We start from the raw sequence: 52127 nt of genomic DNA, 5'->3' as shown, positions 1-52127 counted from the left end.
GTCGTGTCGCAACAACAACCTCCCATCCAAGCCTCGGACGGACAACCTCCATAGCAACGACATCTAGCGAAGCAACCTCCGCGAAACGCGAAACGGGGCGCCCATCGGCGCCCCGTCTGCATTCGAACCGAAGGAACGGTCGATCAGTTCTTGGTCTTGTCGACCAGCTTGTTCGCCGAGATCCACGGCATCATGCCGCGCAGCTTCTCGCCGACCTGCTCGATCTGGTGTTCGTCGTTGAGGCGGCGGATGCCCTTGAAGCGGGCCATGCCGGAGCGGTACTCCTGCATCCACTCGCTCGTGAACTTGCCGGTCTGGATGTCCTTCAGGACGCGCTTCATCTCGGCCTTGGTCTCGGCGGTGATGATGCGCGGGCCCGACACGTATTCGCCCCACTCGGCGGTGTTGGAGATCGAATAGTTCATGTTGGCGATGCCGCCCTCGTAGATGAGGTCGACGATCAGCTTCACCTCGTGCAGGCACTCGAAATAGGCCATCTCGGGCGCATAGCCGGCTTCCACCAGCGTCTCGAAGCCGGCGCGGATGAGCTCGACCAGGCCGCCGCAGAGCACGACCTGCTCGCCGAACAGGTCGGTCTCGCATTCCTCGCGGAAGTTGGTCTCGATGATGCCCGAGCGACCGCCGCCGACGCCGCAGGCGTAGGAGAGCGCGAGGTCGAGCGCGTTGCCCGACGGATCCTGGTTGACGGCGACGAGGCACGGCACGCCGCCGCCCTTCTGGTATTCGCCGCGCACGGTGTGGCCGGGGCCCTTCGGCGCGACCATCAGCACGTCGACCGATGCCTTCGGTTCGATCAGGCCGAAATGCACGTTGAGGCCGTGGGCAAACGCGATCGCCGCACCGTCGCGAATGTTCGGCGCGATCTCGTTCTTGTAGATGTCGGCCTGCAGTTCGTCGGGCGTGGCCATCATCATCAGGTCGGCCCACTTGGCGGCTTCCGCCACGGTCATGACCTTGAGACCGTCGGCCTCGACCTTCTTGGTCGTCGCCGAACCGGCCTTGAGGCCGACGGCGATGTCCTTCACGCCCGAATCCTTCAGGTTCAGCGCATGTGCGCGACCCTGCGAACCGTAGCCGATGATGGCGACCTTCTTGCCCTTGATGAGATTGAGATCGGCGTCGCGATCGTAATAGACACGCATGGTGGTTTCCTTCCCGTGTTTTGCGTCGTCAGTTGGATCTGTTTCGCGGAGCGGGCCGGCCCGCACCGAAAAGGGTGAGAAACTGTCTTGTGGCGCGGGCGGCGTCGGCGGCGATCTCGGCCTTCGACAGCGTAATTGAATCGCCCAGCAGCAGCCTGATCTGAACATCGCGGCCGACGAGGCCGAAGAAGGTGCGAAACGCCGCCTCGGTGTCGTCGAAGGCGATCAGCCCCGCCTCGCGCGCGGCCTCCAGCAAAGGCTTCAGGCGCTCGCCGATGGCGAACCGGCCGTTTTCCAGCACGATGCGGCCGAGGTCGCTGCGGCCTGAGGCGGCATGCGCCACCGCGACGCGATTGAGCGCAACGGAAGTCTTCGACGAGATCACCGCCAGCCAGTTGGCCGCGAAAGCCTCCAGGCTCTCGGCCAGAGCGTCGGCGTCGAGGTGCTGGCGGTCCCAGTTGCCGGCGCGCACCTTGGAAGCCTGCCAGCGCACGGTTGCGGTGAGGAGGCCGTCGCGGTCGCCGAACCACTTGTAGAGCGTTTCCTTGGAGCAGCTCGCGCGGCGCGCCACCGCCGTCATGGTCAGCCCGTCGCGGCCCTCCAGAAGAAGCGCAAGCACGGCGTCGAGCACCTCGCCCTGGCGGGGCGTGACGGTGTCGTCGACGGCGATGGCGGCGGCGGCTTGGGGCACGCTGGTCCCTGAAGGCTGAAAGGGTGTACCGTACGGTACGGTTCGGCGTGAATATCCTCCCCCGCGACCGGGGTCAAGGGCGAGCCGGACGATCGGGCGCCGGCGCGGCCGTGGCAGCGGCAACGACGGACCAATCCGGTTCGGCAAGGCCGATGCGCCGCAGCGGGTCCGCCAGCATGCCCGACACCAGCGCCGCCAGGATTGCGGGTGCAGGCGGCACCCGGGCGACACTGGACACGAGCGTGTCGCGCAGCAGCGGCACCAGCCTCGAGTCCGACTGGTAAAAGGGCGTGAAGGCCAGCGAGAGCGCCTGGAACAGCCGCACGTGCAGACGCCGGGCTTGGCAGTAGCGCGCAAGCGCATCGGCGATGTCGTCCGTCGAGGCGAGCGCATGCGCGAGTGCTGCGGCGTCGAGCAGGGCCATGTTGGCGCCCTGCCCCAGTTGAGGACTGGTGGAGTGCGCGGCGTCGCCGATCACGGCGAGGCGACGTCCCGCCGGCCTGTGCAAAGTGTGGTGGCCGTAGCGGGCGAGCGTCAACTGCTCGAAACCGTCGATCTGACCGAGACAAGCTTCCGTTTCCGGCCAGAGGGAGCGCACCCGGTCCTTCCAGGCGTCGAGCCCGCGCGCCTGCACGGCGGCGGCGTCGTCGGGCTTGAGGCTCCAGAAGAACGCCGCCTGATCCGTCTCGCCTACCGCGACGCGGCCGATCGGCATCACGCCGATCATCACGCTGGCCTGCCGGTAGCGCTGCGAGAGCGCATGCGGATCGAAACCGCCGCGCCAGGCCAGCGAGGCCCAGAACGCCCCATAGGCTAGCGCCCGCGGCTCCGATGCGACAGCGACGTGGCGCTTCAACCGCGAACGGGCGCCGCTGGCGTCGACCACCAGATCGAAGGAAACCGTCCGGGTTCCGCCCGCGTAGACCAGGCGTGGCTTCCGGCCGGTTTCGTCCAGGGCATCGACGTCACGGCCGGTCTCGATGGACAGCCCAGCCGCCTCCACCGCTCGGTGAAGAACGCCGAACAGGGCCGCCCGGTGAACCGCGAGGCCGAAGCGTCCGTTGCGGCCGGACGCGTAGCGGACGTCGAGGACCGTGCGTCCGGTCGCAGCATCGGCGCCGTGCAGCCGCTCGATGCGGCTTCCAAGCTCCAGCATCGCCGGCAGCAGCCCGAGCGCGCCCAGGACCGTCAAACCGGTCGGCTGAAGGATGAGCCCCGATCCCAGCGGCCTGGCGGTTTCGAAACGCTCGAAGACGGTGACGCGATGCCCGGCCCGATGGAGGAACAGCGCAGCCGCGAGGCCCGCCGGGCCCGCGCCGCAGATCGCAATGTCGAGCGGCGGCAAGATCGGGCCGTCAGGCGTCGGTCGCGTCGAACCGTGCCCGCGCCTCGACCACCGTCGCATGATGGTTCTCGGCCCAGTGCAGCAGGTGTTGCAGGCTGTCGAACATCGACCGCCCGAGATCGGTCAGGCTGTACTCGACGCTCGGCGGCTTGGTCGGAAACACCTCGCGGTGGACGTAGCCGTCGCGCTGGAGGTCGCGCAGCGTCTCCGTCAGCATGCGCTGCGAAATGTCGGGGACGAGCCGGCGCAGTTCGCCGAAGCGGTAGGGTTTTTCAGCCAGTGCCGAAAGGAGAAGCGACGTCCACTTGCCGAAGATGCTCTGCACCACGCTGCGGATGGGGCAGTTCGCAAGACGCCCCTGCCCGGCGCCGGCCCGGTAGATCTCGATCTTCTGACGCGTCGAAGCGACCCGCGCATCCATGGTGGTACCCTTTGCGTAACGACCGGAGCGAAAACTGCCTCCTTTACGGCAGAGGGTCAATGCATATTTTCGACCTACTCTCTTTTTGAGACCACCAAATCGAGATCATCCAGAATTCGAAAACAAGGAAGAATGCAGATGTCCGACACCATCCTCGTCACCGGAGCTTCGGGCTCGCTCGGCGGCGCCGTCATCCGCCACCTGATCGACAGCGAAGGCGTCGCGCCGGGCCGCATCATCGCAGTCACCCGCGATGCATCCAAGCTCGGCGCTCTGGCTGAAAAAGGCGTCACCGTCCGGGCCGGCGACTTCGACGACGACGCAAGCCTTGCCGCTGCCTTCGCCGGGGCCAAGACCGTGCTGATCGTGTCCACCGATGCCGTCGGTCAACCCGGAACACGGCTGCGCCAGCACCGCGCTGCGGTATCCGCCGCCCTCGAGGCGGGCGCGTCGCGGATCGGCTACACCTCGATGTTCAGCCCCGGACCCGGCAATCCCGTGCTGTTTGCACCCGATCATCACGGCACCGAGGAAGCGATCCGCGCCAGCGGCATCCCCTACTCCATCTTCCGCAATGGCTGGTACATGGAGAACCTGTCGATGTCGTTGCCGGCGACGGTGGCCAGCGGCCAGTGGTTCACCTCGGCGGGCCAAGGCCGCACGTCCCATGTCCAGCGCGACGACCTTGCGCGCGCCATCGCGGCAGGCCTCGCGAAGCCGCCGGCGGACAGCGCCACCTACACGCTTTCGGGCCCAGAGGCCTTCACCAACGCCGAAATCGCCGCGATGGCCGCCGAGGTTCTCGGAAAGCCGATCGCCGTGGTCGACCTGACCGACGAACAACTCGCCGAAGGCATGGCGGCGGCGGGCGTGCCGGCCCCGGTGGTGCCGCTGCTGGTGTCGTTCGACGCGGCAACGCGCAGTGGCGTGCTCGGCACCGTCACCGGCGACGTGGAAAGCCTGACGGGCCGCAAGCCCATCGCGCTGAGGGCGTGGATGGAAGCCAACAAGGCCGCGATCGGCGGTTGACGCCCGACGACGCCGGATCGGCCGCCGACGCGGCCGCTCCGGTTGCGGGTGGTCAGCCTTCCAGGGCCGCGAGAAAACGCCTGACCGACCCGGCCATGCCGTATTCGAGCGCGTCGGCGGTCAATCCGTGGCCGATCGACACCTCGGCAAGGTTCGGAACGGCGCGGGCGAGCGCCGGCAGGTTGTCGACGGTCAGGTCGTGGCCGGCATTGACGCCAAGCCCGGCCGCCTGCGCCAGCAGCGCCGTCCTGTCCAGCTTTTTCAATTCGCTGTCGGCTTTCGTTGAACTGGCGTAGCAACCGCCATAGGGGCCGGTGTAGAGTTCGACCCGATCGGCGCCCGTGTCGCGCGCCGCCTCGATCTCGCGCTGCGAGGCATCCGGATCGCAAAACAGCGACACGCGCATGCCGCGCTTCCTGAGCCTGGCCACCACCGGACGGAGGAAGTTGCCCTGCCGCTCGAACGGCCAGCCATGGTCGGACGTGGCCTGAGCCGGATCGTCGGGCACCAGCGTCACCTGTTCGGGCTGCGTCCTTTCGACGAGAGCGAGGAATTCCTCGGTTGGATAGCCCTCGATGTTGAACTCCGCCTCCGGGAACTCGTCGTCGATCAGCGCCCGCAGATCCGGCAGGTCGGAGAAGCGGATGTGGCGCTGGTCCGGCCGAGGATGCACGGTCAGCCCATGGGCGCCGGCGGCAAGGGCAATGCGCCCCAGCGCCGTCACGCTCGGCCATGGAAGATCGCGCCGGTTGCGCAGCATGGCAACGGCATTGAGATTGACGGAGAGCTTGGCGGGCATGGCGTCGGCGGGTCCTGCGAGATTGGCCTGATGGCGTTAGCACAGGCACATCGGGGGCGCACCGGGCCAAGGTCGTCCTGATCGACCGTCCAGCGCCGATCCATGTGTTCCCTCCGAGCGGGATACCGGCTACCAGAACCGGCAACTTCGACCGGAGCGCTCCCGCTTGCGTATCTTCTGCATCAATCTCGACCATCGGACCGATCGTCGGCACTACATGGAAGCGCAGTTCGCCGCGCTCGGCATGACGGTCGAGCGCATCCGCGCGACGACGCCAGCCGACATCTCGGCCGCCGACGTGTCACCCATGAGCGTCGAAACGGTGCGCGAGAAGCTGATGCCGACCGAGATCGCCACCAGCATCAGCCACCATCGGGCCTGGCGCCGGATGCTCGAGGAAGGCGCCCCCTTCGCGCTCATCCTGGAAGACGACTGCGAGCTGTCGCCGCGGTTGCCGGCCTTCCTGGCGGCGCTGGACCGACGTAGCCCACTGGCGGCCGTGATCCGGATCGAGACCCGGCGGATGCCGCAATTGCTGGAGCGGCGCGCCCTGGACCAGGTGGGCGACATCGCGCTGCATCGCCCTTTCGCATGGGAATGGGGCACCGCCGGATACGTGATCACCGCCGACGAGGCGCGACGCATCCTGGCCTCGCCTCGCCGTTTCGAAATGCCGATCGACAACACCTTGCTTTCGCCGGCCAGCCCGCTCTACCGGCCCGACGGCATCCTCCAGGCCGTTCCGGCGCTCGTTCTGGTGGAGGACGAAGAAGCCGGAGGCGGGTCGCAACCGGCATCCGTGCGCCGGAGCGACGCACAGGCCGAGCGCGACGCCCGCTTCCGCAACACCGGACGGAAGCCGCCGCTTCACAGGATCGGTCGCGAAATCCGGCGCATCCGACGGCAGGTGGCAGGCATCGGCACGCATCTGCGCCACAGGATGCTCGGCCGCAAGATGGCCGTTCCCTTCGCCGACGAGGCGACGGTCAGCGCACGATCGTCAAGCGCTCGGCCGCCCGCGTGATGGCGGTGTAGAGCCAGCGCTCGCGCGTTTCGCGGAAGGCGAAGCTCTCGTCGAACAGGACGACGTTGTCCCATTGCGAGCCCTGCGCCTTGTGGACGGTGAGCGCATAGCCGTAGTCGAAATCGTCGAAACGCTTCTTCTGCTGCCAGGGAATGTCGGCATCGGGGTTCTCGAAGGCCGCCTTCAGCAGCTTGATCTTGGCGACGCCGCGCTCCGGATCGTCCTCCTCGGGGGAGACGAGCAGATTGATGCCGGGCTTCACCGTCTCGCGCGACGCGGTCATGACCTTCCAGAGCGAACCGTTGAGCAGGCCCTTGGCGGGGTCGTTGCGCAGGCAGACCAGCTTGTCGCCGGCCATGGGCAGCGCTCCGTCGAAGCCCTTCAGTTCGCGCAGCCGCGCGTTGTAACGCCGGCGCGTGCGGTTGGTCCCCACGAGCACCTGGTCGGCGGCTAGCACGAGATCCTGGTTGACGTCGTCGCGCCCGATCACCTGCGCCGTGCCATAGTCCCCCCGCATGAACTCGCGGCCCTCGCGCACGTCGAGGGCCAGCCGGATGATGGGATTGTCGCGCGCCTGGCGGTGGATCTCGGTCAGGAGAATGTCGGGCTCGTGCTCGGTGAAGAAGCCGCCGCCCGAGATCGGCGGAAGCTGGGCCGGATCGCCCAGCACGAGGATCGGCGTGCCGAAGGTCAGGAGATCGCGGCCGAGCTGCTCGTCGACCATCGAGCATTCGTCGACGACGACGAGCTTGGCGCGCGCGATCGGGCTTTGACGGTTGAGCGAGAAGGTCGGCGACATCGACGTCTTGCCGGTCGTCTCGTCGGACACGGCCTCCTCGCCGCGCGGACGGTAGATCAGCGAATGGATCGTGCGGGCGTTGGTGGCGCCCTTGGACCTCAGCACCTGCGCGGCCTTGCCGGTGAAGGCCGCGAACTGGACCTGACCGTCGACATGTTCCGCGAAATGGCGCGCAAGCGTCGTCTTGCCCGTGCCGGCATAGCCGAACAGGCGGAAAATCTGCGGCTTGCCGGTCTTGAGCCAGTTCGCCACCGCCTTCAGCGCGGCATCCTGCTGCGGAGAAAATTCCATAACCGCGAGAGACAGGATTCGCGGCGGTTGTGCAAGCGGGAAGCCCCCGTCCCTTCCTGGTCCGACCGTTGCTTCGGTACCAGCACTCAGCCGCCGCCGGGATTTCGCGCATAGCCCGGCCCGATGGTCAGCGGACGATCGGGAACCACCGCATCGCTGATCCGGCTCCTGAAGGCCAGTTCATGCGCCCACAGGAGGTTCTGCTCTGTCCGGTCCAGCACCCGGATCGCCACGCGATAGGGCCTGTCGGCCTCGACGCCCCGTACCGGCGGCGAGTGCAGCGCATAATGGTTGGTGCCGGTGCCGACGCGCTGGCGCACGACATGGTCTGGTCCGCCCGACGGGTCCTCGAAGGCCGCCTCGATGATCGAGCCGGTCGGCAACGGACGCTCGACGATCGCGGTGAAGCCGTAGTGGACGTCGGCCACGCGGTAATTGAAGATGAAGCCCCCACCGAGGATCTTCAGATAGGGCCGGGTCTCGGGATCCTCGCGGGTCAGCCAGCCGACGGCCATGAGCACGGCGAGCAGCGCAACGCTGGCGACGACGATGCGCGGCAACGAAAGGCGATCCAGCATGCGGCGGTCTCCTGACCGCCGAAGTATATCATGGGCCGGGATCGACCCGCCAGCCGGCGTGCGGCCGGGTTCAAGCCAGCATGGGCCAGAGCGTGGCGGCCAGCAGCAGACCCATCGCGATGTTGAACCATTTGAGCCTTGCCGGATCGGCGAGCCAGCCGCGCAGCGCCGTCCCGAAGCCGGCCCAGACGGACACGCTCGGAACGTTGACCAAGGCGAAGGCCACCGCAACCAGCACGACCGACAGGACAGGCGCCTCGGGGCTGGTATAGATCGCCATGGCGGTGACTGCCATCACCCAGGCCTTCGGATTGATCCACTGAAAGCCGGCAGCCTCCCGGAACGACATCGGCCGCGATGCACCACCGGCCTCCGCCAGCGTGCGCGAGGTGGCGATGCGCCAGGCGAGATAGAGAAGGTAGGCCCCGCCGGCGATCTTCAGGCCGACGTGGAGCGCCGGAAAGGCCGCCAGGAGCGCGCCGAGCCCGAAACCCACCCCGAGCAGCAGCGAAGCGAAACCGAAGCCGATGCCCAGCATGTGCGGTACCGTGCGGCGGAAGCCAAAGTTCACGCCCGACGCGAGCAGCATCATGTTGTTGGGTCCGGGCGTGACCGACGACACGAAGGCGAAGCCGACGAGCGCGGCGAAGAGATCGAGGGTCATCTGGGACGTTTCCGGTCGTTTTTTATGTCAGTAATATTGACCTAAAAACACGCGCGCGCATCCGCAATCTTGTGCCCATGACAAGTTCCCGGTGAAAGGAGCCGGCGGGGGCCTCTCCTCAATGCTTTCGCGACTGCACGAGATAGGCGTCGATTTCGGTTTCGCCCAGCCACCTGGCCGCTTCCAGCCGATGCAGACCTTCGATCAGCACGTGACGATCGCCATCCTTGCGGACCTGGATCGGCACTTTCATGCCGTTCTCGAGGATGTCCTCGGCCAGAATGCGAACGGTCTCGGGATGCAACGTCTTGCGCCGCGCCGTCGGCACGTAGATCGTCTCGATCGCGACTTTGTGGGTCCGAAGCATGGCTCTCCCCTGATGCACCAGTCCGACATGTGGGCCAGGCGGCAAGCGAAGTCCAACACCGAATGACGGCATGCGCGCCGGCCCTGGCAAATCGAACGGCGACCTCACAGCGTGTCGCGCCCGACCACCCTCGGCAGAATGAACCGGATTGGAGGCGACGCGGACATTTTTAGGCGAGCGTTAACCATGTTCATCGACACTGGAGCAAGTTCTGATTGCATTTGGTGGCTTCATGCGTCTGCTCCTCCTCGCAACCATCGCGCTCGCGCTGGTCGGCTGTGCCAATTCACCCAAGCAAGTGTCGAGTTCGGACGGCGCAACGCTCGCATTCGCGCCTGGCGAGCAGACACGAAACGAGGCAAGTCCGCATGTGGCCATCCTGCGGCCGGGTCAGCCGCCGGCTCCTCGCGGCGGCCTCGCTGGCCGAACGATCAGTGTCTCGAAGACATCCGATATCCGCCTGGGACCCAAAGAGGTGGTGCTGACGTTCGACGACGGGCCGGTTCCGGGGAAAACGGATACGATCCTGCGCGCACTCGATCAGTTCGGCGTCAAGGCGACTTTCCTGATGGTCGGGCAGATGGCCAATGCCTACCCGGGAACGGCACGCAAGGTCGCGGCTGCCGGGCACACCATCGGCACCCACACGCAGAATCATAAAAACCTGCGCACGGTCAGCGTCAACGTGGCGGAAGCGCAGATACGCGAAGGCCGAGAGAGCGTTGCCGCCGCGCTGCGACCGGGAGGCTACCGTCCCGCGCCGTTTTTCCGATTTCCCTATCTCGCCGACACCACGACGCTCCGCGGCAGCCTGGCCGCCCAGGGGATCGTCGTCATCGACGTCGACATCGATTCGAGGGATTACTACGCTTCCGGTTCCGACGCGCTACGCGCCCGCGCCGTCGCCGCCGTGGAGCGACGCGGTTCGGGCGTCATCCTCTTCCACGACCTTCATGCCCGCACCGCGACCATGCTGCCGCTGCTTCTCGCCGACCTGAAGGAGCGTGGATACAAGGTCGTGCATCTGGTGCCCGCCCGCACCGGCGTAGACCTGATTGCTTCATCGGCGCCGGTCGCTCTGCCGAAGTTGGAAACGACATCCCCCGACCGCGGTTGACCGACCATACGTCGGCTTCTGCTCAGACCCTCAAGGCCCGGCGCAGCGCGTCGGCCGCGCACATATCGCGCCAGCGGTTGGCGCGCGCGGCAGCCGCTTCCGCATCCTCTCCCCATTGCGAGATAGTCCAGTCCTCGTCGACATGCGCCCGGCCCCAGGCCGTTTCCGCATCGATCTCGTCGGCATCGACGGCAAGCGCCAGGAGCGCCGAGCCGGTCAGCGTCGTCATCATGTGCAGGCATCCCAGCCGGAAGGCAGCGGGGTCGCGGCGCAGATGTGCGCCGATCGAGGCGATCGCCTCGATCGGCTGCTCGACATGCATGACGCCCTCGGCCAAGAACAGCCGCGCGCCGAGCCGGTCGCGGGCCCAGGCGAGAATGGGATCCCAGGCCTGCGCCTGCAGCGCGACCAGCTTTTCCGGGCTTTGGGCGCGGTAAGAGAGCAGATCCGTCCCGGCATAGCGCAGGATGTCCTCGATCACCGCGTCGGGGTCGAGCGTGACGCCTTCGATGACGGTGTTGACGAGCCGTGTCACCGGCATCCTGACAGGGTTTATCTCGGTTTCCTGCGCGCCGAACTCGTCGGCGACGAGCCGCGCCGCTGCCTCGGTCGGAACGGTGAGCGGCCCCCTGCCGGGGGTTCGGACCGGGCGGCCGTCGAGGTGCACGCCGTAGCCGTTTTCGACGGACGCCACCGAGACGACTTCGTAGAAGCGCTTCGGCAGCGGCTGGCGCATCTGGATCTGCGCCCGCTTCACCGGATCGGGATCCGAGAGGAATCCGCCGTCGAGATCGTTCAGGATGTCACGCATCGTTGTCTTGCCGTCGTCGAGGAAGGAGAAGCCAAAGGTAAGCCGGTTCGGCCGCCGTTCAAGCCGGAGGGATTCGACGCGCCGGGCGGTTGACGATGACGATGCCGACCGCGATCAGCCCCAGCGCCAGGAAAATGCGCAGGCTGAGCGGCTCGTCGAGCAGAAGCCCGCCAGCCAGCACGCCGAAAGCCGGGGTCAGGAAGGCGAAGGACGACAGCCCGGCGGCCGGATAGCGCCGCATCAGCCAGAACCAGAGCAGATAGGTGAAGGCGACGATGAAGATGGCCTGGAACAGGATCGAGGCGATCGGAACGAGGCCGACGTCGCGCAGGACTGGTCCCGTGAACAGGAGCAGCGGCAGCGTCACCAATGGCGCGACGGCAAGCTGGTAGAGCAGCGTCTTTTCGGCACGGGCGGTCGACAGCCGGGTCGTCTTGATGACGATGATGGTCGCGGCCCAGGCCATGCCGGCTGCCAGGCTCATCAGGTCGCCGATGATGGCTTCCGGTCCCGGCAGGCTGAGCTTGTCGGAAAACACCAGCGCCACTCCGCCGAAGGCGAGCAGCGTTCCCGCCACCTTGACCAGCGACATGCGTTCCCCCAGCAGGAAATGGGCGCCGATCAGCACCCAGAACGGCATCGTGTTGACCATCAGCGCACTGCGCGCGACGGTCGTGTAGTCGAGCCCGGTGAAGATCAGTGCGAACTCGATACCGAACAGCGCGCCGGCTGCGAGCCCTCCCTTCAGCGTGCCGTCCCGATCGAACAGCGAAATGCCGCGCCACCGGCACCAGGCGAAGACGCAGGCCGCGCCGATCGCCGAACGGACGATGGTGACGAAGACCGGATCGAAGCCCTGGTTGGAAATCTTCGCCGCGACCCCGTTCAAGCCCCAGGCAAATGTCAGGAACAGCATGAGCGCGACGGCGGCGCCGTCGACCGCGTCGCGACGCTCGAATGTATCGGTCGTCACGCTCACCTCTGGTGCTCGTCGGCATTTGCCTCGTCGAGGCCCAGGAGGTTCCAGCTCTGGCGCATGTGTGGCGGCAGCGGCGCGGTGACGTCGATCACGCCACGATCCGGATGCGGAATGACGATGCGGCGGGCATGGAGGTGCAGGCGGTTCTGCAAGCCGCCCGGGAAGTCCCAATTGGTGTCCGCCTCGAAATATTTCGGATCGCCAATGATGGGATGGCCGATGTGGGCGGCGTGAACGCGAAGCTGGTGCGTGCGCCCCGTATAGGGCTCCATTTCCAGCCATGAGAGCGACTGCGCCGCCTGCTCGACCACGCGGTAGTAGGTGACGGCATGGTCGGCGTTCGGCTCGCCATGCCGGGCCACCCGCATCTTGTCGCCGTCCGGCGTCTGTTCCTTCACCAGCCAGGTGGAGATCTTGTCCTCGCGCTTGGCCGGCACCCCCTTCACCAGGGCCCAGTAGGTCTTCTTGGCGTCGCGACCGCGAAACGCCTCGGCGAGCTTCATGGCCGCCAGCCGCGAACGCGCCACGACGAGAACACCCGACGTGTCGCGGTCGAGGCGATGCACCAGGCGCGGCTTCTCGCCCTTCTTGTTGCGCCAGGCCTCCAGCATGTCGTCGACATGGCGCGTCACGCCCGAACCGCCCTGCACGGCCAGCCCCGACGGCTTGTTGAAGACGAAGACCTTGTCATCCTCGTGGATCAGCATCTTGGCCAGTACCGCGCCGTCGTCCTGGCCCCGGATGGACTTGCCGGTCAGCGGCACGTCGCCCTTGCGGTCGACGCCGAGCGGCGGAACCCGGATCACCTGGCCCGGCTCGACGCGCGTGTCGGACTTGGCGCGCCCGCCGTCGATGCGGATCTGGCCGGATCGCAGGAGCTTCTGGAGGTGCCCGAAGCCGAGCCCCGGAAAATGCGTCTTGAACCAGCGGTCGAGCCGCATGCCCGCCTCGCCCGGCTCGACGCTGATCTGCTGGATGCCCGTCATGATTGCCTGCGGCTGCCTCGATGGTGGATGCGGGCGGCGCTGCCGTCCGTTCGGCAAGCCAATAGTGCAGGCGGGGACGGAATGCAAAAAAGGAATGGGCAAGGCCCGGTCTCCCGTTTTTAGGGGAAACCGGGCCTTGCCCGGAAAAGCCGGGGCCGAGCGGGAGGCCGATCTGCGCGGCCTCCCGCCTTTGGCCGGGTCAGCGATAGACGTAGACGATCTGGCGCGTCGTCGGGTCGACCAGAACCGGCTGACCGTTCACATAGCGGTAGCGGTACTCGTAGTCGGGAACCTCGCGCAGCTCGACCGTGTCCGGCAGGCCGGCACCGACCACGACCTCGCCGTCGAGGTAGATCGGATCCGTGCGGTTCTCGACAACGTAGGTACGAACCGCCTCGGGCGGCGTGACGACCGCACCGGCCGCCGCGCCGGCCACGCCGCCGATCGCGGCACCGACCGGGCCGGCAATCAGCGCACCGGTGATGGCGCCGCCCGCCGCGCCCACCGTCGCGTTGGTGCTGGCGGTCTGCTCATAGTCGACGACCGGCACCTCCACCGTCGCCGGTGCGGACGAGATCACGATCCGTTCGCCGCCGAAGTCACCGGCGAGGTATTCGGAATAGGACCAGCCGGTCACGCCGTTGTGGCTGACCTCGCACCACCGGCTCCCTTCCATGCAGCCATTGACCGTGGCGGTTTCAGACGCACCGATCGACCCGACCACCTCGTACTGCGGCCCCGGGCCGCTGCGAATGTTGAGGTCGGTGGTGGCGACGGCCGCGAACTGCGCCAAAGCCGGCGTCGCGAAAGCGAGAGGGGCGGAAACGGCAAGGATGCCGATCGAAAAGAGAGACTTGTTCATGATGTGACTCCATGGATTGGGGGCTGGGTCGGGCGCGTCCGAGGGCCGGACGCGCAATGGATGGCGGTCGTCTTCCGGTCAGGACCGGATGACGTACACCACCTCCATCGTGGCCGGCTCGACGATGACGATCTGCCCGCCTGCCAGAACGAAGTACTGGTAGCTGCGATAGGCGGGGACGATCTCGACGATCCGAGGCGGCAGCGGGTGGAGCGTGACCGAGCCGGGAACCGTCGCGCCGATCGAGACCTGCATGTCGACATCCACGGGCGCCACGTTGGTTTCGACGATGACCTGACGAAACTCCGACCGCTGCTCTGCCGACAGATCGATGCTGGCGGTCGTCTCGCCGGAGACACCGTCCTTCAGCTGTCCGGGCGCGGCTTCGGCGGCGCTGTCCACGTCGCCGGACTTCTGCAACTGGCCCGGCGCGGCGTCAGCGGCTGAATCGACGTCGCCCGACCGCATCTGCTGGCCAGGCGCATACTGCGATGCGGAGTTCCCTCCCTTAGCCGTGTCGTCCGAGGCGGCCCGATTCAACTGCCCGGGCGCGGCTTCGGCGGCGCTGTCCACTTCTCCCGACTTATGCAGCTGGCCGGGGGCTGCTACCGCAGCCGAATCGACGTCGCCCGACCGCATCTGCTGGCCAGGCGCAGACTGCGATGCGGCGTTTTCGCTCGACGGTCGCGTCAGTTCGGCGCCGCCGCCGGCTGAAACGGATGGCTTGCTGGCGGAGGTCCCACCGGCCTGTGCGCCGGCCTTCGCGCCGGCCACGGGCTTGAGCGTGGTATCGCCCTGGGCGCCGGCCTGGGTGGCGAAGGTCGCCGTTCCGGCGAGCAGCACTATCGCCAAGGTCTTGGTAAGAATCGGTCTCATGTCATTCTCCTTGAACTCCGAACATGCCGTTCGGACTTCTGTTGTCTTTGTGTCGTGCGGATTTCGACCTGAGGAATTCGCTTGTGAGCGATGGATATGCTTGCCCATCCGCAGGTCTTCCGCCTGCCTTCCCGCCACGAGACGCAGCGGGGAAGCGCAGCTTGAACCACCGATGGACGGGGATGTTCCGGGTTCGGTCTCAGGTCCGTTCCGCACCGGGACCATCGCATCGAAGGCCTGGGACTTTGGCCCTGCATGGTCCCGCGCGATGGTCCCGATGCCGACGAAATCAGGAACGGGCAGCCCCGCACCTCATTCCCGCCTCATTCGACAAGGGAGATGACGATGGAAAATAGTGTATATCAGGCGCGGTGGCTGCTCCTGCCGGTGTTCTCGCTCTGTTTCGGGTTCCTGACGCTCGGCGTGGTGCTAAGTTGAATGTATGCTGGCGCCCGGCCGTCGTGTGCGGACGCCCCCTCCCGGCTTGCAAGGTTCGATCATGATCACTCGTCGAGCATTGACGCTTCTGTTCATCGGCGTGGCGGTGTTTTCGGCGGACATGCTGCGGATGACGACCACATCCCCCGTATTCGCGCAGGGCAACAGCGAGGGCGCCGGCGGTGGCAACGGCGGTGGCAATGGTGGGGGTAACGGCGGCGGCGGTGGAAGTGGTGGCGGAAGCGGCGCCGGCGGCGGAAGCGGTGGTGGCGGCGGAAGCGGTGGTGGAAGCGGCGGCGGCGGTGGCGGAAGCGGTGGTGGCGGCGGAAGCGGTGGTGGAAGCGGAGGCGGCAATGCCGGTGGAAACGCGGGCGGTAATGCAGGCGGTAATGCCGGTGGAAACGCGGGCGGGAATGCCGGTGGCCAGGGAAAAGGTCTCGGGCGTTCGGAGGCATCCGGTCTCGTCGGCACCGCGCCCGGGCTTTCGCGATCCGGTGCGGCGGCCGGCACCACGATCCAGATCCGGGGGCGCTCCATCGAGGTCCGATATCACGACGGCAAGCGCGAGCATCTCGAACCTGGCCGCTACGTCATGAAGGACGCCCGCGGGCGCACCATCATCGACAGGAAAGCGACCCCACAGGACTGGCAGCGCCTTCACTCCATGGCCGCTCGCTAGCTTCGTCGGTCGAGGCCAGGCACCCGGCCCGATGAAGCAGCAACGCCGCCTCGGTGCGGTTCGACACGTTAAGCTTCGCGAGCACCCGGGTCATGTGATGCTTCACGGTCTTCTCGTGCAGATCGAGCCTGAGCGCCACGCGCTTGTTGCTCAGCCCGGAAGCGACGAGGCAGGCCACGTCGCGTTCCCTCGGCGTCAGCTGCGCCAAGGGGTCGACCGCGTCAGGGCGGTCGTGGCCGCCTTCCGCGGCGGTCAACAGACGTGCCGACAGCGTGGGCGAGACGTAGCGCTCGCCTGCTGCGACGGCCACCAGCACCTCCGCCAGCGCCTTCGCGCCGATGCCCTTCAGCACGTAGCCCATCGCCCCGGATCGCATGGCGCGGGTGACGTCGTCGCCGGACTCCGACACCGTCAGCATGACGATCTTCTGGCCGGGCCGGGCGGCGAGCACGGCGGGTATGGTCTCGAGGCCGCCGTCGGGCATGGAGATGTCCATAAGAAGGATGTCGGGGCCGACATCGGCGACAAGGCGCACGGCGTCTGCTCCGCTGCCCCCTTCGCCGACCACGTCCAGACCATCCACCTCGCGCAGGATGCGCATGACGCCCTCGCGAAACAGCGGGTGATCGTCCACCACCGCGATCCGGATGGTACCGGTCATGCCTTCGCCCTTCCATCCATCGACAGGGTCATGCGCAGCCGTGTTCCGGAAGGCGAGGTTTCCACCTCGAACGTGCCGCCGATGCTCTCGATGCGGTCGCGAAGTCCGGGGAGACCCAGGCTGCCGGGCCGGGTTGCCGACAGGTCGAACCCGCCGCCGCCGTCGGCGACCTCGATGACCAGCATGCCCCCATCGACCCGCTGCGCGATCGACTGCCGCTTTCCGCCGGCATGACGAAAGCTGTTGGTCAACGCTTCCTGGAGAAAGCGGTAGAGGCAGATCTTCTCGGCCGGGCTGATGGCTTCCGGCACGTCATGGAGGTCGAGGTGGACCTCCGTGCCGGTGCGACTCTGGTGGGTCCGCGCCACCTGCCTGATGATTTCCTCCGGCGACGCCGTCTCGATGTGCGGCAGCACGAGTCCGGTGCAGATCGAGCGGATTTCCTTCATCGCATCGTCGAGGTGGGCCTTCACCGCCTGTGCTTCGCGCAAGCCCTCCTCGGACTTGACCGCGCCCGTCATCGCCTTGCTGTCGAGCCGCAGCGCGGCGAGCGCGATCAGTTGCGCGGGTCCGTCATGGATGTCGGCGCCGACGCGGCGCAGATAGCTCTCGTTCAGCGCGGTGGCGCGGCGTGACGCGCCCTGGACGCGCTGATGCAGATCCTGGTTCTGCGCCAGAAGCACGGAGAGGTCGCGCACCCGCATCGCCAGATCGACACGCTGACGGTCGATCGTGCGGCTTCCGCGAAGCACCACGAGGGAGAGCGCCAGAAACAGCCCCAGTGTCGCACCGGCGACGGACAACCAGCTGTGCACCTGCGCGCGCCAGAGATCGTACACGAGATCCGGCGCGGTTTCGTCGAACTGCATGACACCGACGACTTCGCCGCTCCACGGCTGGAGGACGGGGCTGTAGACCCGCAGGATGGGGCCGTCGATTTCGCCGAAGCGGGCAAAATCCGCCGTGACGCGGCCCTGCATCGCCTGGACGGCCATGGCGTCGAGGTCAACGCTCTTGCCGATCAGGTCACCCTCGTCGGCGTAGAGCACGGTGCCGTCGGCGGCCAGAAGTCGAAACGATATGAGCCGGCTGGCCAGTGCGCCCTGCGAAAGGGTTTCGTCCAGCGCGCGCCGGTCCTGTTCCTCGAGGTTCTCCGTCCGCTGCATGTCCGGCAGAAGGGGCGCGATCACACTGTCGACGTAAAGCGCCGTGGTGGCGGCGGCGTTGCGCGTGACGGCTTCCCGGATCAGGCCAGATACGACAGCCCCCACCATGATCATGGCGACGACTGACACCAGCCCGCCCAACAGAAGAAACTGGCCGGCAAGCGTCTGCCTGCCCCAGCCGCTCGTCATGCTCCTCATGAGGGCCATCCAGCGATCCATGGCGGCCGCCCCGTCAGCGTCCGGCCCGAAGCGGGCGGGCGCCCGCCACATCGGCCCAGCAAACGAGCCGACCGCGCTGAATGGACCATGGCTTCGCATCGAAAACGTCTGCCGCCGGATGAACGGCGGGCCCCTTGGTTCTGCTGCGGAGAAAACCGCAAGGGGCCCGACAGGTTCCCGAGCCGGCACGACACGAAACATTACGGTCGCCGCGGGCGCATCGCCGCTGCTTGGAACGCGCGCGGAACGGCGGGGGGACGCGCATCCTTCTCATCTCGTGATCCCACCGAGCAGGCGGGCGACGAACAGGCGCATGGCAGGGGATCGAGCGCCGTCGTTCACGCGCGTACCCCGCGGGAATGGCGCCCTGCCGGGCGCAACGTCTGCGTGACGGCCGAAGACCGCAGCGCCAGGCAGACAAACCCGCCTGCCGCAAGGATCGCGATGTCTTTCATGACAGTTTTACTGCCCCCCGGTGAACAGAGGCAGTCTTAGCGGATCGGAAAGCCCGATACCACTCTGACGCGCTTGGGATGACCCAAGCGCTCGTCAGTCCGTCCCGGACACGCTTTCCGTCTGGCAGGTTTCCATGAAACCTTCGGCAAAGGCCGCCAGCGCGTTCCAGTTGGTGAACTCGTGGTCCGTGGTGACGTCGGTCGGCCCGCCCTCGCGATAGGCGATATGCTTCATCAGGAGCCGTTTGAGAAAATCATACTGCGGATATTTCAGGGCGCCGGCCGCCTGATGCACCATCTTCGGCCTCCAGCCGGTCTGCTCGAACAGCGTGCCGGTGATGCTCTGGATCTCAGCATGCTCCTCGGGGAACGGCGACGCGGCGGCGAGCGAGACCGACACGAAGGCGCCCGGCAGTTTGGCGAGCCGCTCGGCCTTCGTCTTCAGCCAGTGCGAGATAGCCACCGGGTAGGCGCCCAGGTGGACCGGCGCGCAGACGATGACCGCGTCGGCGAGGTCGAGATCGACGTCGCCCAGGTCGCCGGCGTCGAACACCGTCGCCTGGTGGCCGAGGCTCTGCACCGTCGATGACAGGGTGCGCGCGATCTTGCGTGTGTGCCCCTCCACGGTTCCGAAGATGATCAGGACATGCATGGCATTGCTCCTTGGATGGCGGGGCGATTTCGCGTCAACAGACGCGCGTCCCGCATTCGCTGATGGTGAAGCGGGAATCCGGTTCCGTGCGCGAGGCGTCGAACTGGCGGCCATCGACACATTGCGCCCGCGCCTCCTGGACCGTGCGCCCGCCGAGCTTTTCCTCGTTGACGTAGATGTAGAAACCGACCTCGCACTGTTCTTCGGATGCGATCTGCAGTTCGAGCTGCTCGAGCCAGGCGGGATTGCCGGTCTGCGCGAAACTCGTGCCGGAGACGAGCAACAGGCTCGCGGCGGCCACGGCCAGGCGGGAGGGAAATCTCATGGCGCATCCTCTCTTCGATGCGCCGGACCCTAGGCCGCACAGGACGCCCCTACATTGACAAGGGTCAAATGGAAGAGGCTGCCCACGCCGCGCATGCGCAAGCCGGCGGGCAGGACGCGGCCGATCATGAACCCGCGGGGTTCATTTCGACGATGGCGGGATCAGAGAGCTTCCGTCAGGCGGGACGATGGTGGAGGGGGCTGGATTCGAACCAGCGTAGGCTGAGCCAACGGATTTACAGTCCGTCTCCTTTAACCACTCGGACACCCCTCCGGATGCCATCGCGAAGGTCATGTCCGTCGCCGGACTCGGCCATTCGCGAGGGGCCTTATGGCGACTGGCTCCAAGCGTGTCAACCACATCCGGCGCCGTTTTGCAGGGAGATTGGAGCGCCCGGGCTCGCGCCGCACTCGAAGCCGCGCACAGCACGAGGCGATTCGATGCACAGCCACTGTGCCGGGCGAAATGTTGCGCGCCCCCGACATTGGGCTAGAGTGGCCAAAAGACAATCGACGCCAGGGAGGACGCCATGGACGCGGTGGTCGACACAGCCATATCGCAGTTCGATCTCAACGAGGACCAGCGCGCGATCCAGGACATGGCACGCGCCTTCGCCGACGACCGGGTCGCGCCACATGCGCTGGACTGGGACCGAAACCGGCATTTCCCCGACGACGTGATCCGGCAAACCGGCCCGCTCGGCTTCGGCGGCATCTATGTGCGCGACGACGTCGGAGGCTCGGGCCTGGGGAGGCTCGATGCCGTGCTGATCTTCGAGGCGCTGGCACAGGCCTGCCCGGCCTTCTCGTCCTTCATCTCGATCCACAATATGGCCGCCTGGATGATCGACGTGTTCGGCAATGACGAACAGCGGCAGCGCCTGCTGCCGTCGCTGACCTCGATGGAGACCTTGGCGAGCTATTGCCTGACGGAGCCGGGTTCGGGATCAGACGCCGCAGCGCTGCGCACCCGCGCGGTCCGCAGCGGCGGCAACGGGTCGGACTACGTGCTCAACGGCGCCAAGCAGTTCATTTCGGGCGCGGGCGACACGGACTACTACGTCACCATGGTCCGCACCGGCGAGGATGGCCCGAAGGGTATCTCCACGCTTGTGATCCCCAAAGATGCGCCCGGCCTCTCCTTCGGCGCGATCGAGAACAAGATGGGCTGGCACATGCAGTCGACCCGCCAGGTCATCTTCGAGGACTGCAAGGTGCCGGCCGAGAACCTCCTGTCGGGCGAAGGCGTCGGCTTCCGCATCGCCATGGCGGGGCTCGACGGCGGACGCCTCAACATCGCCGCATGCTCGCTGGGCGGGGCACAGTCGGCCATGGACAAGGCGCTCGACTACGCCTCGCAACGCAAGGCCTTCGGCAAGACCATCGACCAGTTCCAGGCGATGCAGTTCAAGTTCGCCGACATGGAGACCAGCCTGCAGGCCTCGCGCATGCTTCTCTACACCGCCGCCTCCAAGCTCGACCGCAAGGCGCCCGACGCCGGCAAATGGTCGGCGATGGCCAAGCGCTTCGTCACCGACGCCGGATCCGACGTCGCCAACGAGGCGCTGCAGACGCTCGGCGGCTATGGCTACCTGCATGACTACGGCATCGAGAAGCTGGTGCGCGACCTGCGCGTCCACCAGATCCTCGAGGGGACCAACGAGATCATGCGCGTCATCATCGCGAGGCATGTGGTGGGGCGGTGAGTAGCGAATGGCGAATAGCGAATGGCGAATAGGGAATAGGGAATAGGGAATAGGGAATAGGGAATAGGGAATAGGGAGGGTATTTATTAGGGAGAAAGAACAGCTTTTTTTTCAAAAAAGTATCAAATGAGCGCTTGATGGCCGGATGCGTTACGAAAAACCATTCGCCATTCGCCATTCGCCATTCGCCATTCGCCTCTCACTCCCCACTCCGAAGGACCAACCACATGACCACCATCGCCTTCATCGGTCTCGGCAACATGGGCAACCCGATGGCCGCCAATCTCGTCAGGGCCGGGCATGTCGTGCGCGGCTTCGACCTCGTGGCGGCCAATCTCTCGGCGGCGACGGCCAACGGCGTGACGGTCGCGGCGGACGCCGCCGCGGCCGTCGAAGGTGCGGAGGTCGTGATCACCATGCTGCCGGCCGGCAAGCATGTTGTCGCCGTGTGGGCCGACATCGCGCCGAAGGCAGCCAAGGGCACGCTGTTCATCGATTCTTCGACGATCGACGTGGATTCGGCGCGCAAGGCGCATGCGATCGCGGCTTCGCATGGGCTGCTCTCGATCGACGCACCGGTGTCCGGTGGAACGGGTGGCGCCGCCGCGGGCACGCTGACCTTCATGGCAGGCGGTGCGGACGAGGCTTTCGCCCGGGCGGAGCCCATCCTCGAGCCGATGGCCGGCCGGATCGTCCATTGCGGCGGCGACGGCGCCGGGCAGGCGGCGAAGATCTGCAACAACATGATCCTCGGCATCTCGATGATCGGCGTCTGCGAGGCTTTCGTGCTGGCCGAGAAGCTCGGCCTGTCGCACCAGGCGCTGTTCGACGTCGCGTCCACATCCTCGGGCCAGTGCTGGTCGCTGACGACCTATTGCCCAGTTCCCGGCCCCGTGCCCGCCTCGCCGGCCAACCGCGACTACAAGCCCGGCTTTGCCGCCGCACTGATGCTGAAAGACCTGCGGCTGGCCCAGGAGGCGGCGTCCGCTTCGGGCGCCGTCACGCCGATGGGGGCCGAAGCGGCCCAGCTCTACGCGCTCTTCAACGCGCAGGGCGGCGCCGACGCCGACTTCTCCGGTATCGTCGAGTTCCTGCGCGGCCGGGCGGGCTGACGCGGCCGTGCAGATTTCTCGCCCGGAGCCCCGAAAAAAGCGCCGATTCAGACTTGCTTAATCACCTGCTAACCACGCGGTAAGGATGTGCCTCTACAACGGATTGCAAGGCGGCCGACGCGAAAGCCGCCCCTGCTCCGGATCAGGTCTCGCGTACCGGAGCCGCACATTCGCAAAGCGTTAGAGTAAGACGAAGTGCCATGCGTTCCGTGGCAAAGCCGCATTCTTCCCGCCGGGAGAGTGCGGCTTTCGTGTTCGGGGGCAACGCCCGTTCAGAGCGCCGGACGCGACAGGCGCCTGAAGTTGGCCCGCACGCGCTTGCCCGACGGTTTCAGTGCGGCGTGCAGCGAATGCTCCAGCGCCGCGCCCGACAGGAGCGACGGGGTCTTGCCGGCCAGCACCTCTGGCCAGAAGCTCATCATCGAGGTGACGTAGGACAGATTCGCCGCCATCAGGCCCTCGGCGAAGGCAGCGCTCTTCTCGGTTACGGCCTTCAACGTCTCCACCCCCATGACGCCCGAGCCGCGCGGCTCCGAAAGCATCAGCGGGAGCCGCATCGTCGCCACCATGGGCGCGAGCATCAGATCGGCTGCGAGGATCATTCCCGAGCGCCGGTTGTTGCGTCTGGTCATGCTGGTCCTGTGCTTTCCTTGGACGCCGGCCGGACGCCGCACGGGGCGCGCGGCGCAGGGTTCGAGGTCAGTGCTCCGTCGGTCAAGCCCTGGGCTTGAAGGCCTCGTCGACGGGTGGTCTCAACGCGTTGGCGAGGCGGTTGGTTTCGTTGGCCTTGCCGGCCACCGCCAGAACTTCCATCAGCATGGCGTCGGTCATGCCCTTGGCGCGCGCCGAGGCCGTGTGCGAATAGGTGCAATACTCGCAGCCATTGGTCGCCGAAACGGCGATGTAGATCAGTTCCTTCGTCAAGGGATCGAGCGCACCCGGCCCCATGATCTGCTTCAGGCTCTCCCACATCCGCTTCAGCTGCGCCGGATCGTGCGCCAGCACCTTCCAGAAATTGTTGACCCAGTCGGATTTCCGCGTGGCCATGATGTCGTCGTAGACGGCGCGGACCTCCGGCGAGGCGTCCTCGTATTCGATCAGGGACACGATGGGAGGGTTGGACATGGGAGGTCTCCGGGAGCTGTCAATTGCGTGTGTTCGGATGATCGCCAGCGCCCTGCGGCGCCCCCCTCTGGGCCGCCGCCCATCTCCCCCACGAGTGGGGAGATCGGCAGCTTTGGGGACAGTCCCTAGCCGGCGTTGCGAAGGTCCTCCTTCGCGAGGTCCAGCGCCTTGACGATGCGGTCGCAGGCCATGTCGATCGTCTCCTTCGTCCAGATCAGCGGCGGCGAGAGGATCATGGTGTCGCCGGTGGCGCGCAGCATCATGCCATTGGCGATCGCATGGTCGCGGATCAGCACGGCGGCCGACCCGCCCGGCTGGAACCGCTGGCGCGTCGCCTTGTCCCTGACGATCTCGATCGCGCCGAGGAAGCCGAACGAACGCACCTCGCCGACGAGGTCGTGGCCTTCGATGCGCTCCTTCAGGGCCTTGGCGAGATAGGGGCCGGTCTCGTCGCGCACGCGCTCGATCATGCCCTCGCGCTCGATGATCTCGATGTTCTTCAGCGCCACCGCGCAGGCCACCGGATGACCCGAATAGGTGTAGCCGTGGTAGAACTCGCCGCCCTTCTCCACGATCGTGGCCGCCACCCGGTCGGAGACGAACAGCGCCGAGAGCGGCTGGTAGCCGGAGGTGAGGGCCTTTGCGGTGGTGATGGTGTCGGCCTCGATGCCCATCGACTGGGCGGCGAACCAGTCGCCGGTGCGGCCGTAACCGGTGATGACCTCGTCGAGCATCAGGAGCACGTCGTATTGCCGGCAGATGCGCTGGATCTCCGGCCAATAGCTCGCCGGCGGAATCTTGACGCCCCCTGCCCCCTGGATCGGCTCGCCGATGAAGGCGGCCACGTTGTCGGCGCCCACGCGCAGGATCTCGTCCTCGACGGCCCTTGCTGCGCGCAGGCCGAAATCATGGTCGCTTTCGCCGGGCTGCGCCAGTTCGTAGGCATAGGGCATCATGACGTGGGCGATGTTGGGCACCGCGCCGCCCAGCTGGTCGTGCATACCCTGCATGCCGCCGAGCGACGCGCCGGTGATGGTCGAGCCGTGGTAGGCCATGTGGCGCGAAATGACGCGGTTCTTCCGCGGCTTGCCTTCCAGCGCCCAATACCAGCGCACCAGCCGCAGCGCCGTGTCGTTGGCCTCCGAGCCGGACGAGCCGTAGAACACCTGGTTCATGTTCGACGGCGCGATCTCGGCGAGCTTCTGCGACAGCAGGATCGGTGTCGGCGTCGAACAGCGGAAGAAGGAGTTGTAGTAGGGCAGCTCCTTCATCTGGGCATAGGCGGCGTCGGCGAGTTCGTCGCGGCCATAGCCGATCGCCACGCACCACAGGCCCGCCATGCCGTCGAGGATCTCGTTGCCGGCGGCATCGTAGATGAACGGTCCCTTGGCGTGGGTGATGACGCGCGAGCCCGCGTCGCGCAGGTCCTTGTGGTCGGTGAAGGGATGCAGATGATGCGCGGCGTCGATCTGCTGGAGCTGTTCCAGAGTGTAGTTCTGATAGGTCATGAGGTGGGTCTCCTATGAAATCGTTCCAGCCGGGGCCGGAGGCGGATTCAGGCGGAGAGCGGGGGCGAATAGCCGATGCGCGCGCACAGCCGCAGCAACTCGGCATGCAGCGTCCGCCGCGACGGGGTCACGGCGACAGGCTGCTTCCTGCTGGTGCGGGCCGAAAGAGGCATGCGCGCAGTGTAGACGAGGCCGGGCTCGCGGTTCAAGCGGCGTCGCGGACGGCGATGTCAAGCCGCCGGCCGAGCACGAAGAACGCCTGCTCGAGCTGGTCGAGGCGCGAGGCGTGGTCGAGCCGGAACAAGCGGTCGACCTGCTCGCGGTGCCAGCCGAGACGGCGTGCCAGGTCGGCACGGGTCACGCCGGCGCCCTTCATCTCGCAATGAAGCGCGACCTTGAGGGCGGTCAGCGCCGGCACGACGACACGGTCTCCGGTACCGGCAGCGTCGGATGCCGGAATCTCCGTCCCGTCCGCGATCCGGCCGGCAAGCGCGACCTCGACGGCATCGACCACCCGCTCCAGCGCCTCCGCCTCATCCGCCCCGAAACTCGTCACCTCCGGAAGGGCCGGACAGGTCACGAGAACGGAGCCGTCGTCGTCGGGCTCGAGACGCACACGGTAGGACAGCATCACTTCAATCCCAAATCCTTCTTGATCCTGTTCACGAGTCCCGTGCCGAGTTCCTTCTTACTGCCATGCATCGGCAGGATGGATCGCCTCGCCGAGCAGCACACGGACATGGCCACTGCCACCCCGATGGGTCTCGAAGGTGCAGCCGCGCGCCGCCAGCCATTTCCGAAACTCGGCCGCATTCATGCTGAATGATACTCCACACAAGTGTGGAATTCAATGCCACTCAATCGCCACTGCGCCGCCGCACCTTCTCGCGGTAAAGGGCGAACACCACCAGCGCCACGCACATCGCCATCAGCACGGCGGGCAGGCCCTGTGGTCCGAAGGCCTGGATGGCGAAGCCCGCGCCCGGCGGGCCGGCGATGCCGCCGAGCCCCCACATGACCGCGAAGGCGGCATTACCCGCCACCAGCGCGGAGCCGGTGAAGCGGTTGCCGAGCTCGATCAGCGCCATGGTGTAAATGCCGTAGCCGGTGGCGCCGACGACGAAGAGCAGCGGCCAGACGACTGGGGTGGCGACGAAGACCGGCAGGAGCGCCACGCCCCCGGCGCTGATGGCCGCGCAGCCGATCAGCAGCAGGCGCGGACTGACCCGTTCGGCGAGCAGCCCGAGCGGCAGCTGCAGCACGATGTTGCCCGAGATCATCACCGTCAGGAGGGCCGACATGGTGACCGCGGCGATGCCGTAGGCGGCGCCGTAAACGGGCAGGAGCGACAGGATCGTCTGTTCGAAGGCCGCCGCCACCGCGGTCGCCATCAGCAGCGCAGGCGCCAGATGCAGGAAGCTCTTCAGCGGCACGGCGGCATGATCGTCGAGCATGGTGGGCAGGCGCGGCCCGATCACCACGAGGATTGCGACACAGGCGAGGAAGGCGGCAATGCCGATCGCGAAGGGCGCCCAGCCGGTGGTGCCGACCAGATAGAGCGTCAGCGGTCCGCCAGCGAAGCCGGCGCCGACGATGGCGGTGTAGAGACCCATGATCCGGCCGCGCTTGGCGGCGGGCGCGAGCGAGATCATCCAGACCTCCGACAGCACGTAGAGCGGGTCGATCGCCACGCCGATGAGGAAACGCAGCAGGAACCAGGCCCAGCCGTTCTGCAACGTTCCGACCAGGAACAGCAGCACGGAGGCGGTGATCGCGCAGGTGATGGCAAGCGTCGGACCGCCGACGAGCCGGGTCAGCCGCGGCACGAAAGGCGCCGACGCGATGATGCCGAGCGGCGTCATGGCGGCCGACAGGCCGATCATGGCCGGCGGCATGCCCTGCTCCTGCATCAGGAAGGTGAACAGCGGATAGGACAGTCCCTGCGCCAAGGCGAACACCGTCACCGTGGCAGTGACGCCGGCAAGGGCTGCGACGGGCAGCGGCGCGGAACGGGGGGTCGGGGCAGTGGCCATAGCGAGGCCCCTAACCCGCATACGCCGCACGCGTGAAGTGCCAGCGGCCAGGCGACGGTCGGCCAGTCGAAGAGCAGGCACTAAAAAGGCTCAGGAGGCTCGTCAACTATCGAACTTGGTCACGAACTCTCGTGGTCTACCCTTTGGGTCATGGAGGCCGGCCTAGACTGCTCTTCCTTCCACTCTAGCCGGGTATTGCCTTTCCCGGGTTCTGAATTGCCGGGTAGAGGTCAGATCCTGGCGAGGGCATGTTCGCGATACACCCATCCATGCTATCCATCCGGCAACCCATACCGCCCCAGTTCTTTAAAAAATCATCATCATTCAACAATGATCGAATACTGCTACTAGGATCTCCGCCGGCCTTTATTATCGCTTCATTGAACGCGGCAAGTTCTTCATGATAGGGCGACCACCGAGAACGTATCTCCACACTGGGCGCGATTGACTTGAAAAGATGAGCCGCGCGGATTCTCGTACCCAAATCCTCAGAAAGGAACTGCGCGCCAAATGCAGTTGTTAGGCCTGAGTCTATCTTAATCAGCTCTATCTCTTTGGCGGATTCATTATTTAGATAACCGACATATATCGACCCGAACGCAGTGACTACAGCTATGGCGATCGCTGATGCACCGCTGACGACAAGCGTTTTCCAGAAATCCCATTTTGCCTTTGTTTTTTCTAATTCTATCTTTTTAAACTCCAAGCTTATTTCTTGCTTCCACTTTTCAACATATTCTGACATTGCATTACACACATCTGGCCCAAAAAATCATAATTTACAATAGAAAGAATTTTTGAAAAGCACATTTTTTACTACCTAGCCTTCGTCGCAGTTTCCAATTTGAAATATTCCGAAATTATCGCTTGAAATTCAGAGAGTTATATTCTGTTCTCCTAGAGATTTTTCGGTGATTGTTTTACAATAAATTTGTCGCCTCCAGTGTTTTGGCGCCCATGTCGCATCCCTTGCCCTTCTGGTCGCGGCCTCCGCTATCCCGCACCGCCCGCGCCGCCAATATGGCCGGCAATGAAACCGACCTGCCCGCGGGGACGCGCATGACCGACGAGATTTCGGCTCTCGAGCCCACAGCCGGCGCCGACCGCTCGCGCCGGGGCGGCGGACGCGCAGGCAAGCGCGCTGGCAGTGGTGCGGCCTTCGAGCAACCCCCGTTCCGGCAATTGCGCATCCCCTTCGAACCGGTGAAATTTGTTTCCGACGACCAGCTGGAAACGATTCACGACGCCTCGCTGCGGGTGCTGGAGGACATCGGCGTTGAGGTGCTGCACGACGAGGCGCGCACCATCATGGCGGGCGCGGGCGCGCAGGTGACGCCGGGCACGCAGCGGGTGCGCTTCGACCGCGCCCTGATCATGGAATACATGGGCTACTGCCCTTCGCAGGTGACGCTGCACGCGCGTAACCCGGCCCATTCCATCACGCTCGGCGGCGACAATCTCGTCTTCGCGCAGATGGCTTCGGCGCCCAACTGCTCGGATGCGGATCGGGGCCGGCGCGCCGGCAACCAGGCCGACTTTCGCGATCTGGTTAAACTCGGCCAGATGCACAACATCCTGCATCTGACGGGCGGCTATCCGGTCGAACCGATCGACCTGCATCCATCGATCCGCCACCTCGAATGCCTGCGCGACTTCGCGCTGATGACCGACAAGGCCTTCCACGTCTATTCGCTCGGCAAGGAGCGCAACCTCGACGGCATCGAGATCGCTCGCATCGCACGAGGCGTGAGCCATGAGCAGATGATGAACGAGGCCTCGCTCATCACCATCATCAACACCAACTCGCCGCTCAGGCTCGACATCCCGATGATGGAGGGGATCATCCAGATGGCCCGCCACGGCCAGATGTCGATCATCACGCCGTTCACACTGGCGGGCGCCATGGCGCCGGTCACCATTGCCGGAGCGCTGGTCCAGCAGAACGCCGAGGCGCTGGCGGGCATCGCGTTTTCGCAGATGGTGCGCAAGGGCGCACCGGTCGGCTATGGCGGCTTCACCTCCAATGTCGACATGAAATCGGGCGCGCCGGCCTTCGGCACACCGGAATATATGAAGGCGCAGCTGGTCGGCGGGCAGCTGGCGCGGCGCTACCGCCTGCCCTACCGCACCTCCAACGTCTGCGCCGCCAATACGTTGGACGCGCAGGCGGCCTATGAAAGCGTGTTTTCGCTGTGGGGCTGCATCCACGGCGGCGGCAACTTCATCAAGCATGCCGCTGGCTGGCTGGAAGGCGGACTCGTCTGCTCCTACGAGAAGACCATCCTCGACATCGACCTGTTGCAGATGGTGGCGGAGTTCCTGACGCCGCTCGACCTGTCGGAAGACGCGCTGGGCATCGATGCAATCCGCGCCGTCGGCCCCGGCGGCCATTTCTTCGGCACGCCTCACACGCAGGAGCGCTACAAGACCGCCTTTTACTCGCCGGTGCTGTCGGACTGGCGCAATTTCGAGAGCTGGGCCGAGGCCGGTTCACCCACCGCCTACCAAAAGGCCAATACGGTGTGGAAGCAGCGGCTGGCCAGCTACGAACGCCCGACGATCGACCCGGCGGTCGAGGAAGAACTCAATGCCTTCGTCGACAGGCGCATCGCCGAGGGCGGCGCGCCGACGGATTTTTAGCGAGGGCGGGCAACGTGGATAAGAAGGCCCCCTCTCCGTCACCGCTGCGCGGTGACACCTCCCGCAGCCGTCGAAAGGCAGGCACGACCGAGCGCGCCCGTGCTCTCCGGTGGGTCGAAAACAGCGCTGAAGGAACGCTCTGGCTTGAGCTGAAGAACGGCAGGCTCGGCGGCTTCAGGTTCACGCGCCAGTTCCCGATCGGCCCCTATTTCGCCGACTTCGCCTGCCGCAAGCAGAAGCTCGTCGTCGAGGTCGACGGGTCGCAGCACGCCGGCAGTGCGCGTGACCGCCGGCGCGACGAGCATTTTCACGCACTGGGCTGGTCGACGCTGCGCGTCTGGAACCACGACGTCCTGAAGCATCGCACGGCTATCTGCGATACCATCCTTGCTGCTCCGGACGGCCGCCTCGCAAAGGACGTCGTCGCCACAGATTTTCGCTTTGCCCACGCAAAGAGCCCACCTTCCCACTCAACTCGTTCACGCACGGAACCCACCCCATGAAATCCCACGTCAAGGCAGTCGTCATCGGTGGCGGCGTCGTCGGCTGTTCGGTGCTCTATCACCTGGCCAAGGCCGGCTGGACCGACATCATGCTGATCGAGCGCTCGGAGCTGACCTCCGGCTCGACCTGGCATGCGGCCGGCGGCTTCCACACGCTGAACGGCGATCCCAACGTCGCCAAGCTGCAAGCCTACACGATCTCGCTCTACGAGGAGCTGGAGAAACTGACCGGCCAGGCCTGCGGGCTGCATCTCGTAGGCGGCTTCCAGATGGCCGACACGCCCGAGCGCATGGACTTCCTGCGCCTCGTCCACGCCAAGTGCCGCTATCTCGGCATGGACACGGAACTCGTCACGCCGTCCGAGGCCAAGGCGATGTTCCCGATCATGGACGAGAGCAATTTCGTCGGCGCGCTGTGGGACCCGATCGAGGGTCATCTCGACCCCTCCGGGACCACGCACGCCTATGCCAAGGCCGCCAAGATGCTCGGCGCCGAGATCGTGCTGCGCAACCCGGTGAAGGAGCTGACGCAGGAGCCGGACGGAACCTGGAACGTCGTCACCGTCAACGGCACCGTGAAATGCGAGCACGTCGTCAACGCGGGCGGGTTGTGGGCGCGCGAAATCGGCCGGATGGTCGGCGTCGAGCTTCCGGTGCTGGCCATGGAGCACATGTACCTGCTGACCGAGGACATGCCCGAGGTCATGGAATACAACGCCTCGAGCGGCCGCGAGCTCTGCCACGTCATCGACTTCAAGGGCGAGATCTACACGCGCCAGGAGCGGCAGGGCATGCTGCTCGGCACCTATGAGAAAGCCTGCAAGCCCTGGTCGCCGGTCAATACGCCTTGGGACTTCGGCCACGAGCTGCTACAGCCCGACATCGATCGCATCGCGCCGTCGCTGGAGGTCGGCTTCCGTCACTTCCCGGCAATCGAGAAGGCCGGTATCAAGCAGATCATCAACGGACCCTTCACGTTCGCGCCCGACGGCAACCCGCTGGTCGGGCCCGTGCAGGGCCTGACCAATTTCTGGTCGGCCTGCGCGGTCATGGCGGGCTTTTCCCAGGGCGGCGGTGTCGGGCTGGCGCTGTCGAACTGGATGGTGAACGGCGATCCGGGCTTCGACCTCTGGGGCATGGACGTGGCGCGCTTCGGCGAATGGGCCGGGCTGCGCTATACCAACGCCAAGGTGCGCGAGAACTATTCGCGCCGCTTCTCGATCCGCTTCCCCAACGAGGAGCTTCCGGCCGCCCGCCCGGCGCAGACGACGCCGCTCTACGACACCATGGTGGCGCAGAACGCCGTGATGGGAGATTCATGGGGGCTGGAGACGCCGCTCTGGTTCGCACCGGAAGGCACCGAGCCGAAGGACATCGTCTCCTTTCACCGCTCCAATGATTTCGAGCATGTGGGGGCAGAAGTTCGCGCGACACGCGAGCGCGTCGGCGTGACCGAAATCGCCAACTTCGCCAAATACGAGGTGGCGGGTGCCGGCGCGGAGGCATTCCTCAACCGGCTGATGACCAACCGCATGCCCAAGACCGGCCGCATCGTGCTCACCCCCATGCTGAACGAGAACGGCAAGCTGATCGGCGACTTCACGATCGCCAAGACCGGCGACGAAAAGTTCATGATCTGGGGGTCGTCGTCGGCGCAGAAATACCACATGCGCTGGTTCGAGCAGCACCTGCCCGCGGACGGGTCCGTCCGCATCCACCGCTTCGACCAGACGCTGGTCGGGTTGTCGATCGCCGGGCCGAAGAGCCAGGCGCTGCTGGCCAAGCTCGTCGACGTCGACGTGTCGAGCGCGGCGTTCCGCTTCATGGATTTCCGCGAGATGGCGGTCGGCGGCGCGCCCTGCATGGTCAACCGCATCACCTATACAGGCGATCTGGGCTACGAGATCTGGATGCAGCCTGCCTATGAGCGCCTCGTCTACGCGGCCATCAAGGAGGCCGGCGCCGAGTTCGGCATCGTCGACTTCGGCATGCGGGCGCTGCTCTCGATGCGGCTCGAGAAGAATTTTCCGACCTGGTACCGCGAGTTGCGCCCCATCTACGGCCCCTTCGAGGGCGGCATGGACCGCTTCGTCAAGCTGGAGAAGAACGACTTCATCGGCCGCGAGGCGGCGGCGAAGGAGAAGGCCGACGGACCGAAGCTGCGCCGCGTGTCGCTAGTGGTCGAGGCGGTCGACGCCGACGTGATGGGCGACGAGCCGATCTGGGCCAGGGTCGGCGACACCGACCATGGCACGGTGTCGGGTCCGGACGGCCACGGTCCGAAGCGCTACGGCAAGGACGGGCAGGTGGCGACCCGTTCCGAGGCGGACTATGGCGCATCCTCGATCCGCGGTATCCGCGACGGCGAATGGCGCGTCGTCGGCTGGGTGACGTCGGGCGGCTACGCCCACTACATCGACAAGTCGATGGCGCAGGGCTACGTGCCGGCCGCGCTGTCGACCGACGAGAGAGAGGGCCTGTTCGAGATCGAGATCCTCGGCCGGCGCTGCCCCGCGCGCATCAACGTCGAGCCGCTGTTCGACCCGTCGGGCGAGAAGATGCGGGGATGATCGCGCCATAGACGATTGCGGCGGTCGGCCCCTTCTGCGATGAAGTGGCCGATCCCGCCCGGCGTCGCCGGGCCCTCGCATGCCCGCATGCGCGCCGGGGTGACATCCGGCAGGAACCGACGATCGGAAACGCCATGGCTGCCCTCGACCGCTCCCCTCGCCTCGCCGTCCTCATCGACGCCGACAATGCCTCCGCCAAGATCGCCGGCGGTCTCTTCGAGGAGATCGCCAAGATCGGCGAGGCCAGCGTGCGCCGCATCTATGGTGATTTCTCCAGCAGCCGGTCGAAGGCCTGGATCGACGTGCTGGCGAAGCATGCGATCGTGCCGCACCAGCAGTTCGCCTACACGACCGGCAAGAACGCCTCCGACATCACGCTCGTCATCGACGCGATGGACCTGCTGCATTCCGGCCGTTTCGACGGCTTCTGCCTCGTGTCGTCCGACAGCGATTTCACGCGGCTCGCCTCGCGCATCCGCGAACAAGGGATCGACGTGTTCGGCTTCGGCGAGCAGAAGACGCCGGAAAGCTTCCGCCAGGCCTGCCGGCGCTTCATCTATACCGAAAACCTTCTGCCAGGCGCGGCCGCGGACAGTTCCGAGGCCAGCGACGAGCGTCCGTCGGGGACGTTGCAGCCGCCGAGCAACGCCGTTCCACTGATCCGGCGGGTCCTGGCGGAAATGGAGAGCGCCGACGGCTGGGTGCATCTCGGCGGCGTCGGCACGCAGCTGGTGAACCGCTATCCCGACTTCGATCCACGATCGTACGGATTTCGCAAGCTGTCGGACCTCGTCCGCAAGACCGGCGCCTATGAGGTGAAGCCGGGGCCGGGTACGTCGCTCGTCATGCGGCCCGTTCCTCGCGTGGCGGAACAGGCGGCAACGGAGCAGGACACCGCAAAACCGGCGGCGAAGGGCACGTCGCGTGGCAGAAGATCCGCCAAGGCAAAGCCCGGCACGAAGCAGGATTGAGCCGTGGGGACAGCGTCGGAGAAAGAACCGGCGTCTGGTCAGCCCCGATGGCGATCCTTGCGGATACGGACCGGCACCGGACGCGGCCGGTTTTGCTGGGAAATGGTGTGTGCAACGATCGCCACGAGCGCGATCGACGAGCCCACGAGTGCGAGAAGCCAGAAACCCTGATCGACCATGGCGACATCTCCTTTGGATGAGGCAACGCCGCCTCGTCCGTCCCGTTCCATGACAGTGTGTGTCATTCGTGAAGATTAGGTAAGCACCGGAACGCCCGCGTCAACTGCGGCAGCGTGTCCTCACGATGTCGTGCGGTCATGCGAGGGCGCTCGCGGTTCGCGAACGCCCCGCCGGTCGAGGCCCTACGCTACGACGCGGGCTGGCCGGACTTGCGGCCCCGCGTTCCCATGCCGATCCAGAGTTCGGCATCGGCGACGAAGCCCATGACCCAGTCCCAGACGCTATCGTGGACCTTTTCGAGCCGGGTCATGTCCTCGTTGTAGGTCCAGACCGACGAATCCGCCGCGCCGTTGGCCAGCAGGCAGGACTGGTACTCCAGATAGCGGGCCGAGATGAAGAAGGCGCCGGGCGGCGGTGGTGTGATCTGCTCGTCTTCGTCGGCTTCCGCGACCGCTTCGGCGACGCTTTCGTTCACCGCGTCGAGGCGGTCGGCGAAGAAGTCGATCTCGCGGGCATCGACGAGGCAACCGGCGCGGCGGCCGATCAAGGCAAGGATCGAGCGGTAGGATGCGGGCAAGGGACCGTATCGTTCCTCGATCGCCGCGATCTCGGTCTCGGAGCAGCCGCCAAGGCTCGACACGTCGGCGATACCGCTCGAGATCAGCCGTCGGCGAAGGCTTTCGATATCCATGGGAGGCCGAAGCGCCGCGCGGATCGCCGGGGCAAGGTGCGCGACCCGACGCGCGCAGATGTAGGGCAGCCCCAGCCGGCGCCGGGTCCAGCCGACCACGCGCAAGCCCGCGGCGGCCTGCTCGAACCGGCGCGCCAGCGCCAGGCTCCTGCAGTCCACCGCGCAGAGGTCCGCATGGCCCGCCGCGACGGCCTGCATGGAGGCGCGGTGCCCGCCTGTCGCAACGAGAGGGCCAAGCAACGCGAGGTCTTCGCCCGCTTCGCGCAGGTCATCCGCCAGCGCCAGCCAGCCAGACATCGAGTGCTTTTCGTTGAAGGCGAACCTCCGGCCTCGCATCAGGTCGAGCGGCAAGAGCGATTCTCCGCCCGGCCCCGGGGCGACATCGCGTTCAGGCGCGCCTGGATCGCCGGCACGCATGAGGATGGCGCTGGAATAGGAAACGTCGGCTCCCCCGGGCACATCCGAATAATCCGGCTGTCCAATCACCAGCACGCGATCGCGAAGGAAGGTCGCGTTCATCGGCCCCCAGCAGGTCTGGGCCAGGAGCAGGTCCGGATGCCGCCACAGCGTCGGCAGGTCGAGTTCATCGGGCGGCAGCGTCGCGGGATCGGGCGCGAGCAGACGGCCGTCCAGATCGCGGATACCGCCCGGCACGGCCGGCATGTCGGCGTTGCGGCGGCAAAGCGTTTCGGGCGCGTCGACGCCGGCCGCCCGCAACCGGTCGCGCATCGCCGACCATTGCGCATCGACCTCGGCGCGGACCTCCGGCCAGTCATACATGGGAAGGGCGGCGATGAAGGGGCTCATCGCGACATCACGCCCCATCCGCCCGCCCCTGGCAAGGCACCGCGGCAGCCGGCGTCACGCGGCGAGCCGGCAACCGCTCAATCCTTCGGCGGTTCGGTGGGAACCGGCGCGCTGCCGGCAAAGCCGGTGAGGCCTCCTGCCCGGATGCGAGGGCGGAACGCGCGGCCCGGTTCCGCCGCGCGGCGCAGCACGGGATGCGCCACCGGTTCCTTGGCGCGGAACGCGAAGGCCGCGAAGAGTGCGCGGTAGTTCGGGAACACGTAACCGCCGTTCATCTTGACCCACTCGTCACGGCGCTCGGCGAACAGCGCGGGCAACCGGTACCATGCGACATTGGGCATCTTGTGGTGCACGAGATGGAGGTTGTTGTTGAGGAACAGGAACGACAGCGGCGAACGCTCGACGATCAGCGTACGGCCGTCCGGCCGCTCCGACCATTGGTGCTCGGCATAGGTGCGCACCGAGATCAGCGCCTGGCCGAGCCAGACGGGACCGAGCACATAGAGCCAGAGGGGCATCCCGAAACCGACATGGATGACCGGCAACACGATGGCCAGGCCGATCCCGTGGAGCACCCAGGCCCTGCCTATGACGCGGTCGCCATGCAGCATTGCGCGTGCGTCCGAGATCAGGAAGCCGAGCGAGCCGAGCCAAGGATTGAGCAGCATGCGCCCGACCAGCGTGTTGTTGACGGCCAGCAGCGTCTTCATCGCCCGGGGCAACTGCTCGTGCTGCCAGAGAGCGCGGTAGTAGCTTTCGGGATCGTCGAAAGGATCGGTCAGCCGGTCGTCGGCATGGTGGCGCAGATGCACCGCCTTGAAGCGGCGGTAAGGCCAGACGAGACCGACCGGAAGCGCGACGAGCAGTTCGTTCAGCCGGGGCGAGCGCGTCGGGTGGCCGTGGCAGGCCTCGTGCATGAGCGACGACTGGAGCGCGAGCACGATTCCCATGCCAGCGAGCGCCACCAATGGCCAGTCCGGCCAGACCCAAAGTCCCAGCGCCAACCAGGCACCATAACAGGCCACGATCAGGGCCACCGTTGGCCATTCGATCCGCAGGAGGCCCCCGCCTCGCTCACTGCCTTTCATGACTGTCAAGTTTTCTCCGGAATCACGTTGGCGTGATGCTGACGGGATGTTGTCAGGAGCGGGGGTGCCGGACAATGTGAATTTGCGCACAATACGTTGACATTGCGCCACTTGCACCGCAGTTGTTGCGTTTTGTGAGCAGAACGGCAGACATGGTCGACAAGCGTGACCTTTCGGATCTGTTTCGGGAGCGGCTTCGGGTGCTGCTCGCCCGTTCGGGGCAGAATCAGTCGTCCTTTGCCGCGAATGTCGGGATCGATCGTTCCGCCCTGTCTCAGTTGCTGTCCGGTGCCTCTGCCCGGCTGCCGCGCGCGGAAACTCTGCTGAACATCGCCGCCGAGCACCGCGTCTCGCTCGACTGGCTCATGGGCCTGAGCCATGACGAGGGGCTGACGGGCGAGATGCGCGAGACCTTCGAAATGGAGGAAGCGACCGGCGGCTACGACGGAACGCCGCTCGCGCGATGGCATTCGGAAGCGGCCGGCACCAAGATCCGCTACGTGCCGGCGGGAATTCCCGACCTGCTGCGCACCGAGGCGCTGATCGACTTCGAGTCCGACGTATCGCTGCGCAGCCGCGAGGTGCAGGCAGGCGAGACGCAGTACCGGATCGACTACACGCGCCGGCCCGAGACCGACATGGAGATCTGCATGCCGCGTCATGCGCTCGAGATCTTCGCCGCCGGCATGGGCGTTTGGGCCGGCTTTCCCGCCGAAGCGCGGCGCGCGCAACTGCGCCACATGGCCGGGCTGCTCGACGAACTCTATCCCGCCGTGCGGCTTTACCTCTATGACGGGCGGCAGCGCTATTCCCTGCCCTACACGATCTTTGGGCCCTACCGGGCTGCGATCTATGCGGGCGACGTCTACCTCGTGCTCAACTCCACCGCCGCGATCCGGGCGCTGACACGCCATTTCGACAATCTGATCCGGGGCGCCGTCGTCAATGCTCACGAAGCCGCGTCCCACGCGGCAGACATGGAACGCAGCGTCCGTTGACGCGATATAAAGATTTCTTTATATACTTATCTGGTATTCACCTTGTTCGGATAGCACCCCATGACCAATCCCATCGACGCGCTCCTTGCCGAAAAGGGCGTCCTTCTGGCCGACGGCGCCACGGGGACCAACCTGTTTGCGATGGGGCTCGAGTCAGGCGACGCGCCTGAACTGTGGAACGAGACCGCGCCTGAAAAGATCGTCGCGCTGCACCGGGGCTTCGTCGACGCCGGCGCCGACATCATCCTGACCAACTCCTTCGGCGGCACCCGTCACCGGTTGAAGCTGCATCATGCCCAGGACCGCGTGTTCGAGCTGAACCGCCGCGCTGCCGAAATCGCCCGCGAAGTGGCCGATGGCGCTGGACGACCCGTGATCGTGGCCGGCTCCGTCGGCCCGACGGGCGAACTGCTGGAACCGCTCGGCGCCATGACCTATGGCGAGGCGGTGGATGCCTTCGCCGAGCAGATGGAGGGGCTCAAGGCCGGCGGCGCCGACGTCGCCTGGATCGAGACCATGTCGTCGCCGGAGGAAATCCGCGCCGCCGCCGAGGCGGCCATCCGTGTCGGCCTTCCCTACACCGTCACCGCGTCCTTCGACACCGCCGGCCGCACGATGATGGGGCTGGCGCCAAAGGACATCCACGGCGTGGCGGAGGGTCTCTCGCAGGCTCCGGTCGGCATCGGCGCCAATTGCGGCGTCGGCGCCTCCGACATCCTGTCGTCGCTGTTCGACATGGCGGATGCGCGGCCCGAGGCCACGCTCATCGTCAAGGGCAATTGCGGCATCCCGGAGTTCCGCGGGACCGAGATCCACTATTCCGGCACGCCGGAACTGATGGCCGACTATGTCCGGCTGGCGGTGGACGGCGGCGCGAAGATAATCGGCGGCTGCTGCGGCACCTCGTTTTCGCATCTGGCCGCCATGCGCAAGGCGCTCGACAGCCACCACAAGGGCGCGCGCCCGACGGTCGAGGACGTGGTGACGCGGATCGGGCCGCTGCGCAACAAGATCGCCAGCGAGAGCGGTGCAGCCAGCGGTGGCGAAGGCCGGCGCGAGCGACGCCGCGCGCGGGGCTGAGGACGCGCCGCGGCCCTGCGCTCGCGCCGATCCATCAAATTCGAACGATCCCGCAAAGCCCGCCTTTGCACGTGCGTGGTAGCTTCCGCACCGTTTCCGGAGAGTTCGCATGCCGCGCATTCTTTTCGCATGCCTGGTCCTGTTCCTGACCATGACGGCGACCAACGCCGTCATGGCGTCGCCTTCCGTGACTTTCTCGGACGCCCGCACATGGCCGTTCCTCGACGCGACGCTGGCGCGGGACGAGCCGCTCTGGATCGAGATCGACTACCGGAGCGACGTCCCCCTCCGCTTCCAGGCACGGGCCTACCGCGAGGGCGTCCCGGTGGACGTCGGCCAGAAGATGAATGCTTCGGCCGTGCATCCGGCCGGCAACGGCTCGGCCCTCGTCTGGGTCGCGTTCTACAAACCGGCCGTGGTCGATGAAATCCGCGTCACGGCCTATGATGCAGGCTTCGTGCCGATCGAGACGCGGTCGATACGGGCCAGACTCCGGTGGACGGACGGCGGACGACGCCAGCCAGCACCCGGCTGGGTCGATGCACTGCGCGCGGAGGAGAACAGGCGCATCGAGGCGGCAATGTCCAGCGAGCCCGACGAGGGCTTCGACGTCGCCGGACTGCTCATCGCACTTGCGATCTTCGGCGCCTTTCCCGGATACCTCTATCTTCAGGTGCGCTCCCTGAGCAGATGGCACGGCTTCTGGCGGCTGGCCGCCGCCCTGCCCTTGCTGGGGATGGGACCGGTGATCTTCTACACCGTTCCCGCCTTTCTCGCCGGCGCGAACCTGTGGCCGCTCGGGCTCATCTTCGCCGCTCCGCCGGCCTGCCTCTATCTTCTCATGCTTTTCGCCTGCCGAAGCTACGTCTGGCGACCGGCATAGGGTCTGTCTGGATGCTGAGCTCCCAGGTTGAGCGGTCCGGACGTACACACCGGGCGATCGACCGGCGGAAACGGAATCCGATCGCGATCGATCCGGTTTGACCGCGATCGGTCATCAGCCGGCCATGCTCGCCCTTCCGACGCGCTCGGCGCTTACAATCGAACGTTGCTTCGACCGCAAGGATGTGGAAGCCCGCGCCCCGAACAAGGGCCACTCTCGATCCAGCCGCAGGAACCCGTCTGCGGCCCGTAGCGAGAGAGGATACCAGATGTTTTCGAGATTTGTTCGAATGGGCCGGTCGGTCGGCCGAGCCGGGGGCGCCGCCGTCTCCGCCCTGCTGCTCCTTCCAGCCTTCGCGGCTCAATCATCGGCCGAGGTGATCGTGCGCGGCACGGAGGGAGCGCCCTTGCACGAGGCGCGCCCGGCGCCCGGCTCGATCTTTCCCGACGAGCACCTCATCGTCGCCCAGCCGTCCCCGTCAGAAGTGAACCCGAGCTTTCTCGGCCCGGTGCTGTTCATGAAGTCCGCCCATATAGACCTCGAGAAGGGCACCATGACGCTGCCGCTGCGCAAAGGACGACTGGAGTCGGGAGAACTCGTCTGGTCGGTGATCACCGACGTCACGGACGAGAACCTGGCCCACCTGCACGGCATCAACTATTCGGCCAAGCTCGCCTACGGGCTGATCGGAAAGGCGACGAGAAGCGCCCGGATCGAGAAGGACGGCAGCTTCGTGTTCGCGTCGGGTGCGGTCGATTTTTCTCCCGTCCACTCGATCACGCCAGGAGATGCCCCCAACTTCTTCCCGCCCAAGGCCGTGCAGCCGGGCGCGATAGGCGATGCCGACTACTCGCCGCTGGTGCAGTTCGAGAACGGCAAGAACGCCGTTTTCAACATGCCAATGGTGGCCTTCAACGCGTCGGAAGAGACGCTCGACGCCATGTGCGACGGCATGGTGGACAGGGCGGTGGTGCACGACAAGGTCGTGGCGATCTGCCCGCGCGACGGGACCGTGACCTTGCAGATGACGCTGGGCTACACCTTCGGCAAGCCGATCTTCTACCTGTCGACGGAGGCGAACGACCCCGCCGTCGCGGCGCTGGAAGGCGCCATCCTGACCCCTGCGCTCGACGACATGCCATTCGCGCTCGAAGACGCAGCGCCCGGCGAATCGGCTGAGCGGATCTATGTCTTCATCAACGGTCCGACCGGGAGCGAGCACCCGTTCCGGCAGGGCATCAACTCCGCGCTCTCGGATGGCGGCCATGGACCGCTCAACGTTCTTGGCGGCGTGCCGACGATCAATCTCGACTACAGCCCGATCTGGCGCCTGTTTCCCGTTCTCTGGACCGAGGAGGCGATCGAGAGGGGCTGGCGGACGAAACTGACCAACGCCATCGACATCGAGAATGCCGGCGCAAAGGGGATCGTCGAATCGATTGCCGGCGGCGCGCCGAGAGCTGTCGGCTTCCTCGTCAACTGCCCGGTTGTCTACCGCATCAACTGAGGTAGCGGGATCCGGGCCTCCCCCCGGCCCGGATCCCTTCCCATTCCGAGAATTCGACGAAAGGAAAACCCATGCTTCCCGTCCAGCTTGCCGTTTGCGCCATGAGCGTCATCGCCGTCGCCACCGGTCCTTCCCCTGCCATCGCCGATCCCGTCACGATCGAAATCGGTGAGCCCGGCATGCGCCACGTCGCTTTAACCTTCGAGCGGAGCGCCGCCGGGCCGACCGTGACGCTGCGCACGGAACTGACCGGCGTGGCCGGTTCGCGCATCACCGTGCGGATCGACCGCGCCCCGACACTGGCGCTCGACCATGTCTTCGCCGACGAGGAATGCCGTTTTCCCGACGGCAACGCGAGCAGGTGCGAGGTGGTGATCGGTCCCGATCACCCGTCGGCGCAGAGCCTGCTCGTCGGCTTCAAGCGTGGGCTCGAGGCACATGTGACCATCGAGGACGCCGGAATCATGCGGATGGACCAGTCCGTGTCACTCAAGGGATTCACCCGCCGCTATGGCGCCTGAGGCCTCGCGCCGCATGGTCGACGACAAGGGTCACGCATCGCTGCGCGCCCTGCTCGACGAGGGACGTCAGATCGTCACGTTCTGACAGCGTCAGGCCCGGGCGAACTGGCGACGCCATTCCGACGGGGTCGTGCCCGTCTCGCGCCGGAAGGCGGTGGTGAAATGCTGGTGCGAGGCAAAGCCGCAGGCAAGCGCGATGGTCGTGATGGACTCCCGCCCGGCGAGCGCGGCCTTGGCACGGTCGATGCGCCGCAGGGTCACGAAGCGATGCGGCGTCAACCCCGTGGCCTGGCGGAACGCCGTTGCGAAGTGATACTTGCCGAGCCCGGCGACGGAGGCGAGCCGGTCGAGCGACACCTCCTCGTCGATCCACGCCTCGACGGCATCCACCACCATGCGCAGGCGTCGGGGCGAGAGGGCGCCGACGCGCGGGGCAGCGATGCCCCCCGATCCGGCGGCATGAAAGCCGACGAGGCGCATGGCGATCAGAAGAGCCCGGAGATCCATTTCCACGGACGAGGGTCGGGACACCGGATCAATGCCCCGGCGCACATACTGGTCGAGCATCAGGCGCAATTCGGCGTCATGGGCGAAGACACGGTCCTCGCGCAGGTCGGGCTCGTCGGTCCGGCCCAGTTCGCGCGCGGCTTCCGCGATGAGGCCGAGGTCAAGATAATGGTGCCTCCCGGTCGTGTCTCCCGGGGCGATCCATCGACGGTCATAGCCGCCCGGATAGAGCAGGAACGCATCCGCCTCCTTTCCGCCCGAGCGGCCCCGCCAGGGACCGTCCATGCGCATGAAGGCCGGCCCTTCGTCGAGTATGCTGATCGTGACGTGGTCGACGGCCGGGACCGAGACATCGAAACCCACGGGCGCGCGCCACATGACGAAAGCGACGTCCCACCCCTCTTCCACGCCGATCACGCCGCTGGACTGTGCCTGCTGGACCGCCGGCAGCATGATGCGGGCCTGCGACGGGATTTCACGAAAGGCGTACCGCATCCTGCCTCATCGGACCTGCAATCCCAGACCATCGCCTGCGATCCTAGGCAACGGTCGGGGATCTGACATTCGGAAGCTAGGGTCCGCGACGCCGGATCGTCAACGGCGCAGCCGAACACGCGACAGACACGATTTGGTGTAAAAAAAACGGCGGCCCACCGGCAAGTGGACACCGTGTCCGACCTCGGCACCCGGGCGCCCCCGCCCTGCCTCGGCCGACACGGTGTCCGGACCGCCACTACCGCCTTGCGTCGAGCGCCGAGGCGAGGCGCACGAGCTGGAGGAACTCCGCACGATAGCCGTACGGGTCGGCGCCGCGGGCGGCGGTGGCGATTTCGAGGATCCTGTCGTAGCCGAAGCCGGCCGTCTGGTCGGCGCCCCGGAGCTTCTGCCCGAAGGCGGCGACGGCGACGGAGAAGCGCTGGTCCTGGCTCGCGGCCTCGAAGGAGGCGATCTCGCCCGCCGGCGTGACCGGCGTCTCGATCAGCTTCGAGACGTCCTCGTCGGGCAGCTTGTAGCGGATCTTCACGAAGGCATACTCGTCGCCATGGGCGATGCCGGTGGCATTGTCCGTCTTCGCCTCGCCATAGCGCAGATCGTCGATCACCTGCGCCGGGCTGCCCCTGGGCGTGATCTCGTAGATGGCGGTGACCGAATGTCCAGAGCCGATGTCGCCGGCATCGACGCGGTCGTTGTTGAAGTCTTCCCGGTTCAAGGCGCGGGTCTCGTAGCCGATCAACCGGTATTCGGAGATCGTCTCCGGATTGAACTCGACCTGGATCTTCACATCCTTGGCGATCGGGAAGAGCGTCGACGACGCCTCCTGCACCAGCGTCTTTTCGGCTTCGGCGAGCGTGTCGATGTAGGCGGCCGTGCCGTTGCCGTTCTGGGCGATCGCCTGCATCATCTGGTCGTTGTAATTGCCCTGGCCGAAGCCGAAGACCGACAGGAAGACGCCGCTGTCGCGCCGCGAGACGATCAGCCGCTTCAGGTCTTCGTCCGACGCCTGGCCGACATTGAAGTCGCCGTCGGTGGCCAGCATCACCCGGTTGACCCCACCCTCGACGAAGCTCTGCTCCGCGAGCCGGTAGGCCTGGCGCAGGCCCGCCTCACCGGCCGTCGAGCCGCCCGCCTCGAGCCGGTCGAGAGCGGCGCGGATCTTGTCCTTCTCGGATCCCTTCGTCGGTTCCAGGACCGTGCCGGCGCTGCCGGCATAGGTGACGATGGAGACGGTGTCGTTTTCCGACAGCCGGTCGACCAGGAGGTGGAAGGCGTTCTTCAGCAGCGGCAGCTTGTCGGGCTGGTTCATCGAGCCGGACGTGTCGATCAGGAAGACCAGGTTGGAGGCCGGGTTCGCGGCGGGCGGAATGTCGAAGCCCTTGATGGCGACGTGCATCAGCTTCGTATGGTCATTCCACGGCGTCGGCATGACGCTGACGGTGGTGTTGAACGGCGTCGCGGCATCCTGTGGACCCGCCCAGTCGTAGGGGAAGTAGTTGACCATTTCCTCGACGCGCACGGTGTCGGCGCGCGGCAGCACGCCGCGCTTGAGCGAGGACCGCACGAAGGCATAGGACGCGGTGTCGACGTCGATCGAGAAGGTCGAGACCGGGTTTTCCAGCGCCGAGCGAACGGGATTGGTGTCGAAGCCCTGGATGCGGTCGCGGTTGTCCTCGATGGCCGGCATCGGATCGGCCGGCGCCGGCAGGATCGCCGACGGCCGCGGCTGGCTCGCGGTGCGGTCGCCCGGGACGGCCTGGCGCGTCATCAACCGCGCCGGAGCCTCGGCAAGCGGCGCCACCGCCATCGGCACCGGATCGAAGGACCGCAAGGTTTCAGTCGCCTCCCCGCCCGAGGCCATGTCGCGGGACGGGTCCTCGCGTTCGGCGACCGGCGGCGCAGCGGCCGGTTCAGAGGTGACCGCCTTCGGCGCCGCACCTTCTTCGAGCCGACTGTCGACGAAGGGGCTCTGCCGGCCGAAGGGGTTCTCGTTGACCAGGATGTAGGCGGCATAGCCGGCCGCGGGCAGCGCCAGGATGCTGGCGATGGCGGGTGTGGATAGAAATCTGCGGTCCATGATCCTGCTCCAGAACGACGTTGGTCTGGTGCTGGGACGCTGCGGCTTCGCCGATCCTTGGGGCGCGGACGCATTTTTTTCGTCGAAGGCCGTCATGGCCGCCGACAGCGCGCGCCGGCGCGCCGCCTCGTCCGGGCTCGGGGCGCGCTGGTCGCGCAGGATGTCGAGTTCGTCCCTGGGCATGATCACTCTTCCCGGACCGGGCGCATCAGCGCCTTCAGCCGTTTCCTGGCCTCGTGGATGTGCCACGACACCGTCGCTTCCGCGCATCCCATGACGTCGGAGGCGGCATCGTGGCTGAGCCCCTCGCCATAGACGAGCAGCACCGCTTCGCATTGCTTGGGCGGCAGTTGCCGCACGGCCTCCCACAGCGCCTCCGCCGCGTCTTCCGGTTCCGGCTCGACGACGGCTGCTGCCGACAGGGCATGAACGCCGTAGGCCGCCACCCTGGTTGCCTCGCGCGCCAAGCGGCGCCCATGGTCGCGCGCGGCATTGAGCGTCAGCTGGTAGAGCCAGGTGGTGAAGCGTCCTTCGCCGCGAAAGCCCTGGATCGCCTTGCCGAGCCGCACGCAGACCTCCTGGGCGATGTCCTCGGCGTCGGTGCGGCGTCCACACCAGCGCCAGGCGACGCGGAAGACGAAATCATAGTGGCGCGCGACCAGCGTCGAGAACGCATCGCGGTCACCGCGGCGCGCCAGCGCCACGAGGTCGTCGTCCTTTGCTTCGGTCCGTGCCGCCATCGCCTTCATTTGTCATTGTGACGTGGCCAGTTTGCCATTCCTTGGGTCCGGGGCACGATTTTTTTAGGCGTCGACGCCCGAGCCGCATGCCTTCGCTGCCGGCCGTGTAGCAAGATGGTCACATCGGCGTGAGCGGATGAAGGGGGCGGCGACCCTTGTTCTTTGACGGCTCGAAGGCCACATAGGGGCAGACCGAGGAGCGTGCCGGGGGGCTGAGTCGCCTGCCGACACTCGTTGCTCGGCATTCGGTTTGCCGGCATGTTCGGCACGGTACGCGAGCGACCCGCAATCCATGAACGACACAGCCTCTCCCACCTCCCCCGTCCGCGGATCGCCGGCCCGCACCCAGCGGCGGCTGGCGGCCATTCTCGTGACGGACGTCGTGGGCTATTCGCGGCTGATGCATTCGGACGAGGCGTTGACGCTGGAACGGCTGCGCCGGCTTCGTTCGGAGCTGCTGGACCCGAAGCTCGCCGAATATAGCGGACGCATGGTGAAATCGACCGGCGACGGCATGATCGCGGAGTTCCACAGCGCCGTCGACGCCGTGCAGTACGCCGTCGACGTGCAGCGCGCCATCAAGGACAGCAACCGCCTGACCGAGACGCCCGGCTATCTGACGTTGCGCGTCGGCATCAATGTCGGCGACGTGGTGGTCGAAGGCGACGATCTCTTCGGCGACGGCGTCAACGTCGCCGCCCGCATCGAAGGCATAGCGCAGGATGGCGGCATCTGCATTTCCGGCACCGTGCACGACCAGGTGAAGGACAAGCTCGACCTCGACTTCGAGGATCGCGGCCTGCGCAACGTCAAGAACATCGCCGAGCCGGTGCGCACCTTCTCGATCCGCATCGACGACGAGCCGCGCGCGTGGTTTCCGATGGCGGTCGAACAGGTCGAAAGCGCCTCGATCGCCGTCCTGCCCTTCGACAACATGAGCGGCGACGCGGAGCAGGACTATTTTTCCGACGGCATCACCGAAGACATCATCACCGACCTGTCGAAGATCTCGTCGCTGCTGGTCATCGCGCGCAACTCCTCCTTCACCTACAAGGGCCGCGCCGTCGACGTGAAGCAGGTGGCGCGCGAACTCGGCGTGCGCCACGTGCTCGAAGGCAGCGTGCGCCGTGCCGGCAACCGCGTGCGCATCACCGCTCAGTTGATCGACGGAGCGACCGGCGGCCATGTCTGGGCCGAACGCTACGACCGCGTGCTGGAGGACATCTTCGCCATCCAGGACGAGATCACCCTGACGATCGTGAACGAGCTGAAGGTGCACCTGAAGCTCGGCGAAAAGGATCGGCTGTCGCAGCGCCACCAGCCGAACATCGAGGCCTACGACCTGACCCTGCGGGGACGGGACCTGATCTTCAGCGCCACCAAGGAGCGGCAGCAGGAGGCGACGAGGATGTTCGAGCGGGCGATCGAACTCGATCCCTACCTCACCTTCCCCCGCTCGGGTCTCGCCTTCGCCCACATCCTCGCCTACGTGAACAACTGGAGCGCCGACCCGCAGGCCACGCTGGAACTGGCGCGCCGCACGGCGGAGAAAGCGCTGGAACTCGGGCCAGACGACGCGCTCGCCCACCGCGCGCTGGCGGTGGCGCTGTTGTGGGAACGCCGGATGGAGGACGCTTGCGCCGTGCTCGCCAAGGCGGTCGAACTGGCGCCAGGCGACGCGGAGACACACGTCACGCGCGGCAACATGCTGGTCTACATGCACGAGCCGGATCTCGCGATCGAATCGCTGGAGAAGGCGTTCCGGCTCAATCCGCGCTTTCCCGACATGTGGCTCTATTTCATGGCCCATGCGTATTTCATGAAGGGCGAGTACGAGCGGGCCGAGCCGCTGTTGCGCGAGCGCATCGCCAAGACTCCCGAGACCGACATCGCCCGCGTTCTGCTCGCCTCGACGCTCGGCCATCTCGGCGACAAGGCGGAGGCGAAGCGGCTCTGGGACGAAGTCTTCATCGTCAATCCGCACTATTCGCTCGAGCACCGGTCGCGCATTCTGCCCTACAAGGATCCCGCCGACTGGGAGCGCGTGCTGGACGGGCTGGCGAAAGCCGGACTGCCGACGCACTGAGGCTGTCGTCGCGGCGCGACCTCGGGCCGGCTGTGGAGGCCGACCCGCTGGTCGCCTCGCCGGCGTTCCGGCCGACATTTGCCGTAACATTGCTAGAGCGTGTCAGGATCCTTCGCCGAGCAGGGCCACGAGCAGGTCGTGCTTCTCGTCGGCGAACGGGTTCACGACCGTTACGCCGCCCCATGTGAAACCCGCCTGCATGTCTTCCGACAGCAGCACCCGGCAGCCGGCCTGTGAAGCGACGGTCAGGACGACCGCATCCCAGATTCCGAGCCTGTGATCGGTTGCGAGGTCCATCGCCTTCGCCATCGTGTCTGCGGTGGTCGGTGCGACCTGAAAGGCATCGCGCCAGCCGAGGATAGCCGCCCGCACGTCGGCCGGCTTCCGACCGGCCTTGCGCAACAGGACGTTGAAAAGCTCGCCAAGGACCTGGGCGGGAATGACGGTCGAGGCCTGCGGCATGCGTCGAAGCAGATCGAGCGCCAGGTCGCGCTTCTCGACGTCGTTCAGACCCTCTGCATAAACGAGCACATTGGTGTCGAGGGCCGCCTTCACGCTCAGTCCTCGTATAGTTCGTCGCGCGACCAGCGTCCTGCGTCCACCACCGGCTGCCTGGCCAGGCGCGTCAGCAGGGTCGACCGGGCCGCAGCCTTCGCGCCATCGTCGGCCTCGACCGGAAGAATGCGGGCGAGCGGCCTGCCATGGCTGGTGACGACGTAGGTGTTTCCCTTCTGCACGCCCTGCAGGATGCGCGAAAACCGACGATTGGCATCAGCTGCCGAAACGGTCTCATCCATGTGCAGTCTCCAAAGTAGTGAGAAACACTACATTAGGGGCGAAGGCGCCGCGTGGCAAGGCGCCGTCGGTTCGAGCCATAGGCATGCCGTGTCGGGCCTTCGTCGCGGGAGCCAAACACAGGCTCCGCCCATGCAAAGGCTCGAAGGGCGATGAACCCTCTGTTGCCCGCCAGCAAAAATGGCGCCGTCGCGCGCGACTGCGATCAACCGCCGCTGGTCGGGGCGGATGCGATGGATGGCGAGGCGAACGCCGCCATGTGGAAGGCCTGCTGAGCGGGTTCATAGCGATACTCGGTTCCCACCGGACAGGCCCGACGGTCGAGGCAGCCGCCCGAAGCGCAGGCCGAGCCAGACGGGGACCGCACATGCCCCAGACAGGCCGGATAGTCGAAGCCGCCTCCGGCATGCGCGGCCACAGGACAGGCCTTCAGGCAAGGTTTTCCGATACATGCGTCGCAGGGATGATGCAACGAATCAGGATTGCGGGGGCGTTCCAGCGCGTTGTCGAACAGGAGCGCGCCGCGAAAGGCGTGCCAGAGCCCCCACACCGGGTGCATGAGCAGGCCGAGCGGCGACGGGCGCAGGCCTTCCGCGCGCATCGCCCAGGCCTGGAAGGGCAGCCAGGGCTGGTCGGAGGGCGAGACCGCACGGGCGCCGAAGCGCACCGCCACGGCGCCGATGACCTGCCGCGACCAGGCATCGAGCGGATCGGCGAGGCCGGCCGGCTGCGTCGCCCGCCAGGCCTGGAAATGCGGCCAGATCGAGGATCCCGCATGGCCGACGAGGAGGACGGCGCGGGCCGACGCGCCCGACGGCCCGGGCGGCGCGGTTTCGCCCTTGGCAAAATCGATCCCGCCGCGCGGGATCAGCCCGTGGACGGCGAGCGCTGCGGCAAGGCCGTCGAAATCGATCGTACCCATCCGCTTGCAGTCCCCCCGCCCCGACCCGGGATCAATGCACCAGCGTCTCGTCGAAGAGGGTGACCAGACGCGTCCAGTGACGTTCGGCGCCCGCCTCGTCGAAGACGGAATGATCGGGCACGCACCAGCCGTGTCTGGTGCCGGCATAATTCTCGATGACGTGGTCGACTTCGGCGGCGCGCAGCGCTTCGGCCAGCCTGCCCGCCTGCTCGGGCGGGAACGAGCCGTCGACGCCGGCCGCACCGACATAGATGCGCGCCTTCATTTCGGCGGCGCGCCGGTGCGGGCTGTCCTCGGCGTCGGTGGCGAGATTGCCGCCGTGAAAGCTCGCCGCCGCCGCGATGCGGCCGGGAAAGGCCGCAGCCACGTTGAGCGCGCGGGCGCCGCCCATGCAGTAGCCGGAAACGCTGACCGGGCCGGCATGACCTTCGGCCGAGAGCGCCTCGAGGAAGGCGCCGGTGTCGGCGATGGTCATGGCCTGCGTGGTCTCGCGCAGCATGGAAAACAGCCGCGCCTTGGTGGCCTCGTCGGCAAAGGCCGTCCTAGTGTCGAACTGCGGCTTGTCGCCGAAGCGGAAGAACAGGTCCGGCAGCAGCACGGCGTATCCGGCCGAAACGAGCCGCCCGGCCATGGCATCGAGCGCCGGGCGCAGGCCGAATATGTCCATGAACAGGATGACGGCGGCCTTTGCCGGCTCTTCCGGCTGGAAGAGGCCGGCCCGGCAGGTGCCGTCGGCGGTGGCGATGTCGATCGTGCGCTTGATCACGGCAAAGGCTCCGGGCTGGTATGCTCCGGAGCCTTGTCGCATTGCGGTGCGGTCGGTCGCAAGTCTCGGGCGTCTCAGGCGGCGTGGCGCTCGGGGCGGATCATTCGCCTGAGCACGTCGGTCTTCTTGACGAAATGCTGCACCAGCGCGCCGACGACGTGCAGCGCCACCGCGATGACGATCACCGGCTTGGCGAAATGGTGGACCGTGCCGGCGATCTCGACGCCGCCGAACCAGGCGATCGCACCGCTGATCGGCATGGCGACGATGACGAGATAGAGGATCGCATGGACCGCATGCGCGATCGTGGTCTGCAGCCGGCTCTGGCCCGCAGGCAGCGGCGGCGCCCCGTGGGTGACGCGCAGGAAGATCCGGATCACGGCGAGCGCGAAGACGCCCATGCCGACGGCGACATGGACGTTGGCGGCGAAAAGGTCGGCCTCGGCCGGTGTCGTTCCGTCCCGGAACGCCAGCCAGGCCGGACCGATGTTCTCGCCCATGACGACCTGGAAGACGATCATCGCCGCCATCACCCAGTGCAGCATGATCTGGGCGGAGGAATAGCTGGTGGGACGGGCGGCGACACCCGGGGCAACGTTTGCGGACATGACGAGACCTTTTCGAAACCGCTCCGTGACGTGGGCGTCACGATCTCCTGGAGGTTAGGATCAGGCCTTGATCGAAAACAAGCCGAGCAATGTTGCGCAAGGTAAAGTTCTGTAAAGTCGCGCAGGATCGGCATCCCGGGCGCCACGAAAGCTCCGTCAGGGGCGTGGCGGGACCTCCGCCGCGCGCTACGTCGCGCGCGGTTTCTTCGGTCCGGAGAAGGCGCTTCTCCAGACTTCCTTGTGAATGATGTCGGCCACTTTAGCCCGGCCTGTATCGGGCTCGCTTCAAGTGAAGGCGTCTGGCATGGACTGCTTCCTGGCCGCGATGAAGTCGCGCAGGCCCTCGGCGATGCCCTCGTCGAGCGGCGGCGCCTCGTAGGTCTCCAGCCAGCGCCGGGCGAGTTCGTTGGCGCGGGTCTCGGCGCGCTTCTCGCCCTCGGCCTGCCACTGCTCGTAGGAATTGTTGTCGGCGATCGACGAGCGGTAGAAGGCCGACTGGAAATTGGCCTGGGTGTGCGAGCAGCCGAGATAGTGGCTGCCGGGGCCGACCTCGCGGATGGCGTCCATCGCCTGGCCGTTCTCCGACAGGTCGACGCCGGCCGCGAGCTTTTGCTGCATGCCGAGCTGGTCGATGTCCATCATGAACTTCTCGTAGCAGGAGGCCAGCCCGCCCTCGAGCCAGCCGGCGGCGTGGAGCACGAAGTTGGTGCCGGCGAGCAGGGTGGAGGTCAGCGTGTTGGCGCTCTCGTAAGCGGCCTGCGCGTCGGGGATCTTGGAGGCGCAGAGCGAGCCGCCGGTGCGGAAGGGCAAGCCCAGCCGCCGCGCCAGCTGGCCAGCGCCATAGGACACCAGCGTCGGCTCCGGCGTGCCGAAGGTCGGCGCGCCCGACTGCATGGAGATGGACGAGGCGAAGGTGCCGAACAGCACCGGCGCGCCGGGCCGCACGAGCTGGGTGAAGGCCGCACCGGCCAGCACTTCGGCCAGAACCTGCGTCAGCGTGCCGGCGACCGTGACCGGGCTCATGGCGCCGGCCAGGATGAAGGGTGTGATGATGGTGGCCTGGTTGTTGCGGGCATAGACCTTGGCCGCGCCCAGCATGGTCTCGTCGAAGACCATCGGCGAATTGGCGTTGATCAGGTTGATGATGACGGTGTTTTCCTCGACGAACCTGTCGCCGAACAGGATCTTCGCCATCGCCACCGTGTCCTCGGCCCGCTCCGGCGCTGTGACGGAGCCCATGAAGGGCTTGTCCGACAGCGTCATGTGGGCTGCGATCATGTCGAGATGGCGCTTGTTGACCGGCACGTCGACCGGCTCGCACACCGTACCGCCCGAATGGTGCAGCGACGGCGCCATGTAGGTGAGCTTCACGAAGTTGCGGAAATCCTCGATGGTGGCATAGCGGCGGTTGCCGTCGAGGTCGCGCACGAAGGGCGGGCCGTAGACCGGCGCGAAGACGGTGGCGTCGCCGCCGATCTGGACGGACCGTTCCGGATTGCGGGCATGCTGGGTGAAGACGGACGGCGCGGTCTTCAAGAGCGAGCGCGGCAGGCCCTTCGGGAAGTGAACCCGCTCGCCGCGGACGTCGGCGCCCGCGTCGCGCCACATCTGCAGGGCTTCCGCGTCGTCGCGAAACTCGATGCCGATCTCTTCGAGCACGGTGTCGGCATTGGCCTCGATGATCGACAGGCCTTCCTCGTCGAGCACCTCGTAGACCTTGATGTTGCGCTGGATGTAGGGCTGTTGCAGGCCCGGGCCGCCGCCGGACCGCGCCGCACGCCGCGCCGACGCGCCGCCGCGATCGCCACGCCC

Annotated in this window: 54 protein-coding genes and 1 tRNA gene; 16 read left to right on the top strand and 39 right to left on the bottom strand. The window is 66.5% G+C overall.

The features are described 5' to 3' along the window. Window positions 1-143 precede the first annotated feature (143 nt). From ilvC to EJC49_RS21550, 4 genes are all read right to left on the bottom strand, one after another. Complete coding sequence (gene ilvC, locus EJC49_RS21565) at window positions 144-1163, bottom strand: ketol-acid reductoisomerase (protein WP_126701993.1); 1020 nt, start codon at window positions 1161-1163, stop codon at window positions 144-146. Window positions 1164-1191: 28 nt separating this feature from the next. Further along, window positions 1192-1854, bottom strand: coding sequence for a TetR/AcrR family transcriptional regulator C-terminal domain-containing protein (locus tag EJC49_RS21560; protein ID WP_126701992.1), 663 nt, complete (start codon window positions 1852-1854; stop codon window positions 1192-1194). A gap of 73 nt (window positions 1855-1927) precedes the next feature. Next, window positions 1928-3259, bottom strand: coding sequence for an FAD-dependent oxidoreductase (locus EJC49_RS21555; RefSeq protein ID WP_126701991.1), 1332 nt, complete (start codon window positions 3257-3259; stop codon window positions 1928-1930). After that, entirely contained in the window at window positions 3210-3620 is a 411-nt protein-coding gene (locus tag EJC49_RS21550; protein WP_126701990.1) for a winged helix-turn-helix transcriptional regulator, read from the bottom strand. The genes EJC49_RS21555 and EJC49_RS21550 overlap by 50 nt, the downstream gene beginning before the upstream one ends. A gap of 138 nt (window positions 3621-3758) precedes the next feature. On the opposite strand from EJC49_RS21550, the gene EJC49_RS21545 reads away from it, so the two are divergent. Then, the gene (locus EJC49_RS21545) at window positions 3759-4649 is read left to right on the top strand and encodes an SDR family oxidoreductase (protein WP_126701989.1); all 891 of its coding nucleotides are present in this window, start codon (window positions 3759-3761) and stop codon (window positions 4647-4649) included. Between the two features lie 52 nt (window positions 4650-4701). Here the strand turns inward: EJC49_RS21545 and EJC49_RS21540 are convergent, their stop codons facing one another. Continuing rightward, window positions 4702-5448, bottom strand: a complete 747-nt coding sequence (locus tag EJC49_RS21540; protein WP_126701988.1) for a pyridoxine 5'-phosphate synthase — start codon at window positions 5446-5448, stop codon at window positions 4702-4704. A 166-nt stretch (window positions 5449-5614) separates the two neighbouring features. On the opposite strand from EJC49_RS21540, the gene EJC49_RS21535 reads away from it, so the two are divergent. Then, complete coding sequence (locus EJC49_RS21535; RefSeq protein WP_170314822.1) at window positions 5615-6472, top strand: glycosyltransferase family 25 protein; 858 nt, start codon at window positions 5615-5617, stop codon at window positions 6470-6472. On the opposite strand, the gene EJC49_RS21530 is transcribed toward EJC49_RS21535, so the two are convergent. The 4 genes from EJC49_RS21530 to EJC49_RS21515 all read right to left on the bottom strand — a co-directional run bounded on the left by EJC49_RS21530 (window position 6435) and on the right by EJC49_RS21515 (window position 9171). Further along, window positions 6435-7562, bottom strand: a complete 1128-nt coding sequence (locus EJC49_RS21530) for an ATP-dependent DNA helicase (RefSeq protein ID WP_126701986.1) — start codon at window positions 7560-7562, stop codon at window positions 6435-6437. The two genes, EJC49_RS21535 and EJC49_RS21530, sit on opposite strands and share 38 nt — an antisense overlap. 86 nt (window positions 7563-7648) lie before the next feature. After that, window positions 7649-8140 carry a hypothetical protein gene (locus EJC49_RS21525; protein ID WP_245453512.1) on the bottom strand — a complete coding sequence of 164 codons (492 nt, stop codon included), beginning with the start codon at window positions 8138-8140 and terminating at the stop codon, window positions 7649-7651. A gap of 70 nt (window positions 8141-8210) precedes the next feature. Next, complete coding sequence (locus tag EJC49_RS21520; RefSeq protein ID WP_126701985.1) at window positions 8211-8804, bottom strand: LysE family translocator; 594 nt, start codon at window positions 8802-8804, stop codon at window positions 8211-8213. 118 nt (window positions 8805-8922) lie between these two features. Continuing rightward, on the bottom strand, window positions 8923-9171 hold the full coding sequence (locus EJC49_RS21515; RefSeq protein ID WP_126701984.1) for a ParB N-terminal domain-containing protein: 249 nt from the start codon (window positions 9169-9171) through the stop codon (window positions 8923-8925). Between the two features lie 370 nt (window positions 9172-9541). Between EJC49_RS21515 and EJC49_RS21510 the strand changes: the two genes are divergently transcribed. Continuing rightward, window positions 9542-10288, top strand: coding sequence for a polysaccharide deacetylase family protein (locus tag EJC49_RS21510; protein WP_210211837.1), 747 nt, complete (start codon window positions 9542-9544; stop codon window positions 10286-10288). A gap of 22 nt (window positions 10289-10310) precedes the next feature. On the opposite strand, the gene EJC49_RS21505 is transcribed toward EJC49_RS21510, so the two are convergent. The 5 genes from EJC49_RS21505 to EJC49_RS21485 form a co-directional block, all read right to left on the bottom strand. Further along, entirely contained in the window at window positions 10311-11099 is a 789-nt protein-coding gene (locus EJC49_RS21505; RefSeq protein WP_126701982.1) for an ATP12 family chaperone protein, read from the bottom strand. A gap of 58 nt (window positions 11100-11157) precedes the next feature. Beyond that, window positions 11158-12078: a DMT family transporter gene (locus EJC49_RS21500; RefSeq protein ID WP_245453511.1), complete on the bottom strand. Its 921-nt coding sequence runs from the start codon at window positions 12076-12078 to the stop codon at window positions 11158-11160. Next, window positions 12075-13064: an RluA family pseudouridine synthase gene (locus EJC49_RS21495; protein WP_126701981.1), complete on the bottom strand. Its 990-nt coding sequence runs from the start codon at window positions 13062-13064 to the stop codon at window positions 12075-12077. The genes EJC49_RS21500 and EJC49_RS21495 overlap by 4 nt, the downstream gene beginning before the upstream one ends. 199 nt (window positions 13065-13263) lie before the next feature. Further along, on the bottom strand, window positions 13264-13926 hold the full coding sequence (locus EJC49_RS21490; protein WP_126701980.1) for a DUF1236 domain-containing protein: 663 nt from the start codon (window positions 13924-13926) through the stop codon (window positions 13264-13266). A 78-nt stretch (window positions 13927-14004) separates the two neighbouring features. Next, window positions 14005-14910 carry a DUF1236 domain-containing protein gene (locus EJC49_RS21485; protein WP_170314821.1) on the bottom strand — a complete coding sequence of 302 codons (906 nt, stop codon included), beginning with the start codon at window positions 14908-14910 and terminating at the stop codon, window positions 14005-14007. A gap of 530 nt (window positions 14911-15440) precedes the next feature. Here EJC49_RS21485 and EJC49_RS21480 point away from each other — a divergent pair. Next, window positions 15441-15836 carry a hypothetical protein gene (locus EJC49_RS21480; protein ID WP_210211836.1) on the top strand — a complete coding sequence of 132 codons (396 nt, stop codon included), beginning with the start codon at window positions 15441-15443 and terminating at the stop codon, window positions 15834-15836. Between the two features lie 21 nt (window positions 15837-15857). Here EJC49_RS21480 and EJC49_RS21475 read toward each other — a convergent pair whose 3' ends face one another. The 5 genes from EJC49_RS21475 to EJC49_RS21455 all read right to left on the bottom strand — a co-directional run bounded on the left by EJC49_RS21475 (window position 15858) and on the right by EJC49_RS21455 (window position 19670). Next, window positions 15858-16580, bottom strand: coding sequence for a response regulator (locus EJC49_RS21475; RefSeq protein WP_126701978.1), 723 nt, complete (start codon window positions 16578-16580; stop codon window positions 15858-15860). Further along, the gene (locus EJC49_RS21470; RefSeq protein WP_170314820.1) at window positions 16577-17944 is read right to left on the bottom strand and encodes a sensor histidine kinase; all 1368 of its coding nucleotides are present in this window, start codon (window positions 17942-17944) and stop codon (window positions 16577-16579) included. The genes EJC49_RS21475 and EJC49_RS21470 overlap by 4 nt, the downstream gene beginning before the upstream one ends. Before the next feature lie 570 nt (window positions 17945-18514). Further along, a complete protein-coding gene (locus tag EJC49_RS21465) occupies window positions 18515-19072 on the bottom strand; it encodes a flavodoxin domain-containing protein (RefSeq protein WP_170314819.1) in 558 nt (185 codons plus the stop codon). A gap of 34 nt (window positions 19073-19106) precedes the next feature. Beyond that, the gene (locus tag EJC49_RS21460) at window positions 19107-19397 is read right to left on the bottom strand and encodes a hypothetical protein (RefSeq protein WP_126701975.1); all 291 of its coding nucleotides are present in this window, start codon (window positions 19395-19397) and stop codon (window positions 19107-19109) included. Between the two features lie 188 nt (window positions 19398-19585). Beyond that, window positions 19586-19670, bottom strand: a tRNA-Tyr gene (locus EJC49_RS21455). A gap of 256 nt (window positions 19671-19926) precedes the next feature. Here EJC49_RS21455 and EJC49_RS21450 point away from each other — a divergent pair. Together EJC49_RS21450 and mmsB are read left to right on the top strand one after the other, a co-directional pair. Further along, entirely contained in the window at window positions 19927-21102 is a 1176-nt protein-coding gene (locus tag EJC49_RS21450; RefSeq protein WP_126701974.1) for an isobutyryl-CoA dehydrogenase, read from the top strand. A gap of 227 nt (window positions 21103-21329) precedes the next feature. After that, complete coding sequence (mmsB, locus tag EJC49_RS21445; protein ID WP_126701973.1) at window positions 21330-22214, top strand: 3-hydroxyisobutyrate dehydrogenase; 885 nt, start codon at window positions 21330-21332, stop codon at window positions 22212-22214. A 272-nt stretch (window positions 22215-22486) separates the two neighbouring features. On the opposite strand, the gene EJC49_RS21440 is transcribed toward mmsB, so the two are convergent. The 8 genes from EJC49_RS21440 to EJC49_RS21405 all read right to left on the bottom strand — a co-directional run bounded on the left by EJC49_RS21440 (window position 22487) and on the right by EJC49_RS21405 (window position 27625). Further along, complete coding sequence (locus EJC49_RS21440; RefSeq protein WP_126701972.1) at window positions 22487-22846, bottom strand: hypothetical protein; 360 nt, start codon at window positions 22844-22846, stop codon at window positions 22487-22489. 82 nt (window positions 22847-22928) lie between these two features. Continuing rightward, entirely contained in the window at window positions 22929-23339 is a 411-nt protein-coding gene (locus EJC49_RS21435) for a carboxymuconolactone decarboxylase family protein (protein WP_126701971.1), read from the bottom strand. A gap of 125 nt (window positions 23340-23464) precedes the next feature. After that, window positions 23465-24847: an aspartate aminotransferase family protein gene (locus EJC49_RS21430; protein WP_126701970.1), complete on the bottom strand. Its 1383-nt coding sequence runs from the start codon at window positions 24845-24847 to the stop codon at window positions 23465-23467. A gap of 47 nt (window positions 24848-24894) precedes the next feature. Further along, complete coding sequence (locus EJC49_RS21425; protein ID WP_245453510.1) at window positions 24895-25056, bottom strand: capsid protein; 162 nt, start codon at window positions 25054-25056, stop codon at window positions 24895-24897. After that, on the bottom strand, window positions 25053-25478 hold the full coding sequence (locus EJC49_RS21420; RefSeq protein WP_126701969.1) for a type II toxin-antitoxin system HicB family antitoxin: 426 nt from the start codon (window positions 25476-25478) through the stop codon (window positions 25053-25055). Before EJC49_RS21420 ends, EJC49_RS21425 begins: the two co-directional genes overlap by 4 nt. A 57-nt stretch (window positions 25479-25535) precedes the next feature. Next, window positions 25536-25664 carry a hypothetical protein gene (locus tag EJC49_RS26225; protein WP_280960058.1) on the bottom strand — a complete coding sequence of 43 codons (129 nt, stop codon included), beginning with the start codon at window positions 25662-25664 and terminating at the stop codon, window positions 25536-25538. Window positions 25665-25704: 40 nt separating this feature from the next. Beyond that, the gene (locus EJC49_RS21410) at window positions 25705-26880 is read right to left on the bottom strand and encodes an MFS transporter (RefSeq protein WP_126701968.1); all 1176 of its coding nucleotides are present in this window, start codon (window positions 26878-26880) and stop codon (window positions 25705-25707) included. 184 nt (window positions 26881-27064) lie between these two features. Then, window positions 27065-27625: a hypothetical protein gene (locus EJC49_RS21405; protein ID WP_126701967.1), complete on the bottom strand. Its 561-nt coding sequence runs from the start codon at window positions 27623-27625 to the stop codon at window positions 27065-27067. Window positions 27626-27939: 314 nt separating this feature from the next. On the opposite strand from EJC49_RS21405, the gene EJC49_RS21400 reads away from it, so the two are divergent. The 4 genes from EJC49_RS21400 to EJC49_RS21385 all read left to right on the top strand — a co-directional run bounded on the left by EJC49_RS21400 (window position 27940) and on the right by EJC49_RS21385 (window position 33564). Next, window positions 27940-29520 carry a trimethylamine methyltransferase family protein gene (locus EJC49_RS21400; RefSeq protein ID WP_126701966.1) on the top strand — a complete coding sequence of 527 codons (1581 nt, stop codon included), beginning with the start codon at window positions 27940-27942 and terminating at the stop codon, window positions 29518-29520. A gap of 14 nt (window positions 29521-29534) precedes the next feature. Then, window positions 29535-30023, top strand: a complete 489-nt coding sequence (locus EJC49_RS21395) for an endonuclease domain-containing protein (protein ID WP_126701965.1) — start codon at window positions 29535-29537, stop codon at window positions 30021-30023. Further along, window positions 30020-32593, top strand: coding sequence for a GcvT family protein (locus EJC49_RS21390; RefSeq protein ID WP_126701964.1), 2574 nt, complete (start codon window positions 30020-30022; stop codon window positions 32591-32593). The genes EJC49_RS21395 and EJC49_RS21390 overlap by 4 nt, the downstream gene beginning before the upstream one ends. Window positions 32594-32727: 134 nt before the next feature. Next, the gene (locus EJC49_RS21385; protein ID WP_126701963.1) at window positions 32728-33564 is read left to right on the top strand and encodes an NYN domain-containing protein; all 837 of its coding nucleotides are present in this window, start codon (window positions 32728-32730) and stop codon (window positions 33562-33564) included. Between the two features lie 38 nt (window positions 33565-33602). Here the strand turns inward: EJC49_RS21385 and EJC49_RS25810 are convergent, their stop codons facing one another. From EJC49_RS25810 to EJC49_RS21375, 3 genes are all read right to left on the bottom strand, one after another. Further along, the gene (locus tag EJC49_RS25810) at window positions 33603-33743 is read right to left on the bottom strand and encodes a hypothetical protein (protein ID WP_170314818.1); all 141 of its coding nucleotides are present in this window, start codon (window positions 33741-33743) and stop codon (window positions 33603-33605) included. Between the two features lie 188 nt (window positions 33744-33931). Further along, window positions 33932-35260, bottom strand: a complete 1329-nt coding sequence (locus EJC49_RS26245) for a PhnD/SsuA/transferrin family substrate-binding protein (protein WP_342635372.1) — start codon at window positions 35258-35260, stop codon at window positions 33932-33934. A gap of 59 nt (window positions 35261-35319) precedes the next feature. Further along, on the bottom strand, window positions 35320-36330 hold the full coding sequence (locus EJC49_RS21375; protein WP_126701995.1) for a fatty acid desaturase: 1011 nt from the start codon (window positions 36328-36330) through the stop codon (window positions 35320-35322). A gap of 152 nt (window positions 36331-36482) precedes the next feature. Here EJC49_RS21375 and EJC49_RS21370 point away from each other — a divergent pair, with 152 nt between their 5' ends. The 5 genes from EJC49_RS21370 (at window position 36483) to EJC49_RS21350 (ending at window position 41319) form a co-directional block, all read left to right on the top strand. After that, window positions 36483-37328, top strand: coding sequence for a helix-turn-helix domain-containing protein (locus tag EJC49_RS21370; protein ID WP_126701962.1), 846 nt, complete (start codon window positions 36483-36485; stop codon window positions 37326-37328). Between the two features lie 60 nt (window positions 37329-37388). Beyond that, window positions 37389-38408: a betaine--homocysteine S-methyltransferase gene (bmt, locus tag EJC49_RS21365; RefSeq protein WP_126701961.1), complete on the top strand. Its 1020-nt coding sequence runs from the start codon at window positions 37389-37391 to the stop codon at window positions 38406-38408. A gap of 109 nt (window positions 38409-38517) precedes the next feature. Then, window positions 38518-39291, top strand: coding sequence for a hypothetical protein (locus EJC49_RS21360; RefSeq protein ID WP_126701960.1), 774 nt, complete (start codon window positions 38518-38520; stop codon window positions 39289-39291). A 268-nt stretch (window positions 39292-39559) separates the two neighbouring features. Then, complete coding sequence (locus tag EJC49_RS21355) at window positions 39560-40798, top strand: hypothetical protein (protein ID WP_126701959.1); 1239 nt, start codon at window positions 39560-39562, stop codon at window positions 40796-40798. Window positions 40799-40869: 71 nt separating this feature from the next. Continuing rightward, window positions 40870-41319, top strand: a complete 450-nt coding sequence (locus EJC49_RS21350) for a hypothetical protein (protein WP_126701958.1) — start codon at window positions 40870-40872, stop codon at window positions 41317-41319. Between the two features lie 90 nt (window positions 41320-41409). Here the strand turns inward: EJC49_RS21350 and EJC49_RS21345 are convergent, their stop codons facing one another. The 3 genes from EJC49_RS21345 to EJC49_RS21335 form a co-directional block, all read right to left on the bottom strand. Continuing rightward, entirely contained in the window at window positions 41410-42321 is a 912-nt protein-coding gene (locus EJC49_RS21345; protein ID WP_126701957.1) for a helix-turn-helix domain-containing protein, read from the bottom strand. A gap of 238 nt (window positions 42322-42559) precedes the next feature. Continuing rightward, a complete protein-coding gene (locus EJC49_RS21340) occupies window positions 42560-44581 on the bottom strand; it encodes a vWA domain-containing protein (RefSeq protein WP_425358837.1) in 2022 nt (673 codons plus the stop codon). Between the two features lie 2 nt (window positions 44582-44583). Continuing rightward, entirely contained in the window at window positions 44584-45147 is a 564-nt protein-coding gene (locus tag EJC49_RS21335; protein WP_126701956.1) for an RNA polymerase sigma factor, read from the bottom strand. 283 nt (window positions 45148-45430) lie between these two features. Here EJC49_RS21335 and EJC49_RS21330 point away from each other — a divergent pair, with 283 nt between their 5' ends. Beyond that, on the top strand, window positions 45431-47224 hold the full coding sequence (locus EJC49_RS21330) for an adenylate/guanylate cyclase domain-containing protein (protein WP_126701955.1): 1794 nt from the start codon (window positions 45431-45433) through the stop codon (window positions 47222-47224). 102 nt (window positions 47225-47326) lie between these two features. On the opposite strand, the gene EJC49_RS21325 is transcribed toward EJC49_RS21330, so the two are convergent. From EJC49_RS21325 to EJC49_RS21300, 6 genes are all read right to left on the bottom strand, one after another. Next, on the bottom strand, window positions 47327-47779 hold the full coding sequence (locus tag EJC49_RS21325; RefSeq protein WP_126701954.1) for a PIN domain-containing protein: 453 nt from the start codon (window positions 47777-47779) through the stop codon (window positions 47327-47329). A gap of 2 nt (window positions 47780-47781) precedes the next feature. Continuing rightward, window positions 47782-48021: a type II toxin-antitoxin system Phd/YefM family antitoxin gene (locus EJC49_RS21320; protein ID WP_126701953.1), complete on the bottom strand. Its 240-nt coding sequence runs from the start codon at window positions 48019-48021 to the stop codon at window positions 47782-47784. A gap of 203 nt (window positions 48022-48224) precedes the next feature. After that, entirely contained in the window at window positions 48225-48941 is a 717-nt protein-coding gene (locus EJC49_RS21315) for a 4Fe-4S dicluster domain-containing protein (RefSeq protein WP_126701952.1), read from the bottom strand. Window positions 48942-48972: 31 nt separating this feature from the next. Then, window positions 48973-49704, bottom strand: coding sequence for a dienelactone hydrolase family protein (locus EJC49_RS21310; protein WP_425358838.1), 732 nt, complete (start codon window positions 49702-49704; stop codon window positions 48973-48975). A gap of 77 nt (window positions 49705-49781) precedes the next feature. Continuing rightward, entirely contained in the window at window positions 49782-50315 is a 534-nt protein-coding gene (locus EJC49_RS21305; protein WP_126701950.1) for a cytochrome b, read from the bottom strand. 285 nt (window positions 50316-50600) lie between these two features. Beyond that, window positions 50601-52127, bottom strand: a 1527-nt coding sequence (locus tag EJC49_RS21300) for a trimethylamine methyltransferase family protein (protein ID WP_126701949.1), incomplete at its 5' end; no start/stop codon positions are given.

The organism is Aquibium carbonis (assembly GCF_003970795.1).
Lineage (GTDB): Bacteria > Pseudomonadota > Alphaproteobacteria > Rhizobiales > Rhizobiaceae > Aquibium > Aquibium carbonis.
The sequence above is the reverse complement of the archived record's forward strand: the minus strand, read 5'-3'. Positions and strand labels throughout refer to the sequence as shown.

Coding starts and splice junctions, on each gene's coding strand:
- EJC49_RS21485 (WP_170314821.1), bottom strand. CDS start 14,910: ATGGGCAAGCATATCCATCGCTCACAAGCGAATTCCTCAGGTCGAAAT.
- EJC49_RS21465 (WP_170314819.1), bottom strand. CDS start 19,072: ATGCATGTCCTGATCATCTTCGGAACCGTGGAGGGGCACACACGCAAG.
- EJC49_RS21385 (WP_126701963.1), top strand. CDS start 32,728: ATGGCTGCCCTCGACCGCTCCCCTCGCCTCGCCGTCCTCATCGACGCC.
- EJC49_RS21375 (WP_126701995.1), bottom strand. CDS start 36,330: ATGAAAGGCAGTGAGCGAGGCGGGGGCCTCCTGCGGATCGAATGGCCA.
- EJC49_RS21460 (WP_126701975.1), bottom strand. CDS start 19,397: ATGAGATTTCCCTCCCGCCTGGCCGTGGCCGCCGCGAGCCTGTTGCTC.
- EJC49_RS21440 (WP_126701972.1), bottom strand. CDS start 22,846: ATGACCAGACGCAACAACCGGCGCTCGGGAATGATCCTCGCAGCCGAT.
- EJC49_RS26225 (WP_280960058.1), bottom strand. CDS start 25,664: ATGAATGCGGCCGAGTTTCGGAAATGGCTGGCGGCGCGCGGCTGCACC.
- EJC49_RS21470 (WP_170314820.1), bottom strand. CDS start 17,944: ATGAGGAGCATGACGAGCGGCTGGGGCAGGCAGACGCTTGCCGGCCAG.
- EJC49_RS21370 (WP_126701962.1), top strand. CDS start 36,483: ATGGTCGACAAGCGTGACCTTTCGGATCTGTTTCGGGAGCGGCTTCGG.
- EJC49_RS21495 (WP_126701981.1), bottom strand. CDS start 13,064: ATGACGGGCATCCAGCAGATCAGCGTCGAGCCGGGCGAGGCGGGCATG.
- EJC49_RS21430 (WP_126701970.1), bottom strand. CDS start 24,847: ATGACCTATCAGAACTACACTCTGGAACAGCTCCAGCAGATCGACGCC.
- EJC49_RS25810 (WP_170314818.1), bottom strand. CDS start 33,743: ATGGTCGATCAGGGTTTCTGGCTTCTCGCACTCGTGGGCTCGTCGATC.
- EJC49_RS21400 (WP_126701966.1), top strand. CDS start 27,940: ATGACCGACGAGATTTCGGCTCTCGAGCCCACAGCCGGCGCCGACCGC.
- EJC49_RS21480 (WP_210211836.1), top strand. CDS start 15,441: ATGGTGGGGGTAACGGCGGCGGCGGTGGAAGTGGTGGCGGAAGCGGCG.
- EJC49_RS21475 (WP_126701978.1), bottom strand. CDS start 16,580: ATGACCGGTACCATCCGGATCGCGGTGGTGGACGATCACCCGCTGTTT.
- EJC49_RS21420 (WP_126701969.1), bottom strand. CDS start 25,478: ATGCTGTCCTACCGTGTGCGTCTCGAGCCCGACGACGACGGCTCCGTT.
- EJC49_RS21545 (WP_126701989.1), top strand. CDS start 3,759: ATGTCCGACACCATCCTCGTCACCGGAGCTTCGGGCTCGCTCGGCGGC.
- EJC49_RS21515 (WP_126701984.1), bottom strand. CDS start 9,171: ATGCTTCGGACCCACAAAGTCGCGATCGAGACGATCTACGTGCCGACG.
- EJC49_RS21390 (WP_126701964.1), top strand. CDS start 30,020: ATGAAATCCCACGTCAAGGCAGTCGTCATCGGTGGCGGCGTCGTCGGC.
- EJC49_RS21315 (WP_126701952.1), bottom strand. CDS start 48,941: ATGGGTACGATCGATTTCGACGGCCTTGCCGCAGCGCTCGCCGTCCAC.
- EJC49_RS21350 (WP_126701958.1), top strand. CDS start 40,870: ATGCTTCCCGTCCAGCTTGCCGTTTGCGCCATGAGCGTCATCGCCGTC.
- ilvC (WP_126701993.1), bottom strand. CDS start 1,163: ATGCGTGTCTATTACGATCGCGACGCCGATCTCAATCTCATCAAGGGC.
- EJC49_RS21330 (WP_126701955.1), top strand. CDS start 45,431: ATGAACGACACAGCCTCTCCCACCTCCCCCGTCCGCGGATCGCCGGCC.
- EJC49_RS21320 (WP_126701953.1), bottom strand. CDS start 48,021: ATGGATGAGACCGTTTCGGCAGCTGATGCCAATCGTCGGTTTTCGCGC.
- EJC49_RS21360 (WP_126701960.1), top strand. CDS start 38,518: ATGCCGCGCATTCTTTTCGCATGCCTGGTCCTGTTCCTGACCATGACG.
- bmt (WP_126701961.1), top strand. CDS start 37,389: ATGACCAATCCCATCGACGCGCTCCTTGCCGAAAAGGGCGTCCTTCTG.
- EJC49_RS21550 (WP_126701990.1), bottom strand. CDS start 3,620: ATGGATGCGCGGGTCGCTTCGACGCGTCAGAAGATCGAGATCTACCGG.
- EJC49_RS21305 (WP_126701950.1), bottom strand. CDS start 50,315: ATGTCCGCAAACGTTGCCCCGGGTGTCGCCGCCCGTCCCACCAGCTAT.
- mmsB (WP_126701973.1), top strand. CDS start 21,330: ATGACCACCATCGCCTTCATCGGTCTCGGCAACATGGGCAACCCGATG.
- EJC49_RS21405 (WP_126701967.1), bottom strand. CDS start 27,625: ATGTCAGAATATGTTGAAAAGTGGAAGCAAGAAATAAGCTTGGAGTTT.
- EJC49_RS21410 (WP_126701968.1), bottom strand. CDS start 26,880: ATGGCCACTGCCCCGACCCCCCGTTCCGCGCCGCTGCCCGTCGCAGCC.
- EJC49_RS21505 (WP_126701982.1), bottom strand. CDS start 11,099: ATGCGTGACATCCTGAACGATCTCGACGGCGGATTCCTCTCGGATCCC.
- EJC49_RS21555 (WP_126701991.1), bottom strand. CDS start 3,259: ATGCGACGGTGGTCGAGGCGCGGGCACGGTTCGACGCGACCGACGCCT.
- EJC49_RS21335 (WP_126701956.1), bottom strand. CDS start 45,147: ATGAAGGCGATGGCGGCACGGACCGAAGCAAAGGACGACGACCTCGTG.
- EJC49_RS21520 (WP_126701985.1), bottom strand. CDS start 8,804: ATGACCCTCGATCTCTTCGCCGCGCTCGTCGGCTTCGCCTTCGTGTCG.
- EJC49_RS21355 (WP_126701959.1), top strand. CDS start 39,560: ATGTTTTCGAGATTTGTTCGAATGGGCCGGTCGGTCGGCCGAGCCGGG.
- EJC49_RS21435 (WP_126701971.1), bottom strand. CDS start 23,339: ATGTCCAACCCTCCCATCGTGTCCCTGATCGAATACGAGGACGCCTCG.
- EJC49_RS21530 (WP_126701986.1), bottom strand. CDS start 7,562: ATGGAATTTTCTCCGCAGCAGGATGCCGCGCTGAAGGCGGTGGCGAAC.
- EJC49_RS26245 (WP_342635372.1), bottom strand. CDS start 35,260: ATGGGGCGTGATGTCGCGATGAGCCCCTTCATCGCCGCCCTTCCCATG.
- EJC49_RS21340 (WP_425358837.1), bottom strand. CDS start 44,581: ATGCCCAGGGACGAACTCGACATCCTGCGCGACCAGCGCGCCCCGAGC.
- EJC49_RS21450 (WP_126701974.1), top strand. CDS start 19,927: ATGGACGCGGTGGTCGACACAGCCATATCGCAGTTCGATCTCAACGAG.
- EJC49_RS21540 (WP_126701988.1), bottom strand. CDS start 5,448: ATGCCCGCCAAGCTCTCCGTCAATCTCAATGCCGTTGCCATGCTGCGC.
- EJC49_RS21525 (WP_245453512.1), bottom strand. CDS start 8,140: ATGCTGGATCGCCTTTCGTTGCCGCGCATCGTCGTCGCCAGCGTTGCG.
- EJC49_RS21490 (WP_126701980.1), bottom strand. CDS start 13,926: ATGAACAAGTCTCTCTTTTCGATCGGCATCCTTGCCGTTTCCGCCCCT.
- EJC49_RS21345 (WP_126701957.1), bottom strand. CDS start 42,321: ATGCGGTACGCCTTTCGTGAAATCCCGTCGCAGGCCCGCATCATGCTG.